This window comes from Streptomyces sp. NPDC054883, from assembly GCF_053610645.1.
Map to the genome: position 1 here is coordinate 57,672 of NZ_JBSGYT010000021.1, position 57,076 is coordinate 114,747.

Sequence of the window (57,076 nt, forward strand, 5' to 3'; positions counted from 1 at the left end):
CCGGGCTGCGGGAACGGCGCGTTCGCGGGCGGCGGTTGCGGGGCCGTCACGGGCTGCTGGGCGTACGGGTTCTGGCCCGGCGGGGGCACGTACGCGGGCTGCGGCGGGCCGGGCAGGTGGCCGTAACCGGAAGGCGGCGGCGGCTGGTTCGGCGGCGGCTGGGGCGGCTCGGTCATCAGCGCATACCTTCGGCGTGGGACGGTCGTGACGGGAGGATGACCTTTCTATCACTGACGCCGAACATACATCGGGCCGGTCCACGCCCTGTTCCCAAGGGAGGACCGGCCCGTGACGCGGTCGTTATCCGGCCGCCGGGCGGCCGGGCGCGGCGCGGGTCAGGCCTCTTCGGCCAGCTCCAGCCAGCGCATTTCCAAGTCGTCCCGATCTGCGATGAGTTCGCGCAGCTCCGCGTCGAGCTTGGCGACCTTGTCGTAGTCGGTGGAGTTCTCGGCGATCTGGGCGTGCAGGTTCGACTCGCGGTCCGACATCTTGTTGAGCTGCCGCTCGATCTTCTGGAGTTCCTTCTTCGCGGCGCGCGCGTCACCCGAGGAGGACGACTTGACGGCCGCGGTCGCGGGCGCCGGGGCGGCGGCCTCGATCATCGCGCGGCGGCGCTCCAGGTACTCGTCCAGACCGCGCGGCAGCATCCGCAGGGTCGCGTCACCGAGCAGCGCCATCACGGTGTCCGTGGTGCGCTCGATGAAGAACCGGTCGTGGGAGATGACGATCATCGAACCGGGCCAGCCGTCGAGGAGGTCCTCCAGCTGGGTCAGGGTCTCGATGTCGAGGTCGTTGGTCGGCTCGTCGAGGAAGAGGACGTTGGGCTCGTCCATCAGCAGCCGCAGGATCTGCAGTCGCCGCCGTTCGCCGCCGGAGAGGTCGCCGACCGGCGTCCACTGCTTCTCCTTGGTGAACCCGAACTGCTCGCAGAGCTGGCCGGCGGTCATCTCGCGGCCCTTGCCGAGGTCGACGCGGTCGCGGACGCGCTGGACGGCCTCCAGGACGCGCAGCGACGGGTCGAGTTCGCCGACCTCCTGGGAGAGGTAGGCCAGTTTGACGGTCTTGCCTACGGTGACGCTGCCGCCCGCGGGCTGCTCCTCGCCCTGGGTGCGGGCGGCCGCCGCGAGGGCGCGCAGCAGGGAGGTCTTGCCGGCGCCGTTGACGCCGACGAGGCCGACGCGGTCGCCGGGGCCGAGGTGCCAGGTGAGGTGCTTGAGGAGGATCTTGGGTCCGGCCTGGACGGTGACGTCTTCCAGGTCGAAGACCGTCTTGCCGAGGCGGGCGTTGGCGAAGCGCATCAGCTCGGACGTGTCGCGCGGCGGCGGCACGTCGGCGATGAGCTCGTTGGCGGCCTCGATCCGGTAGCGCGGCTTGGAGGTGCGGGCCGGGGCGCCGCGGCGCAGCCAGGCGAGCTCCTTGCGCATGAGGTTCTGCCGCTTGGACTCCTCGGTGGCGGCGATCCGTTCGCGTTCGGCGCGGGCGAAGACGTAGTCGCTGTAGCCGCCCTCGTACTCGTGGACGGCTCCGCGCTGGACGTCCCACATGCGGGTGCAGACCTGGTCGAGGAACCAGCGGTCGTGGGTGACGCAGACGAGTGCGGAGCGGCGTTCCTGGAGGTGCTTGGCCAGCCAGGAGATGCCTTCGACGTCGAGGTGGTTCGTGGGCTCGTCGAGGATCAGGAGGTCCTGCTCGGCGATGAGGAGCTTGGCCAGGGCGATGCGGCGGCGCTCGCCGCCGGAGAGCGGGCCGATGACGGTGTCGAGGCCCTGCCCGAAGCCGGGCAGGTCGAGGCCGCCGAAGAGACCGGTCAGCACGTCGCGGATCTTGGCGTCGCCGGCCCACTCGTGGTCGGCCATGTCGCCGATGATCTCGTGGCGGACGGTGGCCTGCGGGTCGAGGGAGTCGTGCTGGGTGAGGACGCCCATGCGCAGCCCGCCGGACTGGGTGACCCGGCCTGTGTCGGGTTCCTCCAGCTTGGCGAGCATCCGGATGAGGGTGGTCTTGCCGTCGCCGTTGCGGCCGACGACACCGATGCGGTCTCCCTCGGACACGCCGAGGGAGATGCCGTCGAGCAGGGTACGGGTGCCGTACACCTTGCTGACTGCCTCGACATTGACCAGATTGACGGCCATCAGACGCGCTCCAGGTGGGGGTCCCCCCGGCCGGTGTCCGGGAGAGGGTGTGGATCAGCCCCTCAGCCTAACCCTCCGGGAGGGCCGTGGCTCCGGGGGCGGGGCTGGTCGCCACCCGGGTGGCACGGCAGGTCCCGGAGGCTTCGAGGGCGGCGGCGACGGTGGCCGCGGACTCCGCGTCGCGGACCAGGAAGGCGGTGGTGGGGCCGGAGCCGGAGACCAGCCCGGCCAGGGCTCCGGCCCGGGTGCCGGCCGCGAGGGTGCCGGCGAGAGCGGGCCGCAGTGACAGGGCGGCGGGCTGGAGGTCGTTGGCCAGGGTCGCGGCGAGCGCGCCGGGGTCGCCCGAGGCGAGGGCGTCCAGCAGGGCCGGCGAGGCCTCGGGGGCGGGGACGTCCCGCCCGGCGGCGAGCCGGTCGAACTCGCGGAACACGGCCGGGGTGGACAGGCCGCCGTCGGCGACCGCGAACACCCAGTGGAAGGTCCCGGCCGGGACGGGCGTGAGGATCTCCCCGCGCCCGGTTCCGAGCGCCGCGCCGCCGACCAGGCTGAACGGTACGTCGCTGCCCAGCTCGGCGCAGATGTCCAGCAGCTCCGTGCGCGGGGTGTCCAGTCCCCACAGGGCGTCGCAGGCCAGCAGGGCCGCCGCGCCGTCCGCGCTGCCGCCGGCCATGCCGCCCGCCACCGGGATGTTCTTCGCGATGTGCAGGTGGACGGCGGGGGTGAGGCCGCTGCGCTTGGCGAGGATCTCGGCGGCGCGGGCGGCGAGGTTGCTGCGGTCCAGGGGCACCTGGCCGGCGTCGGGGCCTTCGCAGGTCACCGTCAGCCCGTCGGCGGGGGCCGCGGTGACCTCGTCGTACAGGGACACGGCGAGGAAGACGTTCGCCAGGTCGTGGAAGCCGTCGGGCCGGGCGGCGCCCACCGCCAGCCGGACGTTGACCTTCGCGGGGACCCGTACGGTCACGGAGCGGCTCACAGCGCGGGCCTCGGGGCGGCCGGCTTGTGCTCGGCGATCGCGGCGAACTCCTCCACCGTCAGGGATTCCCCGCGGGCCTGCGGGGAAATGCCCGCGGCGACCAGTGCGGCCTCGGCGCCCGCGGCGGAGCCGGCCCAGCCGGCGAGGGCGGCGCGCAGGGTCTTGCGGCGCTGCGCGAAGGCCGCGTCGACGACGGCGAAGACCTCCGCCTTGGAGGCGGTGGTCTTGATCGGCTCGGACCGGCGGACCAGGGAGACCAGTCCGGAGTCGACGTTGGGGGCGGGCCAGAACACCTTGCGGCCGATGGCCCCGGCCCGCTTGACGTGCGCGTACCAGTTGGCCTTGACGGAGGGGACCCCGTAGACCTTGTTGCCCGGTTCGGCGGCGAGCCGGTCCGCGACCTCCGACTGCACCATCACCAGCGTCCGCTCGATGCTCGGGAAGCGGTCGAGCATGGTGAGCAGGACGGGCACGGCCACGTTGTAGGGCAGGTTGGCGACCAGTGCGGTCGGCGCGGGGCCGGGCAGCTCGGTGACGAGCATGGCGTCGGAGTGCACGAGCGCGAAGCGGTCCTTGCGGCCGGGCATCCGCGCTTCGATGGTGGCGGGCAGCGCGGCGGCGAGGACGTCGTCGATCTCGACGGCGGTGACCCGGTCCGCGGCTTCCAGCAGTGCGAGCGTGAGGGAACCCAGACCCGGTCCGACCTCCACCACCACGTCGTCCGGCCGCACCTCGGCGGTGCGGACGATCCGGCGGACCGTGTTGGCGTCGATGACGAAGTTCTGGCCCTTCTGCTTCGTCGGCCGGACGCCGAGTACGGCGGCCAGTTCCCGGATGTCGGCCGGCCCCAGGAGGGCGTCGGAAGGGGTCTCGTGGGGCTGCTGCTCTGCGGTGCTCACCGGTAAAGCCTACGGCCGCAGTGGGGCCAGGGAGTCGCCCCCCGCTGCACGTAGAGCTTCTTGGCCCGGTACGTCTGCTCCGCGCCCGGGGCGTCCTGGGGGCGGCCGCTGCCGCCGAGGCTCTGCCAGGTGCTCACGTCGAACTGGTACAGGCCGCCGTACGTGCCCGAGGCGTCGGTGGCCGCGGGCCGGCCGCCGGATTCGCACTGGGCCAGTGCGTTCCAGTCGAGGTCGTCGGCGCCCGCGACGGAGGCCGGCAGGGGCTTGGTGCCGACCTTGACCAGCTGGGTGACGGGCTCGCGGATGACCTCGTCGGCGAGCCGGCGGGGCTTCTCCTGTACGCCGTTGACGGTGCGCAGGCTGTAGGTGACCCGGCGGGCGCCGGGCCGGCCGGCGCGTTCCACCAGCTCGGTGCCGGCGAAGAGGCCGTCGTCCTCGGCCCTCTCGGTCTCGAAGGGGATGCTCTCCTCGCGGACCTCGCGGGTGCCGGTGATGCGCAGCACGGTGACGGTCTGCCCGTCGCGGGGGAAGGACTCCGGGGCGACCGAGGTGGTGTCCTGGCCGCGCAGGGTGATCCCGGCCTGCCCGAGGGCCTCCTGGACGGTGCCGGCGTTGGTGCGGATGGTGGTCTCGTGGCCGTCGGCCAGGAAGGTGACGCCGCGTTCGGTGCGGACGGTGAGGGTGAGGCCGGTGCGCGGTACGGCGGTGGTGCGGGGGGCGGAGAGGTAGGCGCCTTCGGCGCGGACGCCCAGCTGGTGCAGGGCGCCTTCCACGGTGCGGGCCGTGGTCCACACCTGGCGGCGCTGTCCGTCGAGGGTGAGGTGGAGGGGGCGGCCGTAGCGGACGACGACCTCCTCGCCGTCTTCGAGTGCCGTGTCGCGGCCGGGGGCGACGAGGTCGTGGGGGCCGACGCCGAGGTGTTCGGCGGCGAGCAGTTCGTCGACTCCGTCGGCGAACGTGTGGAGGGTGCGGGGTACGCCGTCGACGGTGAGGCGGACCGTCTTGTCGGCGGCGACGAACGCCGTGGTGCCGCCCGCGAGGAAGGCGACGACCAGGGCCTGGGGGACGATGCGGCGCCAGTGGTCGGGGCCGGCCGGGGCGGGGGCCGCGCGGCGTCTTCCGGTGCCCGCCGGGGCCGGCGGGGGCGCGGCCGGGGGGTCCTCGCCCCGGCGGCGGCGCCCGGGCCCGGTCTCGGCGGGGGGCGGGAGGGTGGCGGGGCCGGCTTCCGGTCGGCGCCTGCGGCCGGGGCCCGGGAGTTGTGCCGCGGGGCTGCGGTACGGGTCCTCGGGCGGGGCGGGGGTGGCGCCGCCGCCCTTGCGGCGCCGGGCGGTCCGGGGGCCGGGTACGGCGGGGTCCGGATCGCCGGCGGGCTCCGGGCCGTGCGGCGCGGGTTCGGGGTAGTCGCCGAGGGGGCCGAACAGGCGGTCGAGCGGGCCGCCGACGTGGCTCCAGTACGGGCCGTCGCGATGAGCGGCGGGCGGGCTGCCGTCGTACGGGCCGCCGTGGCCGTAGGGGCCGCCGTACGGGCCGCCGTCGCGGCCGCCCGGGTCGCCGGACGGCGCCTCCGGGGGCCGGGGTCCGGGGTCGGGCCATGCCGGGTCGGGTGCGCGCCGGCGGCCGGCGGCCTGCCAGGCCACCGGTTCCGCCGGGCCGGGGCCCCATCCGTCCCGCTCCTCGCCCGGCCGGGGCGGGGCCGCCTGCGCGGTGCGGCCGCCACGGCGGTGTCCGCCACTGCCCTGTGTCTCGCTCACGACGCTCGCTCCACGTGTCCGGCCCCCGCTGGTTCGGGCACGGCACCCTAGCGGGAACGGCGGTCACTCATCAAAGCCGGGCCGCTACTCAGCGTGTCGGGGGGGCGGACTCGTACGGCCGTCTCAGTAACCGAAGGCGCGGGCGGTGTTGGCGGCCAGCGCGGTGGCCATCGCGTCCTCGTCGATGCCGCGGACGGCCGCCATCGCCCGTACCGTCAGCGGAATGAGGTAGGGGGCGTTGGGCCGGCCGCGGTACGGCGCCGGGGTGAGGTAGGGGGCGTCCGTCTCGACGAGCACCAGCTCCGGCGGCGCCACGGCGAGGGCCTCGCGCAGCGGCGCGGCGTTCTTGAAGGTGACGGTTCCGGCGAAGGACATGTAGTAGCCGGCCGCGGCGCACTCCCGGGCCATGGCGGCGTCGCCGGAGTAGCAGTGGAAGACGGTCCGCTCGGGGGCGCCCTCCTCGCGCAGGACGCGCAGCACGTCGGCATGGGCGTCGCGGTCGTGGATGACCAGCGCCTTGCCCCGGCGCTTGGCGATCTCGATGTGGGCGCGGAAGGAACGCTCCTGGGCCGCCATGCCCTCGGGCCCGGTGCGGAAGTAGTCCAGCCCGGTCTCGCCGACCGCCTTGACGTGCGGGAGCGCCGCCAGTGCCTCGATCTCGGCCAGCGCGTCGTCGAGCGCGCCTTCGCCGCCGCCGGGCCGGGCGCCTTGCCTCGACCAGTTGTCGGCGTCGCCGTGCACGATGCGGGGCGCTTCGTTCGGGTGAAGGGCGACGGCCGCGTGGACGTTCTCGTACGCGGCTGCGGTCTCGGCCGCCCAGCGGGAGCCCTTCACGTCGCAGCCGACCTGGACGACGGTGGTCACGCCCACCGAGGCGGCCTTGGCCAGGCCCTCTTCGACGGTTCCGGACTGCATGTCCAGGTGGGTGTGGGAGTCGGCGACCGCCACCCGCAGCGGTTCGGGCAGCGGGGGCGGTGCGTCGTTCGGGGTACGGCTCATGGGGCCGATCTTATGACCGGTCGGGCGGGGCCGGGCCCGCCGCTCACCTGCGCAGCAGTGCCCGCAGCCGGGCCAGCGGCCCGCGCCGGGTGCCGGCGTCCTCGACGGGGACCGGGCCGGGGGCGGGGTGGTCGGGGGCGCTCCTGCGCTGCTTGGGCGGGCGGGGGGCGTCGTGGGTGGCGGGGACCGGTCCGGCGATGCCGGGGTGGATGGCCTGGTGGTAGAGCTGGTCGAGCATGCCGAGGACCGACTTGACCTGTCCCTCGCGCATGATGCGGACCACGTGGCCGTCGCAGTTCATGCACGTCGGGTTGGACAGGGGGGAGGGCACGCGCTCGCTGTTGACCGTGTAGACGATGAAGGGCTCGCCCTTGCCGTTCACGTGGTGTTCGATCTCGTAGCCCTGCTCCCAGCCGTAGCCGCACTTCATGCAGGCGAACGAGTACGCCTCGTGCACGGTGTCCACGGACGGCCTGGACGGGACGGTGGGTACGGCGGTGGCGGTGGTCGGTGCGGGTGCCGGGGTCTCAGCGATCTCACTCATGCCAGCTCCTCTTGTTCCACTGGTGCATTGCCAGTGGACGCCTCTTCGGGCGGGAGCGCATCAGGTCCTGTCCAGTGTTGGACGGACTTTGGGCCACTCATGTCCAAAAGGGCCGGTGCGCGGTCTGAGCTTTGCTTTTCAGCTTATCTCTTTACCGATCTACGGGACGTTTTGAGCCGCATTCTTTGCCGCCACCACCGCGTCGAACACGTCGCGCTTGGGTACCCCGGCCTCGGCGGCGACCGCCGCGATGGCCTCCTTCCGCCGCTCCCCCGCCTCCTCGCGCACCCGCACCCTGCGCACCAGCTCCTCGTCGTCCACGTCACCCGGGGCGGCGGCCGGCGCGCCCTCGACGACGACGGTGATCTCGCCGCGCACGCCTTCGGCGGCCCAGGCCGCCAGCTCGCCGAGGCCGCCGCGCTTGACCTCCTCGTACGTCTTGGTCAGTTCGCGGCACACGGCGGCCCGCCGGTCCCCGCCGAACACCTCGGCCATCGCGGCCAGGGTGTCGTCCAGCCGGTGCGGGGCCTCGAAGTAGACGAGCGTGCGCCGCTCGCCGGCCACCTCGCGGAGCCGGCCGAGGCGCTCGCCCCCCTTGCGCGGCAGGAACCCCTCGAAGCAGAACCGGTCCACGGGCAGCCCCGACAGCGCGAGCGCGGTCAGTACGGCGGAGGGGCCGGGGACGGCGGTCACCTTGATGTCCTTGGCCACGGCGGCGGCGACGAGCCGGTAGCCGGGGTCGGAGACCGACGGCATGCCGGCGTCGGTGACCAGCAGCACCCGCTTGCCGGACTCCAGGGCCTCGACCAGCTCGGGGGTGCGGGCGGACTCGTTGCCCTCGAAGTACGACAGCACCCGCCCGGTGGTGTGCACGCCGAGCCCCTGGGTGAGCCGGCGCAGCCGCCGGGTGTCCTCGGCGGCGATCACGTCGGCCCGCTCCAGCTCGGCCCCGAGCCGGGGCGGGGCGTCGGCGAGGTCGCCGATCGGGGTCCCGGCGAGCACGAGCACGCCGTTGGTCGAGGGGGCTTCGGCGGCGCGGGGCTGGTCAGTCGTCACCGGTCCATCCTCTCAGCCGTCCCAGCCGACTCGCGCAGCCACTGGGGTTCCCACCGGCGCGTTCCCTACGATGACCCGGTGACCAGAACCGCGACGCCGCCGCCCAGCCCCGCGGGGGCCCCGCCCGTCCCGCCGGGCGGACGCGGCTCCGAACCCGAGCCGCCCGTCTGGCTCCGCCGCCTGCGCGGCTTCGGCTACGCCGCGCAGGCGCGGGGCGCGGACGTGCGCACCCGCCTCGTGCCCCCGTACGCGCGGCCCTCCGAACAGCTGTGGACCGCGCTCGGCGTGCCGGTCGCCGCGCGCGAGCGCTGGCAGCGCGTCCTGTCGTGGGTGGGTCCGCTGCTGGTGACGCTGGTCGCGGGGGTGCTCCGGTTCGCGCACCTGGGCAGCCCGAAGGCGGTGATATTCGACGAGACGTACTACGCGAAGGACGCGTGGGCCACGATCCGGCAGGGCTACGAGGCGAGTTGGCCCAAGGACGTCGACAAGTCGATCCTCGCCGACCCCAGCGGCGTCGCGCTGCCGCTGGAGCCGGGGTACGTCGTCCACCCGCCGGTCGGCAAGTGGGTGATCGGTCTCGGCGAGTGGATGTTCGGCTTCGATCCGTTCGGCTGGCGGTTCATGACCGCGGTGCTGGGCACCTTGTCCGTCCTGATGCTGTGCCGGATCGGCCGCCGGCTGTTCCGCTCGACGTTCCTGGGCTGCCTGGCCGGTGCGCTGCTGGCCGTCGACGGGCTGCACCTGGTGATGAGCCGGACCGCGCTGCTCGACCTGGTGCTGATGTTCTTCGTACTGGCCGCCTTCGGCGCGCTGGTCATCGACCGGGACCGGACGCGGGCGCGGCTCGCGGCGGCGCTGCCGGTGGACGGCGAGGGCCGGGCCCGGCCGGACGCGGTCGTCGCGCAGACGCTGCGGCTGGGCTGGCGCCCGTACCGGATCCTGGCGGGCGTCTGTCTGGGCCTGGCGTTCGGCACGAAGTGGAACGGCCTGGTGGTGCTGGCCTTCTTCGGCGTCCTGACCGTGCTGTGGGACGCGGCCGCGCGCCGCACGGCGGGCGCGGGCGCCCCGTACGCGGCGATGCTGCGCCGTGACGCACTGCCCGGGTTCCTGTCGACGGTGCCGGTGGCGATCGCCGTCTACCTGGCGTCCTGGGCGGGCTGGATCCTGAGCCCGGACAACGGCAAGGGCGGCTACTTCCGCGACTGGGCCGCCAAGCACGACCAGGGCAGTTCGCTGTCCTGGCTGCCGGAGTGGCTGCGCAGCCTGTGGCACTACGAGACCGAGGTGTACAAGTTCCACGTCGGCCTGACCTCGGGGCACACCTACCAGTCGAATCCGTGGAGCTGGCTGGTGCTGGGCCGGCCCGTCTCCTACTTCTACGAGTCCCCCGCGCCCGGTACGGACGGCTGCCCGGCGACCGCGACGGGCAAGTGCGCCCGCGAGGTACTGGCCCTGGGCACGCCGCTGCTGTGGTGGGCGGGCTGCTTCGCGCTGCTGTACGTGCTGTGGCGGTGGTTCTTCCGCCGCGACTGGCGGGCGGGCGCGATCGCGTGCGCGCTGACCGCGGGTCTGCTGCCCTGGTTCAACTACCAGGAGCGGACGATCTTCTACTTCTACGCGGTGGTCTTCGTCCCGTACCTCTGCCTGGCGGTGACGATGATGATCGGCGCACTGCTCGGTCCGGCGGGGTCCTCCGAGCGCCGCCGCGCCCTGGGTGCGATCGGCGCGGGCGTCCTGGTCCTGCTGATCATGTGGAACTTCATCTATTTCTGGCCGATCTACACGGGTGGGAGCATCCCGCTGGACTCCTGGCGCGGCCGGATGTGGCTGGAGACCTGGGTCTGAGACCTGGTGGAACGAGATTCGTGAAGGGTCCGGCGCGGTGACGGCGCCGGACCTTTCGCGTATGGGCGGGAACCGGCCACAGCACGTTCCGGTCCGGTAACGACGCGTTGCCTGCGGTGTCGCACCGCGTAAGGTCCACACCAAGAGTTCTTGAACATGTTCAGGGACTGTGGCCCGGGGAGGGGACGCAAGTGAACGGGGCGGCGAAGGGTGCCATCGTCGGCGGGGTGTTCCTCGCGCTGGTCGGCGGTGCCGGGTACGGCGTGTACGCGCTGGTCGGGGAGGACGGCGGCGGGGGCGGCGGGGGGACGGGGAACGCGGCCGCCGCCAAGGACAGCGGGCCGCCGACCGAGAAGGAAACGGCGCAGACCGCGAAGGCCTTCCTCACCGCCTGGGCCGCGGGCGACGAGCGCGCGGCCGCCGACCTGACGAACAACGCGCAGGAGGCGCAGGCCGCGGTCGCGGACTTCAAGGCCAAGGCGTACGTGTCCAAGGCCGTGATCACCCCCGGCCTGCCGAACGGCGCCACCGTGCCGTTCAAGGTCGAGGCGGAGGTCACGTACGAGGGCACCGCCAAGCCCCTCGCCTACGACTCCCGGCTGACCGTCGTACGCGGCGTCACCACCGGGAAGCCGCTGGTCGACTGGCAGCCCGCGGTGCTGCACCCGCAGCTCCAGAAGGGCGAACGGCTGCGCGCCGGGGCGCCCGCGAGCCCGCCGGTCAGGGCCGTGGACCACACCGGCGCGGAACTGACGGCGGAGAAGTACCCCTCTTTGGGCCCGGTCCTCGCCGAGCTGCGCCAGACCTACGGCGCGAAGGCGGGCGGCAAGCCCGGCGCGGAGCTGTGGATCGAACCGGCCGTCGCGGGCACGCCCAAGCGGACCCTGCTGACCCTGGCGGAGGGCGAGCCGGCCACCCTCACGACGTACCTGGACGCGCGGGTGCAGGCGGCGGCGGAGCAGGCCGTCGCACGCTACCCGGAGTCCTCGGTGGTCGCCGTCCAGCCGAGCACCGGGCACGTCCTGGCCGTGGCGAACAACCGCAAGGACGGCTTCAACGCGGCCATGCAGGGCGCCCGCGCCCCGGGCTCGACGATGAAGATCGTGACGGCGGAGATGCTGCTCGACCGCGGCAAGGCGGCGGCCGACCGGCCGTCGGAGTGCGTCAAGGAAGCGGTCTGGGGCGGCCGCGCCTTCCACAACCTGAACGACTTCGCACTGCCCGGCGCGACCTTCGCGACCAGCTTCGCCAAGTCGTGCAACACCGCCTTCATCAAGCAGATCGACGACGTCAAGGACGACGCGGCGCTGGCGACGGAGGCCAAGGAGGTCTTCGGCATCGGCCTGGACTGGAAGACGGGCGTCAAGTCGGTCGACGGCAAGGTCCCGGTCGCCACGGGCGCGGAGGCGGCGGCCGAATACATCGGGCAGGGCAACATCACCATGAACCCGCTCAACGTCGCGTCCCTGACGGCCACGGCGCGCAGCGGGGAGTTCCGCCAGCCGCTGCTGGTCCCGGCGGAGCTGGACGGCCGGCCGGTCGCGGCGGCGGCGCGCGGGATGAAGCCGTCGGTGCGGCAGCAGCTGGCGTCGATGATGCGGCTGACGGCGTCGAGCGGGACGGCCGCCGGGGTCATGTCCTCGGTCGGCGGCGACAAGGGCGCCAAGACCGGCTCGGCGGAGGTGGACGGCGTCAGCCCGGACAGCTGGTTCACCGGCTTCAGCGACGACGTGGCGGCGGCCGCCATGGTCGAATCGGGCGGCCACGGCGCGGACGCCGCGGGCCCCATCGTGGCGGCGGTGCTCCGCAGCACACCTTCTTGACGCGCCCCTCGCACCCTCCGGCCCCGGGGGCCGGAGGGGCTTCGGTCCGCTACCGCTGGGGGTACCCCCCAGCGGTAGCTGGGGGAAACTCCGTCCGGCCGTCGCCGGGCGGAGCCCCGCCCCGGCCGGCCCGCTCACCGCGCCGGGCGCCCCGCGCACCATCGTGATGCGCGCGGACCAGCCGGACCGGGTGGCGGCCGTCGGATGCCCGCCCGACCGGGTCTGCCCAGCACGGAAGGCGGCGAGCGCGGCATGCCTGGGCCGCACTGCGGGGCGTGGACCGGCTGCGCGCCGCCCCCGGCCACCGCGGCCGACGGCCGGCCGGTGCCTGCCCGTCCGAGGGACGGCGTCCGGCGAACGCCGGGGGCCGCCCCGGCCGCCTGGTCGCGGCGAGGCGAGGCGAGGTCACGGGGTGGGTCGAGAACTCGAACCGGGTGCCCTTCCCAGCGCTTCGGCGATGTCGTGGCCACGATCGCCCGTCCGGCCGGTCGGCCGTGGGCTGCGCCGCGTGCCGGGTGTGGGCAGCCGCGCACGTCTGCGGCCGGGCCCGGCGGCAGCAGCGGGCAGCCCCGCAGGCACGGCAGCGGCCGGAAGCCGGGGAGGGGCGCCGGGCCCGGGTGGTGCGTGCGGTGCGTCAGGAGGCGAGCGACGCCCGGAGGGCGCGGAGGAGGGACTGGGCGCGGGGGTCGGCCGTGACCGACTTGGCCAGGGCGTTCGTGACGTACCCGAAGCCGACGCCCGCCTCCGGGTCCGCGAACCCGAGCGAGCCGCCCCGCCCCGGGTGGCCGAACGACGCCGGGGACAGCAGCGGCGAGGCCGGGCCGTGCAGCATGTACCCCGGCCCGAAGCGGGTGTTCACCACCAGCACCCGGTCCGGCCCCGCCGACAGCTCGCGGGACGCCAGCGCCGCCGTCTGCGGGTCGAACAGGCGCGCGCCGTCCTCGGTGTCCCCCAGCAGCGCCGCGTAGAACCCGGCCAGCGCCCGCGCCGTCCCGATCCCCGCCGAGGCCGGCAGCTCGCCCGCCCGGTACTCGGGGGCGTTCTCGTCCGGCAGCGGGTCGATCGCCGCGAACGCGCGCCGCGTCAGCGAATCCGGGTCGGCGTACGCCGCCGAAACGTTCCTGCGCGGCCGGGTCCGCAGCGCCCCCGCCGACTCCGGCGCCTCCCAGCAGCCCCCGCTGGTGCAGCAGCAGCGGCACCGCCGCCGCCACGCCCTTGGTGGCGGACCGCACCACCTGCGCGGTCCGCCGCCCCCAGGGCTCGCTTCCTTCCGCGTCCTTCGTCCCGGCCCACAGGTCCACGACCCGGCGCCCGTCCCGGTAGACCGCGACGGCCGCGCCCCGGTCCCCGAGCACCTCGAAGTTGCGTACGAAAGCCTCGCGGACGGGCTCGAAGCCCTCCGCCACCTCACCCTGGATGTTCACGAGCGGTCCAACAATCGGCCGGGGGGTGCTTATGCCACGGCCGCGGGCAGCGTCACCGACCGCGGGTCGAAGCCGAACGGCAGCTCCAGCCGGTGCGCGCGCATCAGCTCCTCGTCGCAGAGCAGGTCCTGCGTGCGTCCGTCCGCCGCGATGACCCCCTCGCTGAGGACCACCGCGCGCGGGCACAGCTCCAGCGCGTACGGCAGGTCGTGCGTCACCATCAGCACCGTCACGTCCAGCGAGCGCAGGATGTCCGCCAGCTCCCGCCGCGACGCCGGGTCGAGGTTGGAGGAGGGCTCGTCCAGTACGAGGATCTCCGGCCGCATCGCCAGTACGGTCGCCACCGCCACCCGGCGGCGCTGCCCGAACGACAGGTGGTGCGGCGGCCGGTCCGCGAAGGCGGCCATGCCGACCTGCTCCAGCGCGTCCGTCACCCGCGCCCGGAGCTCCGCGCCGCGCATCCCGGCGGCCGCCGGCCCGAACGCCACGTCCTCGCGCACGGTCGGCATGAACAACTGGTCGTCGGGGTCCTGGAAGACGATCCCGACCCGCCGCCGGACCTCGGCGAAGTTCCGCTTCTCCACGGGCAGCCCGGCCACGGTCACCGCGCCGACGCCACCGCCCAGGATGCCGTTGAGGTGGAGCACGAGGGTGGTCTTGCCCGCGCCGTTGGGGCCGAGCAGTGCCACCCGTTCACCGCGCCCGACGGTCAGGTCGACGCCGAAGAGGGCCTGGTGTCCGTCGGGGTAGGCGTAGGCGAGGCCGGAGACTTCCAGCGAGGGTGCGTCGGTGGTCACAGCGTCCATCGTCACAGGGTCCATCCCATCAGACAGACGGCGAGTGCCGTCACCGGGAGTGCGGCCGCGTACGCCCACTGGGCGCGCGAGGCCGAGATGTCGTCGATCACCGGCATGGAACCGGCGTAGCCGCGGCTGATCATCGCGAGGTGGACCCGCTCGCCGCGCTCGTAGGAACGGATGAAGAGGGAGCCGGCGGTCTTCGCCAGCACCCCCCACTGCCGGACGCCGCGCGCCTCGAAGCCGCGCGAGCGCCGGGCGATGGACATCCGCCGCAGCTCACCGGTGATCACGTCGCCGTACCGGATCATGAAGGTGGCGATCTGGACCAGCAGCGGCGGCAGTTTCAGCCGCTCCATGCCGAGGAGCAGCGCCCGCAGTTCGGTCGTCGACGCGAGCAGTACGGAGGCGGCCACCCCGAGGGTCCCCTTGGCCAGTACGTTCCAGGCGCCCCAGAGGCCGGAGACGCTCAGCGACACGCCGAGCACCTCCACCCGCTCGCCCTCGGCCACGAAGGGCATGAGGACGGCGAAGGCGACGAACGGGACCTCGATCAGCAGCCGCCGCAGCAGGAAGCCGGCGGGGATCCGGGCGGCGGCGGCGACCGCGGCGATGAGGACGGCGTAGAGCGCGAACGCCCACACCGCCCCGCGCGGCGTGGAGACGACGACCACCACGAAGGCGAAGGCCGCGGCGAGCTTGCACTGCGGCGGCAGCGCGTGCACCGCCGAGTGCCCGTGGCGGTAGAGCTTGTGCGTGTGCCCGGCGCCCATGTCAGCCCGTGGCGGAACTGGTCGGGGCGGAGGTGGAGGCGGCCGTCAGGTCCTCGGCGCGGCGGCGGCGCACGGTCCAGAAGATCCCGGTGCCGACGACGACGGTCGCGCCGACGCCGATGACGCCCGCGAGGCCGCCGGAGAGCCGGGTGTCGGTGACGTCCTTGACGCTGTAGTCGGCGAGCGGGGAGCCCGCGGCGGCGTGCTCCTCCACCTTCCGGTCGATGCCCTTGTCGGCGGCGACCTTCTCCAGTCCGTCCGGGCTGGCGGAGGCGTAGTAGGAGACGAAGCCGGCGAGTACGAGGGCGGTGACCAGGCCGGTGATCCACACGGGCCTGGTGGAGCGCGGCCCGGCGACGGGCGACGCCGCGGCGGCGGGGGCGTCGACCAGTTCACCGCCGACGCGCAGCTTGAGCGGCGTGCTCAGTCCGCGCGCGCCGTGCACCAGGTCGGGGCGTACGGCGAGCACCGCGCCGACCGTCGCGGCGGTGATGACGGCCTCGCCGAGGCCGATGAGGACGTGCACGCCGACCATGGCGGTGAACACCTTGCCGAGCGGTACGTCGGTGGTCCCGCCCAGGGCGTAGAGCAGGGTGAACATGACGGCGGCGGCGGGCACGGACAGCAGGGCACCGGTGAAGGCGGCGGCGGTGACCGAGCGCCGGGTCTTGGGCAGCACCCGCACCAGGCCGCGGAACACCGCGTAGGCGACGACGACGGTGACGACGGCCATGTTCATGATGTTGACGCCGAGGGCGGTCAGGCCGCCGTCGGCGAACAGCACGCCCTGCATGAGCAGCACCACGGACACGCACAGCACGCCGGTGCAGGGGCCGACGAGTATCGCGGCGAGGGCGCCGCCGAGCAGGTGTCCGCTGGTGCCCGCGGCGACGGGGAAGTTCAGCATCTGCACGGCGAAGATGAAGGCCGCCACCAGTCCGGCGAGCGGTGCGGCCTTCTCCTCCAGCTCCCGGCGGGCGCCGCGGAGGCTGACGGCCACCGCTGCGGCGGCTGCGACACCTGCGGCTACGGAGACGGGGGCATCGATGAAGCCGTCGGGCACGTGCATGGGTTTCGCTCCGCTTCCTGCGGTTGACTCGCAACACTCTTTAGCCGTTCAAGAGTAATGCCCAGTTGCAAACTGTTGGCAAGAGCGCTCACGGCACAAGTAGCAGTGAGCGGTTTCGTGGGAATGTGCGAGGCTGGGGGAAGCAAGGACCCATATGTTCCGATATGGAGGAGTCTTGGAGATGTCAGCCACCGCCGAGAATCCCCACGCGACCGCCACCACGACCGCAGTCGAGGAACGGGTCCGCGCCCGCGTGATCAGTGACGATCCGCTCTACCGCACCGTCCCGGCCGCGCTGCGGTTCGTCCTCGACGAGCCGCTCGCCGTCCGGATCGTCTTCCCCGCCGGGGTCTCCCCCGAAGGCACCGACAACGAGTGGGTCTTCCCCCGCGCCCTGCTGGAAGCGGGCCTGCTGGTCCCGAGCGGGACCGGCGACGTACGCGTCTGGCCCTGCGGGCGGGTGCAGGTCATCGTCGAGTTCCACGCGCCCGAGGGCGTGGCCGTCGTGCAGTTCGACAGCGCCGCCCTGCGCCGCTTCCTGCGCCGTACGTTGGCCACCGCCCGCTGACGGCGGCCACGAGCGGAACCGGCCCCGCACCACCTGGCGATCAGGCGGTGCGGGGCCGGTCGTTCACCCGGGCGGAGCAGGGTCAGGCGTCGACCAGCTCCCGGTCCTTGTCCGGACCGTGGGCGGACTCGCCGAGGTGCTTGCGCAGGCTCTCGCCCTCCACGTCCACGTTCGGCAGGATCCGGTCGAGCCACTTCGGCAGCCACCAGGCCTTGTGCCCGAGCAGCGCCAGCACCGCCGGGACGATGGCCATGCGCACCACGAAGGCGTCGAAGAAGACGGCGACGGCCAGACCGAAGCCGATCATCTTGACCATCTGCTCGCTGGCGCCGATGAAGCCCGAGAACACCGCGATCATGATGACGGCGGCGGCCACCACCACCCGCGCGCTGTACTGGAAGCCGGTCACCACGGCCTGCCCCGGGCGCTCGCCGTGGACGTACGCCTCACGCATCCGGGTGACCAGGAAGACCTCGTAGTCCATCGCCAGGCCGAAGACGACGCCCACCATGAAGATCGGCATCATCGACATGATCGGACCGGTCTGCTCCACCCCGAAGAGCGAGCCCAGCCAGCCCCACTGGAAGACCGCGACGACCGCGCCGAGCGCCGCGACGACCGACAGCAGGAAGCCGAGGGCCGCCTTCAGCGGGACCAGGATCGAGCGGAACACCAGCATCAGCAGCAGGAAGGCGAGGCCGACGACGAGCGCGAGGTAGGGCACCAGCGCGTCGTTCATCTTCTGCGAGAAGTCGATGTTCATCGCGGTCGCGCCGGTGACGAGGACGTCGTCGCCGCTGCCGTCGCGGATCGTGTGGACCAGCTTCTCGGTCTCGGTGGAGGACGGGCGGTCCTTCGGGATCACGTTGATGATCGCCGCGTCACCCGCCTTGTTCGGCATCGGCGGCGTCACCACGGCCACCCCGTCCAGACCCTTGATCCGGTCGACCGTCTTGTCCGCGAGCGCCTTGTCGCCGTCCACGACCACCATCAGCGGGCCGTTGAAGCCCGGGCCGAAGCCGTCGGACAGCAGGTCGTACGCCCGGCGCTGGGTGGTGGAGACCGGCTGGGCGCCGTCGTCCGGCAGGCCCATCTCCAGCTTGCCCGCCGGGATCGCGATCGCGCCGAGGCCGATCACACCGGCCAGCAGCACCATGACCGGGCGGCGCAGGACGAAGCGGGCCCAGCGGGTGCCGCCGTTGGCCTTGGGCTCGGCGCCGGCCGGCTTGCCCTTGCCGAACAGCCTGCTCTTGGTACCGGCCGGCAGGACCTTCTTGCCCGCGAAACCGAGGATGGCGGGGACCAGGGTGAGGGCGACGAGCACCGCGATGACGACGGTGCCGGCGGCCGCGAAGCCCATCTTCGTCAGCATCGGGATGTTGACGACGGCCAGGCCCACCAGGGCGATGACCACGGTCAGACCGGCGAACACCACGGCGGAACCGGCGGTTCCGGCGGCCCGCCCCGCGGCCTCGTCGCGCTCGCGGCCCTCGGCCAGCTCCGCGCGGTAGCGGGAGACGATGAAGAGGGCGTAGTCGATGCCGACGGCCAGGCCGATCATCATCGCGAGGGTGGAGGTGGTGGAGCCGAGGTCCAGCACGTTGGCGAGCGCGGTGATCGAGGAGACGCCGATGCCCACGCCGATCAGCGCGGTCAGCAGCGGCAGTCCGGCCGCGATCAGCGAGCCGAAGGTGATGACCAGGACCACGGCTGCGATCAGGATGCCGATGACCTCGCCGGAGCCGGTCTCGGGCGCCGTCATCAGCGCGTCACCGCCGATCTCGACGGTCAGCCCGGCGGCCTGGGCGTCCTTGCCGGACTCCTTGAGCGAGTCGCGGGTGGCGTCGGTCAGCTCCATGCCGCTGACCTTGTACTTGGCGCTGATGTACGCGGTACGGGAGTCCTGGCTGATCGCCTTGGACTGGTACGGGTCGTCGACCGAGGCGATCTGGTCGGCGCCGGCGCCGCCCTTGAGGCCGGAGACGATCTTCTCGACCTCGGCCTTGGGAGCCGGGTCGGTGACCTTCGCGCCGTCCGGCGCCTTGATGACGATGCGGGCGGTCGCGCCGTTGGCGGTCATGCCCGGGAAGCGCTGCTCCAGCAGGTCGAAGGCCTTCTGGGCCTCCGTGCCGGGTATGGAGAACGAGCCTGAGGTGGGGGCGGACGCCGACGCCGCGCCGAAGCCGGCGGCGAACAGCAGTGCCACCCAGACGAGGGCGACGAAGCGGCGGCGCCGGAAGGCGCCCCTGCCGAGTCGGTAAAGGAAGGTGGCCACGTCTGTGGTTCTCCCGTTCGGGTCGTGGGATGGGTGGGGGCGCCTTGCGGCACCCCCCGAGGGCATGGAGAGCCGGCCCGACGACGAGAGCGGCGTGTCAGGAGCAGCGGCCCCGCCCCGGGGAGGGCGGGTGGAGGGGTCAGACGCCGAGGGCGGGGAACACCACGGCGTCGATGAAGCGGCCGAGGAAAGCCCGGTCCACCGAGCGGTCCTCGATCAGCGGGAGCGCGATGAACGCCCCGATGAGCATGTGCGGTACGAAATCGAGCGCCGGACAGTCCGGGGAGATCTCCCCCCGGTCCACAGCGCGCCGCAGCATCACCTGCAGACCGTTGATCTCGGGGTCCACCAGCAGGTCCCGCAGCGCCTGGTGGAGCTCCGGGCTCTCGTGGACGGCATGGGCCAGACCCCTCATCAGGGCGGTGTCCTTGGCCATCTGCGCGTCGTCGGAGTGTTCGACCATGAGGGCGAAGTCCCCGCGCAGGCTGCCCGTGTCGATCTCCCGGAGGGAGACCGGCTGGGTGCACCGCAGGGCCTTCGCGACCAGCTCCGGCTTGCTCCCCCACTGGCGGTAGAGGGTCGCCTTGCTGGACTTCGTACGGGCGGCGACCGCGTCCATGGTCAGCGCCTCGTAGCCGACCTCGCGCAGGAGGTCGAGGACCGCCCCGTGGAGTTCGGCTTCCCGTTCGGGGCTGATCCGGGTACGCCTCGACGAGACCTCTTCGCTCATCTCCGCGCCTCCCATCCGAACGAAACCGTTTCGTACTCATCAGACCATACCCCTGCTCCGAGCGAAACGAAACCGTTCCGTTTCGCTGGAGCAGTGGCATGGATCACCTGTACGAGTTGCCAGGGCCCCTCCGCGCGGAAAGCATTGGGGGGTGAGTCACGACGGCGCGTACCTCCGATATCCGCACCTGCACGACGAGCTCCTGTGCTTCGCCACCGAGGACGACCTCTGGGTGGCGCCACTCGTCCCGCCCGGCGCGGCCGCCGGCCGGGCCTGGCGCATCACCGTCGACCGGACGCGGGTCGGGCACCCCCGCTTCTCCCCCGACGGCCGCCACATCGCCTTCACCACCTGGCGAAGCCTCGACCCCGAGATCCACCTCGCCCCCGTCGACGGCGGTCCCGCCCGCAGACTGAGCTACTGGGGCTCCACCGACACCCGCGTCTGCGGCTGGACCCCGCCGGACAAGGACGGCCGCAGCGACATCCTCGCCGTCTCCTCGCACGGCCAGCCCTTCTCCTACTACTCGTGGGCCTACATCCTGCCCACCGACGGCAGCCCCGGCGGCCGGCTCCCCTGGGGCCCGGTGTCCGACATCGCGGTCCAGGACGTCCCGAACGGGAACGGCTCCCCCGAGCGGCGCACCCTCCTGCTCACCGGCAAGCCGCCGCACGAGCCGGCGGCCTGGAAGCGCTACCGGGGCGGCGCCACCGGCCGGCTCTGGCTGCACGGGACACGGCTGCTGGAGGACATCGAGGGCCACCTCGACTCCCCCATGTTCGTGGACGGCCGGATCGCCTTCCTCTCCGACCACGAGGGGATCGGCAACCTGTACTCCTGCCTGCCCGACGGGACCGACCTGCGGCGCCACACCGACCACGAGGAGTTCTACGCCCGGCACGCCTCCAGCGACGGCGCCCGGGTCGTCTACCAGTGCGCGGGCGACCTGTGGCTCGTCGACTCCCTGGCCGCCGACAGCTCCCCGCGCAAGCTCGACGTCCGCCTCGGGGGCCCGCGCGCGGGACGGCGTACGTACCAGGTCCCGGCCGCCAGCCACGTCGACTCGCTCTCCGTCGACACGACCGGGCGGGCCAGCGCGGTCGTCGTACGCGGCAGCCTGTACTGGCTCACGCACCGCGACGGCCCGGCCCGCACCATCGCCGACACCCCGGGCGTGCGGGTGCGGCTGCCCGAGATGCTCGGCGGCGCCGGGCAGGTCGCGTACGTGACGGACGCCGAGGGCGAGGACGCCATCGAGATCGCCTACCTGCCCCGCGCCTCCGGGCCGCGCCAGCCGCGCCGGCTGGCCTCCGGGAAGCTCGGCCGCGTCCTGGAACTGGTGTCCGACCCGGACGGCGAGCGCCTCGCCATCGCCTCCAACGACGGACGGCTGCTCCTCATCGACGCCACCGAGGAGTCCGAGGGGGAGGTCACCGAGCTGATCCGGTCCACCAACGGGCCCGTCAACGACCTGGCGTTCTCCCCCGACGGCTGCTGGCTCACCTGGTCGCACCCCGGCATCGGGCGTTCGCTGCGCCAGATCAAGATGGCGCGGATCTCCGGCCCCGGCCCGCACACGGTCGTCGACGTCACCAACGGCCGCTTCGAGGACGAGAACCCGGTCTTCACCCGGGACGGCCGCTACCTCGCCTTCCTCTCCTGGCGCGGCTTCGACCCGGTGTACGACGTGCACACCGGTGACCTGTCCTTCCCGCTGGGCTGCCGCCCCTACCTGGTGCCGCTGTCCTCGGCCACCCCTTCGCCGTTCGCGTTCACCCCCGACGGCCGGCCCGCCGCCGGCGGCCTGGACCCGGTGGAGGGCGAGTCCGGCGAGGGCGACGGCGCGGTGATCGTGGAGGTCGAGGGCCTGGAGAGCCGGGTGACGCCCTTCCCGGTGTCGGCGTCGAAGTACTCCGCGCTCTTCCCGGTGCACGGTGGCGGACTGGTGTGGCTGCGCTGGCCGATCTCGGGCGCGCTCGGCGAGACCTTCGCCAACCCGGCGGACATGACGGGCAAGCCGACGCTGGAGTACTTCGACATCACCAAGGCGCGCAAGACCGAACTGGCCTCCGGGCTGGACTGGTTCGCGGTCAGCGGCGACGGCACCCGGCTGGTCGTCAACGACGACGGCGACCTGCGGGCGGTCCCGGCCACCGAGTCGGGCGACAGCGACTCCACCGTCTACCTGGACCTGCGGCGCATCCTGCACGAGGTCGACCCGGCCGCCGAGTGGCGCCAGGCCTTCGAGGAGGCGGGACGGCTGATCCGCGCCTACTTCTGGGAGCCGGACATGTGCGGCATCGACTGGGACGGGGTGCTGCGCCAGTACCGCCCCATGGTCGAACGGGTCGCCTCCCCCGACGAGTTCGCGGACCTGATGCGCGAGGTGCTCGGCGAACTCGGCACCTCGCACGCGTACGTCTCCCCGGCGCGCCGGAACGAGGGGCCCCCGCACTACCAGCGGGCCATCGGCCTGCTCGGCGCCAACCTCGTCCCGCGCGACGGGGCCTGGACCGTCTTGCGGATCCTGCCCGGCGAATCCTCGGACTCCAAGGCCCGCTCCCCGCTCGCCGGGACCGGCATCCGCGAGGGCGCGGCCCTCACCCACGTCGACGGCCGCCCGGTCGATCCGGTGGCGGGACCGTACCCGCTGCTGTCGGCGGCGGGCGGCACCACGGTGGAGCTGACCTTCGAGCCGGCCGAGGGCGAGGGGCCGGCCCGCCGGGTCGCGGTCGTCCCCCTCGTCGACGAACGGCCGCTGCGCTACCAGGACTGGGTCTCCAAGCGGCGGGCGGTGGTCCGGGAGCTCAGCGGCGGCAAGTGCGGCTACCTGCACATCCCCGACATGGGCGGCTCGGGCTGGGCCCAGTTCAACCGCGACCTGCGGATGGAGATGTCACGGCCCGCGCTGATCGTGGACGTCCGCGGCAACGCGGGCGGGCACATCAGCGAGCTGGTGGTGGAGAAGCTGACCCGCTCCATCCTCGGCTGGGACCTCACGCGGAACGCGGAGCCGGTGTCGTACGCCTCCAACGCGCCCCGGGGGCCGATCGTGGCGCTGGCCGACGAGGCGACCTCCTCGGACGGGGACATGATCACGGCGGCGTTCAAGCTGCTGGGGCTGGGGCCGGTCGTCGGCCAGCGCACCTGGGGCGGGGTGGTCGGGATGACCGGCCGGCACACCCTGGGCGACGGGACGGTGATCACGGTGCCGATGAACGCGGCGTGGTTCCCGGAGTACGGCTGGTCGGTGGAGAACCACGGCGTGGAGCCGGACCTGGCGGTCCTGCGCACCCCGCTCGACTGGGCGGAGGGACGGTACGCGCAGCTGGACGACGCCGTTCACCTGGCGCTGGAGTTGCTGGAGCAGGATCCCGCCGCCGTCCCGCCCGGCTACGAGGACGTCCCGGACCTGCGCCGCCCGAAGCTGCCGCCGAGGTAGGCCTACGGGCGGGGGCGCGGCCGCCGGGACGGGCCGCGCCCCCGCACCGTCAGTCGCGCCGCGTGGCCGCCGTCCGCTCCTTCTCGTCGGCGGCGCCCCCGGCGCCCACCAGCCCGCGCGGGATTCCGGCCAGCCGCGGCTCGAAGCGGCGCATCTCCCGCTGCCCGCCGGCGGCTATGACGGCCGGCAGGTAGCCCCGTACGCCCTGCATGCCCCGCAGCCACCACTGCGCGTACACGTGCGGGGAGCGCCGCTCGATGCCGGCCACGATCCGGTCGACGGCCGGCCCGAGCGGGTAGGTGCGGTTCGCCGGCCAGGGCAGTCGCCCGCGCAGCTCCCGCATGACCTCGTCCTGGTCGGCGCCGCGCACCATGTCGGTGTCGGTCCAGGAGAGGTAACCGACGCCCACCTTGACGCCCTTGTAGCCGACCTCGGCGCGCAGACAGTGCGCGAAGGCCTCGACACCGGACTTGGAGGCGCAGTAGGCCGTCATCATCGGCGCCGGGGTGATCGCCGCGAGGGAGGCGATCTGGAGGAAGTACCCGCGGCTCTCGGTCAGCACGGGCAGGAACGCGCGGGCGGTCACGGCCCCGCCGATCAGGTTCACCTCGATCACCCGGCGCCAGGCGTCGGGGTCCGAGTCGGCGAACGGCCCGCCGGCGGCCACGCCCGCGTTGGCGACGACGACGTCCACCTTGCCGAAGCGCTGCTTGACCTCCTGCGCGACGCGGGCCATGGCCTCGTGGTCGGTGACGTCGGCGTGCCAGTGGTCGCTGTCGGTGTGCAGCCGCTCGGAGACCTCCTTGAGTGCCTCGGGCTCCAGCCCGACCAGGGCGACCTTCGCGCCGCGCGCGGACAGCTTGCGGGCCAGCAGCTCGCCGACCCCGCGGGCGGCGCCGGTGACGACGGCGACCTGGCCTTCCAGACTCCTGCGAGCGCTCACGGCGTCTTCTCCTTCGGGTTGGTGACGGGTCGGTGGGGCGCCGGGAGCCGCGCGGCCAGCTCGCGTATCACTCGGGTGACGGCTTCCGGCGCCTCGATCGGGGTCATGTGGCCCTTGCCGGGCAGCTCGGTGAGACCGGCGCAGTCCGGCAGCGCCGCCGCCAGGGCACGGGAGTGCGGGATCGGGGTCAGGCGGTCTTCGGTGCCACCGATGACGGCGGTGGGCACGGTCAGCGCGGCCAGGTTCGCCTCCAGGTCCAGCCCGGCGAGCACCTGCGACCAGGCGTACCGGACGCCCGTGGGGCAGCCGTGCACGATGCGGGCGCAGGCCTCGACCTGCTCCGGCGTGGAATCGGGGCCCATGGTCGCGTACCTCAGGACCCGCTTGCCCAGCGGCGTGACCGGCCCGAGGGGGGCACGGGATCCGAGGATCGCGCCGGTGATACGGGTCCGTGCGCGCCCGGCGCGCACCGGCAGGACCAGCGCCTCCGCCACCAGTCGCGCGCTGCCGGTGCTGCACAGCAGGGCGGCCGCGACGTGCTCGGTGAACCCCGGCCGCCCGGCGGCGGCCATGATCGTCATGCCGCCCATGGAGTGGCCCGCGACGACCGCCCGTTCCCCGGGGGCGAGGGCGGCCTCCAGGACCGCGACGAGGTCGTCGGCCAGCGCGCCGGTGGTGTACCACCGCCCGGCGGGGCTGCGGCCGTGCCCGCGCTGGTCGTAGGCGATGACCCGGTGGTCCCGGGCGAGGTCCCGGACCTGGGCGGCCCAGAAGGCGGTGGAGCAGGTCCAGCCGTGGGACAGGACCACGGGCGGGGCGTCCTCGTCGCCGTGGACCTCGACGTGCAGCCGGGCCCCGTCGGCGGAGAGGGCGACCAGCTCGCGCCGGGCCGCCGGGGGCGCGTAACGGCCGGAGGTGACGTACGCCGGGCGCTTCATGCCGCGCCCTCCTCGACGCCGGCCGGCGCGGCGGCCGGCGGCGCCGCGGGCGCGGGGACGGCCGCCCGGGCGGCGACGCGCTCCCGGACGCGGACGACCTCGTACTCCGCGAGGTCGACCGAGCGCGTCTCGCGCCGGAACTCGCCCGTGGTGCCCGGCCAGACGGTCGTGTTGCGGCCGGTCGCGTCCAGGTACCAGCTGGTGCAGCCGCCGGTGTTCCACACCGTCCGTTTCATCCGCTCCTGGACGCGCCGGTTCCATGCGCCCACCGCCGAGGGCCGGGCGGCGAGGGCGGCCCGGCCGCCGAGCACGTCCAGCTGGCGCAGGTAGTCCGCCATGTAGTTGAGCTGCGACTCGATCATCAGGATCATCGAGCTGTTGCCGAGCCCGGTGTTGGGTCCGATGATCGTCATCCAGTTGGGGAAACCGGCCGCCGTCGCCCCGCGCAGGGCCTGCATGCCGTCCTTCCACGCGTCCGCGAGCGTCTCGCCCCCGGCGCCCACCACCCGGTCGGCGATCGGCATGTCCGTGACGTGGAAGCCGGTGCCGAAGATGACGGCGTCCACCTCGGTCTCGGTCCCGTCCGCCGCCACCAGCGTGCTCCCGCGGATCTCCGTCAGCCCCGAGGCGACCAGGTCCACATTGGGCCGGGCGAGCGCCGGGTAGTACTCGCTGGAGAGCAGGATCCGCTTGCAGCCGATCCGGTACGAAGGGGTCAGCTTGGCCCGCAGCTCCGGGTCCTTGATCGAGCGCGCCATGTTGGCCTTGGCCAGGGACTCGATCAGCCCGAGCTGGTTGGGCCGCTTGGTGAAGGCGCTGACCTGGAGCTCGCGGATGCCCCACAGCAGCCCGCGCCGCGCCGCCCGGGTGAACGGCAGCTGCCGGTGCAGCCAGCGCTCGGCGGTGGAGATCGCCCGGTCCGTACGCGGCATCACCCACGGCGGGGTGCGCTGGAACAGCGTGAGCCGCTCCACGTCGGGGGCGATGGCGGGGACGATCTGGACGGCCGAGGCGCCGGTGCCGATCATCGCGACGCGCTTGCCGCGCAGGTCGTAGTCGTGGTCCCAGCGGGCGGAGTGGAAGACCTTGCCCGGGAACTCGGCCAGCCCCGGGATCTCCGGCATCTTCGGGTCCGACAGCGGCCCGGTCGCCGATACCACCACGTCGGCGGTCAGTTCACCGGCGGAGGTCTCGATCTCCCAGCGCAGCTCGTCGGCGTCCCAGCGCATCATCCGCACCTCGGACTCCAGCCGGATGTGCGGCCGCAGCCCGAAGGTGTCGGCGACGTGTTCCAGGTACGCGCGGATGGCGGGCTGCCCGGAGAAGGTCCGGGGCCAGTCGGGGTTCGGCGCGAAGGAGAACGAGTAGAGGTGCGAGGGAACGTCGCACGCGCACCCGGGATAGCTGTTGTCGCGCCACGTACCGCCGACCGAGTCGGCCCGTTCCAGTACGACGAAGTCGGTGATCCCCTCGCGCCGCAGCCGCACCGCCGCGCCCAGTCCGCCGAACCCGGAGCCGATCACCGCCACCCGCACGTGTTCGCGCCCGTCCATGCCGCCCATGCCCGCCCGCCTTCCGCTGCCGAGTCCCGGCCGCACCGTCGACCAACCCTGCCAGCAATCACTGGCACAATCGGGAGAGTAGAGCAGCCCCGTACCCATGGGTAGGGGTCGCGCCGGGAAAGTTACCGCCGGTACGCCCTACGCTGCGCATGTGGCGGAAGAAAAGACACGCGAATACCGTACGGAAGAGCTGGCCGAGGCGGCCGGCATCCCGGTGCGCACCCTGCGCTTCTACCGCGAGCGCAAGCTGCTGCCGCCGCCCCGCCGCGCGGGCCGGATCGCCTGGTACGACGAGCACCACCTCGCCCGGCTGCGCACCATCGCCGCCCTCCTGGAGCGCGGCCACACCCTCGGCGGGATCGCCGAGCTGACGGCCGCCTTCGAGAACGGCCGCGACGTCGGCCAGCTCGGTGAACTGCTCGGCATCGGCTGGTCGGAGGAGACCCCCGTACGCCTGACGCCGGAGGCGCTGGCCGACTACTTCGAGGGGGAGGTCACCCCGGAGAACCTGGCGGCCTCCCTGGACCTCGGCTACCTCGCCGTCGACGGCGACGAGATCGTGCACGTCAGCCGCCGGCTGCTGGAGGTCTCGTCGGCACTGGTCCGCGAGGGCGTTCCGCTGGCCGCGGTGCTGGAGACGGGGCGCCGGGTGCGCGAGCACGCCGACGCGATGGCGGCCCTCTTCACGGAGCTGATCTCCGCGCACCTGGCGGACGACGCCCTGCCCCGGCTGCGCCCGCTCGCGAAGAGCGTGGTCGAGGCGGAGCTCACGATGGCGATGGACCGCCTGCTGGCCTCCGGCGGTCAGGAGCCCAGCTCGTAGACCACCGTCACGGGGGCGTGGTCGGACCACCGCTCGGGGTGCGTTTCGGCCCGCTCCACCCACGCCTTCACGGCCCGCTCGGCGAGCCCGGGAGTGGCGACCTGGAGATCGATGCGCCAGCCGGCGTCGTTGTCGAAGGCCCGGCCGCGGTAGGACCACCAGGAGTACGGCCCGTCGGTGTCCGGGTGCAGCACCCGCACCACGTCGACGTAGCCGGCCTCCCGGTACACCTTGCCGAGCCACTCCCGCTCCTCGGGCAGGAACCCGGCGTTCTTGCGGTTGGTCTTCCAGTTCTTGAGGTCGGCTTCCCGGTGGCAGATGTTCCAGTCACCGCAGACCACGACCTCGCGCCCGTCGGCGGCGGCGCGCACCCTGAGCTCGGCGAGGTGGGCGATGAACTCCTCCATGAACCGGTACTTCTCGTCCTGCTTCTCGGTCCCGGCCTCCCCGGACGGCAGGTACAGGCTCGCCACCGTCACCCCGGGCAGGTCCACCTCGACGTACCGGCCGGAGCCGTCGAACTCGGCGCTCCCGAACCCGATCTGCACCCGCTCGGGCGCCCGCCGCGTGTAGAGCGCGACCCCGGCCCGCCCCTTGGCGGCGGCCGGGGCGAACACGGTGTGCCAGCCCGCCGGCTCCCGCGCCTCCACCGGAATCTGCCCTTCCTCGGCCCGTACCTCCTGGAGGCACACGACGTCGGCGTCCGATCCGGCGAGCCACTCGACGAAGCCCTTCTTCGCGGCGGCCCGGATCCCATTCACATTCACGGTGGTCACGGTGAGCATCCCCGCACGATAGCGGGAGCGTTCCGTACGATGTTCCGATGTCTCACGGGATAACCCTCCGCACGGTGCCGTTCGACCACCCGGACGCGCTCAAGCTCAACGACCAGGTCCAGCTCGAATACCAGGCCCGTTACCAGGGCGAGGGCGACGCCACCGTCCTCGACCCGGCGATGTTCGCACCGCCGAACGGCTTGTACTTCGTGGCGTACGACACAGCGGAGGTCCCGGTCGCGAGCGGCGGCTGGCGCGCCCGGGACGAGAGCCCGGAGGGTTACCGCGACGGCGACGCGGAGCTCAAGCGCATGTACGTCGTCCCCGAGGCCCGCGGCCTGGGCCTGGCCCGCCGCATACTCGCCCTCCTCGAAGCCGACGCCCGCACGGCGGGCCGTCGGCGCATGGTCCTCGAAACGGGCGACCGACAGCCGGAGGCGATAGCCCTCTACGGCTCGTCGGGCTACTCGCCCTGCCCCAAGTTCGGCTACTACCGCGCCTACGAGTCCAGCATCTGCATGGCCAAGTCCCTGACGGCCTGAGCGGCCGGCACAACAGAAGATCCCGCCCGGTCTTGCGACCGGACGGGATCTCATGACGTTCTCGGGAGCAACCCGTGAACTGTCGTTTGTGGACCTGTGGGGATTTGAACCCCAGACCCCCTCGATGCGAACGAGGTGCGCTACCAGACTGCGCCACAGGCCCTTGCGACGTGTGAAACATTAGCATCCCCGCGCGGGTGCTCCAAAACCGGTTCTCGGGAGCGTCCGCGCAGGTCACCGATCACTCGTTCGCGGCGCGCGGGCGGGACTCGCCCTCGTACTGGTCGAAGAGCGGAGTGCGCCCGCGGTCGCGGCCGCGGGGGCGCGGGGTGGACGGCTGCTTCCGTTCCGCCGCCGCCTTCGGGGGCCCCGGCTGGGCGCGCAGGCGGGGTTCCGTCGGCTCCGCGGTGCTGGAGCGGGCCGCGCTCCAGGCGTCCGGGGCGGCCGGGCCGGTGGCACGGGGGGCGACCGGGGCCGTCACGTAGGTGGGCAGCGGCACCGGGACCGGCTCCCAGCTGTCGCCGCGCGCCGGGCCGCGCTCGCGCTCGCGCTGCTGGTCCACCCACTCGGCGTGGTCGGTCTGCTCCACCACCGCACGCCGCCCCGCCTCCTGCGGGGACACCGGGGGCGCGGGGTCCGGTTCGGCCCCGGCCTGCGCCTCGGACTCCCGGCGGCGCGAATGGTGTTCGCGCAGCCGCCGGGCGGCCGCCTCCGCGCGCCGGCGGTCCATGGTGAACTCGTAGCGGCGCCGCTCCTGCACCCGCAGGTGCACGATGTACGCACTGAGCAGCAGCGCCGGGACGGCCGGCGCCCACAGGAAGCGCAGGCCGCCGACCGCGGCGACCACCGCACCGAGCGTGAAGATCAGGAAGAGCAGCGCGGTGGTGCGCCTGCGGCGGGCGAGCACCTGGAGGCGCTGCTCGCGCCGGGCCCGCTCCGCCCGCTGTGCGCCGGCCGACCTCGGTTCCGCCCTGGTCGGGGGCACGACGAAAGCCCGGGCGTCGGCGTCCACGGAATTCACCGTTTCCGTCGCCGCGTCCGGGTTCGCGTGGGGCTGGGATTCCACCTCTTCGGCACCGCGCTCACGCAGTCCCTTGGCATAACGGCGCTCCATTCCCGCCCGGCCGGAAAGCAGCCGGATGGCAGTGGAGAAGCGTTCCGTCGGACGGGCTTCGTTCAGCTCGTCCTGCCTCCGGAGCCACATGGGCACCAAGTAGGCGGCCCAGGCCCCGACGATGACTGCGTAGATGAGGCCGCTGCTGCTCACACCCCACACCGTAGAGGGATGTGGCCGCGGGGATCGGCCAATTGAGCCGGTGTGTCGCGCGATCTCGCTGATATCACGGACTTTTTTTGTGATTCTTCGGATCAGCTTATGGCCGAATCGGCCAGGAATTCGAACGCTTTTGCGATTTTGCTATTTCGGAAGCCCCTGGGGGCCCTGGGAACGACGGTGCCAGCGGCGCAGCAGCCCTTCCGGCACCTCCTCCGCGGTGAGCGCGAAGACGAGGTGGTCGCGCCAGGCCCCGTCGATGTGGAGGTAGCGCGGCCGCAGCCCCTCCTCGCGGAACCCGAGCTTCTCCACCACCCGGCGGCTCGGCCCGTTCTCCGGCCGGATGCACACCTCGATCCGGTGCAGCCCGACCTTGGCGAAGCAGTGGTCCACGGCAAGCGCGACGGCCGTCGGCATCACCCCGCGCCCCGCGACGTCACGGTCCACCCAATAGCCCACGTGACCCGCGCACATCGAGCCCCAGGTGATCCCGGCGACGGTCAACTGGCCGACCAGCCGCCCCTGGTACTCGATGACGAACGGCAGCATCCGCCCCGCGTTCGCCTCCGCCCTCAGGTGCCGGACCATCTGGCGGTACGTCGGCCGGTGGATCACCGGCCCCCACGGCGCGGGCGGCGGGATCGTGGCCTCCCACGGCCGCAGCCAGTCGCGGTTGCGCCGGTTGACCTCGCGCCACGCGCGCTGGTCGCGCAGCTTTATCGGCCTGAGCGTGACGTCGCCGTCCGTCAGCACCACGGGCCAGGAAGGGCCGTTCAGCTCGCGCTCCCGGAGTGTCTGCCCGGCGGCGTGGGGTGATCTCCGCCCCGGAGCTGGTCGACGGCGTGCAGCAGGATCCGGTCCAGCACCGCGAGGCCGTCGCGGACCCCGCCCGTCGAGCCCGGCAGGTTCACGATCAGGGTGCGGCCCGCCACGCCCGCCAGGCCCCGGGACAGCGCGGCCGTCGGTACCTTCGCCAGGCCCTCGGCGCGGATCGCCTGCGGGATGCCGGGCACCTCGTGGTCCAGCACCCGCGCGGTGGCCTCGGGAGTGCGGTCCGTCGGCGAGATGCCGGTGCCGCCGGTGGTCAGGATGACGTCGTACCCGGCGGCCACGCCCTCGCGCAGCGCCTCCTCGACGGGATCGCCGTCCGGCACCACGCGCGGCCCGTCCACGGCGAACCCGAGCCGCCCGAGCCCCTCCGCCAGCAGCGGGCCGCCCTTGTCGGCGTACACGCCCGCCGAGGCGCGGTTCGAGGCGGTGACCACCAGCGCGCGCAGGGCGCGTACCGGCTCCCCGGCGGCCGGCTCGGCCGCCCAGGCCTCCCCCCGCACCGGCGGGACGTGGCTGTGGCTGAACGCCTCACCACCGCGCGGGGCGTTCACGCGCGGCTCCAGTCGCCCGACTTGCCGCCGGTCTTCTCCTCCACCCGGACGTCAGTGATGACCGCGCCCTTGTCGACGGCCTTGACCATGTCGATGACGGTGAGCCCGGCGACGGCGACCGCGGTCAGCGCCTCCATCTCCACACCGGTGCGGTCGGTCGTCTTGACGGTGGCCAGGATCTCCACGGCGTCGTCGGCGACCGACAGGTCGACCTTCACGCCGGAGACGGCCAGCGGGTGGCAGAGCGGGATCAGGTCGGGGGTCTTCTTCGCCCCCATGATCCCGGCGATCCGCGCGGTGGCGAGGGCGTCGCCCTTCGGTACGCCCTCGCCCCGCAGCAGCTCGATCACCCGGGGGGAGACGAGGACGCGCCCGCTGGCCCGGGCGGTCCGGGTGGTGACGTCCTTCGCCGAGACGTCGACCATGCGGGCCGCCCCGGCCTCGTCGATGTGGGTCAGCCTGCTGTGCTGAGGGGGTCGGGGGGGCTCCCCCGGGGAAAACGCTGCCATAGGTTCGTGCCGCTCCCGCTCCGGGCCCCGCAAGGGCCTGTGTGGTGCAACACGCTACCCGCACCGGCCGGTCCTCAGCCGAGCAGGACCACTTCCAGCCCGTCCCCCGGCTCCACCGTCGTGACGTCCTCCGGTACGACCATCAGCGAGTCGGCGTGCGCCAGGGCCGCGATCAGGTGGGAACCCGATCCGCCGACCGGGCTGACCGTCCCGCTCTGCGCGTCGTACGCGCCGCGCAGGAACTGGCGGCGCCCGGCGGGGGAGCCGATCGCCCGGTCCGCCTTGAGCACCGCCCGCACGGCAGGGCGGCTGACGTCGGGCAGGCCCATCAGCGTCCGGATCGCGGGGCGCACGAACAGCTCGAAGGAGACGTAGGACGACACCGGGTTGCCGGGCAGCGCCAGCAGCGGGGTGTGGTCGGGGCCGATGGTGCCGAAGCCCTGCGGCTTGCCCGGCTGCATGGCCAGCTTGCGGAAGTCGATCCCCGCTCCGGCCACCTCGTCGGAGCCCGTGGCGACCGCCGTCAGCGCCTCCTTGACCACGTCGTACGCGCCGACGCTGACCCCGCCCGTCGTCACCAGCAGGTCGGCCCGGACCAGCTGGTCCTCGATGGTGGCGCGCAGCGTCTCCGCGTCGTCGGCGACGGCGCCGACCCGGTAGGCGATGGCCCCGGCGTCGCGCGCGGCGGCGGCCAGGGCGAAGCTGTTGGAGTCGTAGATCGACCCGGCGCTCAGCGCCTCCCCCGGCTGGACGAGTTCGCTGCCGGTGGACAGGACGACCACCCGGGGCCGCGGCCGGACCCGGACGCTGCCCCGCCCGATGGCGGCCAGCAGCGCGATCTGCGGCGGGCCGAGCACCGTACCGGCGGCCAGCGCCAGGTCACCGGCCTGGACGTCGCTGCCGCGCGAGCGGACGTGCGCCCGGGCCTCGGCGGCCCGGTGCACCCGTACCTCGCCGCCCGCGCCCTCGGGCGCGGCGCTGGCCGGGGTCATCCCCGAGGCCGCGCCGCCCCCCGTGCCGCCGTCGGTCCACTCGACCGGTACGACGGCCTCCGCCCCGGGGGGCAGCGGTGCGCCGGTCATGATCCGGGCGGCCTGGCCGGGCCCCACGGTGGGCAGCTCACCGCTGCCCGCCGCGACGTCGCCGATCACCGTCAGCACCGCGGGGTACTCCTCGCTCGCGCCCTGGACGTCGGCCACCCGGACGGCGTACCCGTCCATGGAGCTGTTGTCGAAGGGCGGCAGGGCGACGGGCACGGTGACGTCCTCGACCAGGACACAGCCCTGGGCGTCGAGCAGCTGGAGCTCGATGGGCTCCAGCGGCCGGACGGCGGCGAGGACGTCCGCGAGGTGCTCGTCCACCGACCACAGCCGGTGCGGGCCGGTGTCCTGCGGTGCGTCGGGACTGCTCAAAGTGCTACATCTCCTCCGTGACGTAACGGTGAAGCCAGGTGCGGAACTCGGGGCCCAGGTCCTCCCGCTCGCACGCGAGCCGGACGATCGCCCGCAGGTAGTCACCGCGGTCCCCGGTGTCGTAGCGGCGGCCCCGGAAGACCACGCCGTGCACCGGGCCGCCCACGCTCTCGTCGGCGGCAAGCTTCTGCAGGGCGTCGGTCAGCTGGATCTCGTTGCCGCGGCCCGGCTCGGTCTCCCGCAGTATGCCGAAGATCGCGGGGTTGAGGACATAGCGTCCGATGACCGCGTAGTTGCTGGGGGCGTCCGCCGGCTCCGGCTTCTCGACGAGTCCGGTGACCCGCACGACGTCCGCCTCGTCGGTCGGCTCGACGGCGGCGCAGCCGTAGAGGTGCACGCTCGCCGGGTCGACCTCCATCAGCGCGATGACGGTGCCGCCGGTGCGGCCGTGGATGTCGACCATCTGGCGCAGCAGCGGGTCGCGGGGGTCGATGAGGTCGTCGCCGAGGAGGACCGCGAAGGGCTCGTCGCCGACGTGCGGCTCGGCGCAGAGCACGGCGTGCCCGAGGCCGCGCGGGTCGCCCTGGCGGACGTAGTGCATGGTGGCCAGGTCGCTGGATTCCTGGACCTTCTTGAGCCGGTCGTCGTCACCCTTGGCGATGAGGGCGGACTCCAGTTCGTAATTGCGGTCGAAGTGGTCTTCGAGGGCGCGCTTGTTACGTCCTGTGATCATGAGTACGTCGTCGAGCCCCGCCGAGACGGCCTCTTCGACCACGTATTGGATGGCGGGCTTGTCCACGACCGGAAGCATTTCCTTCGGGGTCGCCTTGGTCGCCGGAAGGAAGCGAGTGCCGAGGCCCGCGGCCGGGATGACGGCCTTCTTGATCACGGGGTGCAACTGATTCATGCGCAGAACGATAGTGGGTTACGCAGAAACACCAGGTCAGATTCCGGGGAGAAGCTCCCGGTCTGCGCCGTTTCGGAAGGAAATCTGATTCAGCTGTGGTAGGCAACCAGTCAGACCCGTCCGGCGGGAGGGCGGCCCGCGTGGCCGAGAAGGCGGCCTTGCGCCGCGAACTGCTCACGGCCCGCCGCGCCCGGTCCCCCGAGTCCCGCCGTACGTCGGCCCGCGCGCTCGCCCGCTCGGCCTCGGGACTGCCCGAACTGGCCGGAGCGGCAACGGTCGCGGCGTACGTCTCCGTCGGCACGGAACCCGGCACCCGCGAACTGCTCGACGTGCTGCGGGCCGCCGGGAAGCGGGTCCTGCTGCCGCTGCTGCTGCCCGACAACGACCTCGACTGGGCCGTGTACGAGGGCCCGGACGGCCTCACCGAGCGGGCGCACGCGGGAAAGACGGGCCTGCTGGAACCCTCCGGGCCGGCCCTCGGCCCGGACGCGGTGACCGGGGCGGACGCCGTCCTGCTGCCGGGCCTGGCGGTCGACGCGCGCGGGATGCGGCTCGGCCGCGGCGGGGGCTCGTACGACAGGGTGCTGGCCCGGCTGGAGCGGGCCGGTGCGCATCCCGCGCTGGTGGTGCTCCTCTACGACGAAGAGGTGGTCGCGCGGGTCCCGGAGGAACCGCACGACCACCCCGTCGGGGCGGTGGCCACCCCGTCGGGGGTGGTCCGCTTCTGAGCCTCAGGGCTTGAGGGTCAGGGTGTCGACCGTGGCCTTGTCGACGGCCTCCTTGCCGAACGGCCACTCCAGCAGCTCGCCCTTGGCCCACATCGTGGTCTGGTCGGTGTAGTTGGAGTTGTACGCGTGCCCCGAGGCGCCGGTCAGGTTTATCCAGCGGGACTTGTCGAGGTCGTTGAGGTTGACGACCATGCGCATCGACGGCACCCAGGTGACGCCGTAGCCGCTGGACGCGTTCCAGCCGGTCGCGTTGACGGTGGCCTCGCCGCCGCCCAGGTTCCACGGACCGCGGTTCAGCAGCCACCGCAGGAAGCCGGGGCCCTCGGTACCGATCGTCTGGTTCTTGAGCGTCAGCTGGTGCAGCCGGCCCCAGCTCCAGGTCGACTGGTCCTTGCCGAGCTTGGCGGTCAGCTCCCAGCGGGCGTCCTTCATGGCCCGGGCGAACAGCTCGTCGCGGGTGGTGGTCGGCTTCTCCCGCACGGTGCCGGGCGACTTCCACCAGGCCGACTTCTCGTCCTTGACCAGGCGGCGGACCACCTCGAACCACCGGTCGCCGCCGTCGGGCTGCGCCGAGTCCGCGCCCCGGGTACCGCATTCGCGGACGATGGCGGCGAGGTCGTCGGCGGGCCCGTTGCCGCTGTCCTGGACGTTCATGCAGCTGTTCGTGACGCGCAGCTCCATCGGCATCTTGTCGCCGAACGCCCGCTTGAGGACGTTGCGCCAGACGGCGTTGAAGTACGCGGCCGCCGCCGAGTCGGGCTCCTGGGTGTAGTTCCAGTCCTCCAGCAGTTTCTGCGCCGAGCGCACGTCCGGGTCGGAGACCGGGATCTTGGCCAGCATCGGCGTCAGCAGCGCGGCGATCTCGCTGCTGTTGTCCATCTGCATGGTGCGCATGTCATCGGTGGAGATCTTGCCGTTGTCCTTGGTCTTCGCCTCGATGAGGTCGTTGATCCGCTGGCTGCGGGCGCCGTAACCCCAGTCGGTGGTCAGCACGTACGGGTACTTGCCCGCGCCGGTCCCGCTCTCGGTGACGGCCTGGTTCGCCGTGACGATGTAGCCGCGCGCCGGGTTGTAGTCGTACGGCATCTCGTCCTGCGGGATGTAGCCCGCATTGCCGTCCTTGCTGCCCTTCCAGGCGTACTTGGAGTCCCAGCCGGGGGCCGGCATGCGGCCGTCGCCGGCACCACGGACCGGGATGCGGCCCGGGGCCTGGTAGCCGATGTTGCCGCTGACGCCCTTGTTGTCGGCGTAGATCAGGTTCTGGGACGGCACCTCGAAGTCGCGCGCGGCGGCGCGGAAGCCCGCGAAGTCCTTGGCCCGGTCGAGCTTGAACACGGCGTCCATCGACTTGCCCGGTTCCAGTGCCGTCCAGCGCAGGGCGATGCCGTAGCCGTCACCGCGGTCGGGGGCGGAGCCGGAGACCGGGGCGCGGGAGCCGACCGTGGCGAGCTCGTCGCTGCGGTCGGAGATCAGCGGGCCGTTGTTGGTGGTGCGGACGGTGATCCGCTTGCTCGTGCCGCCCGCGACCTTGATCTCCTCTTCACGGGTCGTGAAGGGGACCACCTTGTTGTCGTAGACGTAGCCCTCGGGCTTGATCTGCTCCAGGTAGAGGTCGGTGACGTCGGCGCCGAGGTTGGTCATGCCCCAGGCGATGTCGGCGTTGTGGCCGATGACCACGCCCGGCATGCCGGAGAAGCTGAAGCCGGCCACGTCGTACTGGCACTGGGGCGAGGCCGCACGGCAGTGCAGGCCCATCTGGTACCAGACCGAGGGCAGCTGCGGCGAGAGGTGCGGGTCGTTCGCGAGCAGCGGCTTGCCGGTGGTCGTGTACTTGCCCGCGACGACCCAGGAGTTCGAGCCGATGCCGCTGCCGTTGGGGCCGAGGATGGCCGGGATCTCGTCCAGGGTCTTGGCGAGCGAGGACAGCTGGGTGCGCAGGCCGACGCCGGCGCCCTGGGCGGTGGCGTTGTCGGCGAGGCCGGTGGTGATGCCGCCGTTCGGGGTGGCCTGGGAGCCGGTGGTGCCGGTACCCGCCGAGCCCGTGCCCGTGGACCCGGTACCCGTGCCCGTCGAGCCCGTGGACGCCGTGCCCTGGGGCCCGTACTTTCCGCCGGCGACGCTGCCGCCCTCGACGATCGGCTTGTTCCGGTCGAAGGGGTACGGCGGGTAGAGGTCGTCGATCTGCTGCGGCGAGAGCTTGCCGGCCATCAGGGACCGGTCGATCTCGTCCTGCATGTTGCCGCGCAGGTCCCAGGCCATCGCCTTGAGCCAGGCCACCGAGTCCACCGGCGTCCACTGCTCCGGCGCGTAGTCACCGGTCAGCTTGAGGGCCGCGTGCTCCACGGAGAGGTCCTTGCCGGACTTCCCCTTGAGGTAGGCGTTGACCCCGTCGGCGTACGCCTGGAGGTACTTCTTGGTCTCCGGTGAGAGCTTCGTGTCGTACTCGGCCTGCGCGACCTGGCGCCAGCCCAGCGTGCGCAGGAAGGCGTCGGTCTCGACCTGGCCGGAGCCGAACATCTCGGAGAGCCGCCCGGAGGTCATGTGGCGGCGGACGTCCATCTCCCAGAAGCGGTCCTGCGCGTGGACGAAGCCCTGCGCGCGGAAGAGGTCCTCGTCGTTGTCGGCGTAGAGCTGCGGGATCCCGTGTTCGTCGCGTTTGACGTCCACGGTCCCGGTCAGGCCGGGCAGCTTGAGGGAGCCGGTGGTCTGGGGGTAGGACGCACGGACGCCGTCGACGCTCCAGTACGCCCCGTAGCCGAGTCCCGCCAAGAGCGCCAGGACCATGACGAGCACGATCAGACGTGCGCGTCGTCCCTTCTTCTTGACGGAAGGGCCGGATGAGTTGGCGGGCATCGCTGTCCTTAGAGGGGCAGGGTGGTCCTGGGATTGCTGGAAGCAACCATAGGCGCAGGACCACCCCCGGTGATCCGCCAGGGGTCGAGGTCCTGAGGACAGGGCCGGACGGGCGTTTCACAATGTGATTGTCGAGTAAAGACTCCGTCAAAGATTAGGTAAGGTAACGAAGTGTCGTCGCACGTGCCCGCGGCGGAACGATCCGTCAGGGCGCATGGAGGGAAAGGGCCGCCCGCTGACTGTCCACCTGCTCAATGAGCTCCTGCTGGTCTGCTCGCTCGTGCTGCTCGTCGCGGTAGCGGCGGTACGCGTCTCCTCGCGCAGCGGTCTCCCCAGCCTGCTCATCTACCTCGGCATAGGCATAGCGATAGGCCAGGACGGCATAGGCAACGTCGTGTTCGACAACGCCGAGCTGACCCAGGTCATCGGCTACGCCGCGCTCGTCGTGATCCTCGCCGAGGGCGGTCTGGGCACCAAGTGGAAAGAGATCAGACCGGCCCTGCCGGCGGCGATCGTGCTCTCCCTCGTCGGGGTCGCGGTCAGTGTGGGGGTCACGGCGGCGGGTGCGCACTACCTGGTCGGGCTGGAGTGGCGCCAGGCCCTGCTGATCGGCGCGGTCGTCTCCTCGACCGACGCGGCGGCCGTCTTCTCGGTGCTGCGCAAGGTGCCGCTCCCCTCCCGGGTGACGGGTGTGCTGGAAGCGGAGTCGGGCTTCAACGACGCCCCGGTGGTCATCCTGGTGGTGTCCTTCGCGACCGTCGGACCGGTGGACGAGTGGTACGTCCTGATCGGCAAGATCGCGCTGGAGCTGGCCATCGGCATCGCCATCGGCCTGACGGTGGGCTTCCTGGGCGCGTACGGCCTGCGGCACGTGGCGCTGCCCGCCTCCGGCCTCTATCCGATCGCCGTGATGGCGATCGCCATCACGGCGTACGCGGCCGGTGCGCTGGCGCACGGCTCCGGCTTCCTCGCGGTGTACCTGGCGGCGATGGTCCTCGGGAACGCGAAGCTGCCCCACTGGCCGGCCACCCGGGGGTTCGCGGACGGGCTCGGCTGGATCGCCCAGATCGGCATGTTCGTCCTGCTCGGCCTGCTGGTGACCCCGCACGAGCTGGCCGGCGACTTCTGGCCCGCGGTGATCATCGGGCTGGTGCTGACGATGGTGGCGCGGCCCCTGGAGGTCTTCGTCAGCCTGCTGCCCTTCCGCATTCCCTGGCAGGAGCAGGCCCTGATGTCATGGGCGGGCCTGCGCGGCGCCGTGCCCATCATCTTGGCCACGATCCCGATGGTGACCGGGATCGAGGGCAGCGACCGGGTCTTCAACATCGTCTTCGTGCTCGTCGTCGTCTACACGCTGGTCCAGGGCCCGACCCTGCCGTGGCTGGCGCGCAAGCTCGAACTCGGCGACACCGAGGAGGGCGCCGCGGACCTGGGCATCGAGTCCGCGCCCCTGGAGAAGCTGCGCGGGCACCTGCTGTCCTTCGCCATACCGCAGTCCTCGCGGATGCACGGCGTGGAGGTCGGCGAGCTGCGGCTGCCGGCCGGTGCCTCGGTCACCCTGGTGGTCCGGGACGCGAAGAGCTTCGTACCGGCGCCGTCCACGGTGCTGCGGCGGGGGGACGAACTGCTGGTGGTGGCCACGGACCAGGTGCGGGACGCGGCGGAGGCGCGACTGCGGGCGGTCGCCCGGGGCGGCAAGCTCGCCGGCTGGCTGGGACAGGGTCCCAACGGGGCCTGAGCGGCACCGGGCGGGCTTGAACAGAGCGTTAGATCGACGTTCTAAATCTGTGATTTCGCGGTCCGGTGCGGGTTTCTGCCCTGCTTTGCGGACATGTGGAATGCGAACTTCCAGTTAATCGCAGGTGAAGACATACCTTGTCGCCGGAATCACAGGGCGCAGACGGAGGTCTGCCTGTACGATAAAGGCACACCACATCGAACCAACTCTGCCTGACGCAGAGCTGGCGCGACCGCAAAGCGGCCGTGGCTCCCTCCCGCAGTGGGCGCCCAGGTATCACTCGGTTCTGCGCAAGAGGACAGCTCTCGGGGCTCCCACATGTACGGGTGCGACTCGCCCACAAGGCGATGCACCGTCCGCAGACGGGGAGTTCTACCAGGCAGCGGAAAGGCAAGGCCGTGACATCCGCGGTCACGACCGACACGTCCGCCCGCCCCGGATACGGGCAGCTCCTGCGCACTCCCGGCGCCCTCGGCTTCCTGCTCCCGGGCTTCGCCGCCCGGCTCCCCTTCGGCATGCTGACCATCAGCATCCTGCTGCTCGTCCAGCACACGACCGGCTCCTACGCCAACGCCGGCATCGTCGCCGCCGTCACCGGCATCTCCATGGCGCTGTGCGCCCCCGTGATGGGCAACCTCACCGACAAGCACGGCCAGAGCGCCGTCCTGCTGCCGGTGGTCCTCGTCCACGCCGCCGCCGTGAGCGCCCTGGTCGCGCTCGCGCTGCTCGGCGCCCCCGTCCTCGCCGTCGCGGCCGCCGCGATCCCGGCAGGCGCCTCGGTGCCGCAGGTCGGCCCCATGGTCCGGGCCCGCTGGGCCGCCAAGCTGGAGGGCTCGCCGCTGCTGCCGACCGCCGCCGCGTTCGAGTCCGTCACCGACGAGTTCACCTTCGTCGTCGGCCCGGTCCTCGCCACCGCGCTGTGCACCGGTCTGCACCCCTCGGCCGGTCTCATCACCGAAGCCGCCCTGTCGCTGGTCGGCGGCCTGTTCTTCGCCGCCCAGCGCGCCACCCAGCCCAAGGCGCACACCCCGTCCGCCACCGGCACCAAGCGGGCCTCGGCCCTGTCCTTCCCGGGCCTGCGCGTCCTGATCGTCGCCTTCCTCGGGATCGGCGCCGTCTTCGGCGGCATGCAGGTCTCGATGGCCGCCTTCTCCGACGAGATGGGCAACCCGGGTGCGAACGGCCTGCTGTACGGCGTCTTCGCGGCGGGCAACATGGTCGCCGGCATCGCCTGCGGCGCCATCGCCTGGAAGATCGGCCCGCGCCGCCGGCTGCTGCTCGGCTACATCGGGCTGACCGCCGCGGCGTCGCTGCTGTGGACCGCCGACTCGATGGTCCTGCTGGCCGCGCTCGGCCTGCTCGTCGGTCTGTGCATCGCGCCGGCCCTGATCACCGGTTACACGATGATCGAGTCGCTGATCCCGGCGAACGCCCGCACCGAGGCGTTCACCTGGCTGACCGGGGCGGTCGCCTTCGGGCAGGCCATCGCCGTGATCGTGGCCGGCCGCCTTACGGACGCGCACGGGTCCTCGTACGGGTTCCTCGTGCCGGCCGCCGCCACGGCGCTGGCGCTGGTCACGCTGCTGTCCCTGCGGGCCAGGCTCGCGCCGAGGACGGCCGGCCGGATCGTCAGCTCGTCGGGCGCCCCGGAGAGCCGGGAGAACCGGGCCCGGCAGCGGGACCTCACCACCGTCTGAGGGTGGTGTCGGTCACCGCACGGCCGAGATCGGTGGACTGTTCCGCCGGAATACGTCACCATGGAGCGTCGTTAGCACTCATTGAGTGAGAGTGCCAGGAGGAAATTCGTGCCGACCTACCAGTACCAGTGCACCGAGTGCGGTGAGGGCCTTGAGGCCGTGCAGAAGTTCACCGATGACGCACTGACCGTGTGCCCGAACTGCGACGGACGCCTGAAGAAGGTGTTCTCAGCGGTCGGCATCGTCTTCAAGGGCTCCGGTTTCTACCGGAACGACAGCCGCGGTGCGTCGTCGAGCAGCACGCCTGCCTCGAAGCCGGCCGCGCCGTCCACCCCGGCGCCCGCCGCCGCCCCGGCCTCCTCGTCGTCGGCTTCGAGCACGAGCAGCAGCTCCAGCTCGGCTGCCTGACCCGTCCGCTTTCCGCAAGGCCCCGCCGCCCACCTGGGCAGCGGGGCCTTGCGCGTCCACGGCTAGGGTGGCCGCATGGCGAACGCAGAGATCGGTGTCATCGGTGGCTCGGGCTTCTACTCCTTCCTGGAGGACGTCTCCGAAATCCAGGTGGAGACCCCTTACGGGCCCCCGAGCGACTCCCTGTACCTGGGCGAGCTGGCCGGCCGGTCGGTGGCGTTCCTGCCGCGGCACGGGCGCAGCCACACGGTGCCGCCACACAAGATCAACTACCGGGCCAACCTGTGGGCGCTGCGCTCGGTCGGCGTGCGCCAGGTGCTGGGGCCCTGCGCGGTGGGCGGTCTGCGGGCCGAGTACGGGCCGGGCACGCTGCTGGTGCCGGACCAGCTGATGGACCGTACGAAGTCCCGGGTGCAGACCTTCTTCGACGGTGAGCCGCTGCCCGGGGGCGCCGTACCGAACGTCGTGCACACCACCTTCGCCGACCCGTACTGCCCGGTGGGCCGGGCGGTGGCGATGGACGCGGCGCGGGGGCGGGGCTGGGAACCGGTGGACGGCGGCACGATGGTCGTGGTGGAGGGCCCCCGGTTCTCGACGCGCGCCGAGTCGCTCTTCCACGCGGCCATGGGGTGGTCGGTGGTCGGCATGACGGGGCACCCGGAGGCGGTCCTCGCGCGGGAGCTGGGCCTCTGCTACACCTCGATGGCCCTGGTGACGGACCTGGACGCGGGCGCCGAGACGGGCGAGGGCGTCTCCCACACGGAGGTGCTGCGCGTGTTCGGTGAGAACGTCGGGCGGCTGCGCGAGGTCCTGTTCGACGCGGTCGCGGCCCTGCCGCCGACGGACTCGCGGGACTGCCTGTGCACGCACGCGCACGACGGCTGGGACCTGGGCATCGAGCTGCCGTAGCGCGCGGTCTCACCCCGGGGGGTGATGGGGTTTTCCACAACCTGGGGACCGTCCACAGGCGTGAGCGGGATCCGCCGCCGGGGCGGATGGTGAGGGGTGTCCGGGCGCCGGGTCCGGACACCGAACTCACAGCCAGGTGGTGTTCAGCATGTCCGGGTTCCTTTCCCCGCAGCTCTCCTCCTCTCCTCTCTCGTCCTCCTCTCCTCTCTCCTCCGCCTCCTCCGCTCCTGCGCCCGGGCGCCTGCCCGCGCGTACTCCCACGGCGCTGCCCGCGCGCACGCATATCTGTCTCCCCGCGCGCCCCGTGCCGCTCTTCCCACCGCTGCGGGTGGGGCGTGGCGGGGACCGGCTCAGGCGCGCCCTGCGCCGTCGGCGGCGGGCCGGGGCGGCCGGGCTGGCCGTCGTGGCGGCCGCCCTGGCGGTGGGCGGGACGGAGGCGCGGGCCTCCCGGGGCGCCGGGCCGCCGGAGGACCAGCCACCACCTGCGGTGGTGCGGATGGTGTCGGCCCCCGTGCGCATCGCGGACGCGGCGACGGTGCGGCTGCTGCGACCCGGGGACCGGGTGGACGTGGTGGCGGCGGAACGCGCGGGGCCGCCCCGGGTGGTCGCGGTCGCGGCCAGGGTCGCCGAAGTGCCGGAACCGGAGAAGACGCCGGGCGACGGCGGTGCCCTGGTGGTCCTGTCGGTGCCCCGGGAGACCGCGCGGGCCCTGGTGGGCGCCGGCAGCGTGTCACGGCTGGCGGTGACGTTGTGCTGAATCGAACACGTGACCCGTCACGTCGCTCCGGGACGGGCATCGATTGGACACGAGGGGCCCCGACTGCCGTAGTTTTCGAAACCGGCTCCGTGTTCCGTAGATGCGAGATGAGGCTCAGTCGTGAGCAAGAAGAACGAGAGCGTCCTGGCGGGCTTCAAGGCCTTCCTGATGCGCGGCAACGTCGTCGATCTGGCGGTGGCCGTGGTCATCGGCGCGGCGTTCACCAACATCGTGAACTCCGTGGTGAAGGGGATCATCAGTCCGGTGGTGGGCGCCGTCGGCACGAAGAGCCTGGACGGCTACTCGTCCTGCCTGAAGTCCCCGTGCGGCGTCGACGCCAAGGGGGAGCCGACGGGCGTCAACATCATGTGGGGTTCGGTGCTGAACGCCACGCTGACCTTCCTGATCACCGCGGCGGTCGTCTACTTCCTGATGGTGCTCCCCATGGCCAAGTACCTGGCCCGGCTGGAAGAGCGGCGCAAGGCCCGGGAAGGCGTGCAGGAGACCATGGAGATCACCGAGCTGGAGGTCCTCAAGGAGATCCGCGACAACCTGGTCGCCCAGCGCAACGGCTCCGGCCCGGCCGGTGGCCACGCCCAGGGCGTCCAGGGCCAGGGCTACGGCCAGACGCAGAGCTACGGCCAGGGGTACGGGCAGGGGCGCGACGGTTCGATCTGAGGTCTCGCGCTCAGACGTGGTGCGGGGGCTTCTCGTCGAGGAAGCGGGCCAGGTCGGCCGCGCTCCCGCCGGCGGGGGGCCGCTCGCCCCAGCCGCGGTCCGTGTCGTCCGAGGACTGCTGGTCCAGCGGGTCGCCGAAGTCGAGCTTCGGCTTCGGCCCGGGCTTCGCCGCCGGGGCGGACCCGGCGGCGCCGGACCCGGTCGTGGGACCGGACGGGTCCGCGGGGTCCTTGCGGTCGGAGGCGGAGGCGGTGCTCATGACTCCAGGGTACGGCCGGCCCCGCCGGCGCCCCGCTCGGCCCGGTCCCGCACCGGGCGACCCGTACCGTCCGGGACCGCCATGGGCGATGTGCCGATACGCCGTCCGGGTGAGGCCGGGCGGGTACCGGTTTTGGCCGGGAGTCCGCGCGCCTCGGTTCACGGACGGCGTACGGCTGCTGTCCTGGGCGGCATGATCTACGTACAGATGACCGCCCGGCGGCCGGACGAAGCGCACCGGACCGCGACGCCGCTGGAGCTGTTCTTCGACCTCTGCTTCGTCGTCGCCGTCGCCCAGGCCGGGGCGCGACTGGTCCACGCGCTCGCCGAGGGACACGTCGGCGCGGGCATCACCGGCTACCTGTTCGTCTTCTTCGGCGTGTTCTGGGCCTGGATCAACTTCTCCTGGTTCGCCTCCGCCTACGACTGCGACGACATCCCGTACCGGCTGGCGACCCTCGTCCAGATCTCCGGTGTGCTGATCTACGCGGCCGGAGTGCCGCGCGCCTTCGACAGCCAGGACTGGACCGCCGCGATCATCGGCTACGTGGTGATGCGCATCGCGCTCACCGCGCAGTGGCTGCGAGCGGCCGCGGGCGAGAGCGGCGCGGCCCGCCGGTCGGCGCTGCTGTACGCCGCCGGCCTGGTGGTGTGCCAGGCCGGGTGGATCGCCCTGCTGGCGGCCCCCGCCGGGGCGCGGCGCTGGCTGTTCCTGGTGCTGGTCCTGGCCGAGCTCTCCGTCCCGGTGATCGCCGAGAGACACCACCAGACGGCCTGGCACCCGCACCACATCGTGGAGCGGTACGGCTTGTTCACGCTGATCGTCCTCGGCGAGACGGTCTCGGCGAGCACCATCGCCGTGCAGTCCGCACTCGACGGGCACGAGACGCTGGGCGTGCTGCTGCCGATCGCCGCGGGCGGCCTGCTGGTCGTCTTCGCCGCCTGGTGGATCTACTTCGCGGTCCCCGCGCACGAGCGGCTGGCCACCAACCGCGAGGCGATCCCGTGGGGTTACGGGCACTACGTGATCCTCGGTTCGGCCGCGGCCATCGGCGCCGGGATGGAATTGGCGGTCGAGCAGGCGGTCGGCAAGGCCCACGTCTCGCAGCTGGCGGCCAATCTGGCGGTGACCGTACCCACCGCCCTCTATCTGGCAGCCGTTTGGCTCCTGCACGCCCGCCACTTCAAGCGCACCACGGCCCAGCAACTGCTGCTGCCGCTCTCCGCGCTGGCGGTCCTCGGCTGCGCCTGGACCGGGGAGTACGCGGTGCTGTGGGCCGGGCTGGTGATGGCGGCCTCGGTGGCGGTGGGCGTGACCTTGACCGAGCGCACGCGTTCTGGTGCGTGAGTACCAAGGGGGTCGGGGGCGGCACGGCGACTGCGCCGACGACGAGGAAGAAGGTGCGGACCATGACGGTCCCGGCACAGCGGTACGCGGACCGGCCCGGGCAGGAGCTCGCCGATCCGGCCTTCTGGCAACTGCCCCCGCAGGAGCGGCTGGCCGCCTTCGCCCGGCTGCGGGCGCTCGACGCCCCGGTGTTCGTGCCCGAGGGCCGGGGGCGCGGCCACTGGGCCCTCGTACGGCACGCGGACGTACAGGAGGCGAGCCGGCTGCCGAAGGTGTTCGCCAGCGCGCCCGGGGTGACCACCCCCGAGCCGGCCCGCTGGGTCCGGGCCCTGTTCGGTGACTCCATGGTCAATCTGGACGGGCCGGACCACGCGCAGCTGCGGAAGATCGTGCAGCGCGCCTTCACGCCCCGGCTGCTGGCGGCGGCCGAGGCGGACATCCACGCGGTGGCGGCCCGGATCGTGGACGACGTACTGGCGCAGCAACCGGACGAGTTCGTCTCGGCGGTGGCCTCCCGGCTGCCCCTGGAGGTCATCTGCAACATGATGGGCATCCCGGAGCACCACCGGCCGGAGATCGCCGACCGGGTCAACCACGCCTCGGAGAACATCGGGGTCGAGCGCGGCCTGGCGGCCCGGCTGCGGATGCCCGGGCGGGGGCTGCGGGCGCTGGCCCGGATGCAGCGGATGGTCGCGGGCATCGGGCGCGAGCGGCGCAGGCACCCGCAGGACGACCTGATCTCCGCGCTGGTCCGGGCGAACGTGGACGGCCAGGCGCTCGGCGCCCGCCAGCTGGGCGCGTTCTTCTCGCTGCTGATGGTGGCGGGGGTGGAGACCACCCGCAACGCCATCACCCACGGGCTGACGCTGCTGACCGACTTCCCGGACCAACGGGACCTGCTGCTCGGTGATTTCGAGGCGCACGCCGACGGGGCGGTGGACGAGATGATCCGCCACTCGACGCCGATCATCCAGTTCCGCCGGACGGTGGCCGCCGAACACGAGCTGGGCGGACGGCTGTTCCGGCCGGGCGAGAAGGTGGTGCTGTACTACGCCTCGGCCAACCGCGACGAGGCCGTCTTCCCCGACCCGGACGCCTTCGACATCACCCGCTCGCCCAACCCGCACCTGGGCTTCGGGGGCGGCGGCCCGCACTTCTGCCTGGGCGCGCACCTGGCCCGGGTGGAGATGAAGGCGCTGTTCCGGGAACTGCTGACCCGGCCGGTGGGGCTGCGGGCGGTGGGCCTGCCCGATCTGGCGGGCTCCAGCTTCGACAACCGGGTCCGCTCACTCCGGTTCGCCTTCGACCGGCCCTGACGGGGCCGGCGGGGGGGCCGGCCACCGGGCAGGCTGGGGGCCCGGCGGCCGGGGAGGGGGGCGCGCCGCTACTGGCGCAGGCTCTGCACCGTGATGACGCAGTGGGCGCTGCTGGTCAGTACCGCCTCATCGCCCGCGAACGCCTGGAGCAGCTCCGGGCTCACCGGGCGGCCGGGGACCGCCTCGGGCCATGCGGTGGTGGCGAAGAGGAAATACGCCTGGCCGCTCTCGTTCGCCGCCGCCACCCACTCGTCGGGTGCGGTGCAGGTGGCGTTCAGGCCGGGCAGGGTGAGCGCGATCTGATTGCCCGCGAGCAGGATCTGCACCGCGAAGGTGGAGGGGCTGCGGGTGCCGTCCATGACCACGTCGCCGATGGGCAGCCCGATCTCCTCCAGCAGCCCGCGGGCGGCCGCCTCCCCGGCCTCCCTGCCCTTAGGGCCGTCGCCGAGGGTGTAGGCGAGGAGATAGGGGATGTCGTGGCCTTCGGAGGGGTCGCCGATCCAGGCGAGCACCGAGAGGGTGCCGAGGTCGGAGCGGTCGATTTCGGCTTGGGTTGAAGTCATGCGCCGCACCTTAGTGCTCTCTCCCGCGACCCTTTCACGGCCTTTCACCCGGGCGGGCTACGGCGCCGCTACACCACCCAGAATCCCCCGCCGGAATTCGCCTGGATGTTCGTGTCCTGGTACTGGAGCCGCACGGCGCGCACCTTTTCCGGGATTTCGAACACCACCCATCCTTCGGCCCGTTCCCCGACCTCCAGGGAATCGAAGACGAGCGGTTTGCCCGTCGTCAGTTCGCCGGTGGGCACCACCGCGTGCCGCCCGCCCGCGCTGTCGTAGGCCCACATCCGCCCGAGCGCCCCGTAGGAAGCGCCGCCCACGTTGACGAACGACATCGAGGCGGCCACCCAGCGGGTCCCGGCGGCCGGCGCGAAGTTCTTGTCGACGCTGACGGCCGGGTCCACGTACGCGTTCAGCACCACCTGCAGGTGACGGCCCACCTGTCGCCCCCGGACCCGTACGGACTCACCCACATGAGCGTCCTTCGCGGCGCCGGGCGGGGCCTGCGCCCCGGGCCCGGCCGGGTCCTCCCCGGCGCCGGGCGCCCCGTCGTCGACCGGGCCGGCCGCCGCCGCGGCGGGGGCCGACGCGCCCCCCACGGGCGCGCTCTGGCAGGCGGTGGCACCGAACAGCAGGCAGGGCAGGAGGGCGGCGACGGCGAGAACGGAAGCGGAGTGGCTGCGCATACGGGATCCCTTCGGGGATCTTCGGGGATGTATTGCGGCCAGTTTCACGCCCCCGGTCGGGAAATTGCACACACCGACACGAGCCCACGGAGCGCGTCGGCTCCCAACTGCCAGCACAATGCGTTCCGGCGGAATTCCGCCACCCACGCCCACCTGGAGGAATGATGGCCCTGACCGGCCCCCGAATGGCCCTGTCCGCGTTCTCCGCACTGGCTGCCGCGGCGGTATTCGCCGCCCCCGCGAGCGCCACCTCTTACAACAATGCGATTTCCGTACAGCCGTACGCCCACATCACGCCGGAGGGCACGATCACCCTTTCCGGGACGTACCTCTGCAACGACCCGTCACCCGCGGGGGCGGTCCAGCTGATGGCCGTGGTCGTCCAGGACTCCGTCCGTCTCGGCAGCAACGCGGACGAGGAGCCCGTCTGCGACGGCTCGGTGCACGAGTGGCACAGCCACGCCAGGATCGCCTGGACCCCCGGCCTGCACGCCGGTGAGGCGGGCGTCGAGGTACGGCTCCAGCGGGTGAACCGGGCCGGCGGCATCATGCCGAAGTCCGTCGACACCCTTGCCGAGGACGTCCACGGCGTCGAGGTGCTCGACCACCGGTGACCGGGACGGCGAACCCGGGAGCCATAGCGCCGGCCGGTCCGGTAGCCGCCGCTACCGGGCGGGGCCGCCGCCGCGCCGTCGTGAGGGGGCGTCAGCGGCAGTGGGGCGCGACGCCGGTCATCGACATGAACGCCACGGTCTGGCAGCCGGGGTCCGCGTGCGGCAGGCCGGTCGTCCAGTCGACGACCGCCGGGATGCCGGCGGCCAGCAGGAGCAGGGCCAGGACGGCGGTGGCGACCCGCCCGTTCAGGCGGCGCACGTCACGTCCCCCGTGTCACACGTCGGTTCCATGGCCGCATCATCACCCCGCACCCCGCACCGCACAACCCGGTGCGACCGTCCGGTCACACCGCGCCACGCGGGACGCCCGTCGCCTCGAACTCGCACCACACGGCCTTGCCCTCGCCCCGGGACTCCACCCCCCAGTGCGAGGCCAGCGCGTCCACCAGGAGCAGCCCGCGCCCGGTGGTGGCCGACTCCCCCGGGGTACGCCGGCGCGGCCACACGCTGGAGCGGTCCTTGACCCACAGCCGGATCCGCCGGACCGGCTCGGGCAGCACCTCCATCGTCAGCACCGCCCCGCCGTCGGTGTGCAGCAGGGCGTTGACCAGCAGCTCCCCCGCCGCCAGCTCCACGTCGTCGGCGAGCTCCGGCATGCCCCAGTCGCGCAGCGCCTGCCGCAGGGCGTAGCGGGCCTCCGACAGGCCTTCCGGGTCGGCCTGGTGGATGTACTGGTGGATCCGCGGCGCGCGGTGCGTGCCCGGGTCGGGGGCCCGCCGCAGCACCAGCAGGGCCACGTCGTCCCCGGAGCCCCAGCGTTCCCAGAGCCGGTCCGAGAGGTGGTCGGCGAGGGCCCCGGCGCCCTCGGGGCCGCTGCGCACCGCGTGGGCCAGCGCCTCCATGCCCTGAGTGATGGCGGTCCCGGGCTCCTCCACGAGCCCGTCGGTGCACAGCACGAGCGTTTCACCGGGCACCAGGTCGAGGCGGGTCTCGGGGAACTCCTCCTGCTCGAACACCGAGGCCAGCCCGAGCGGCAGGCCGCCGCGGACGTTCGGCCAGCCGGTACGCCCGTCCGTGTGCCTGATCAGCGGTCCGAGGTGGCCCGCGCGGACCGCCCGTACGCCTCCCGTCTCCAGGTCCACCTGCGCGTACATGCAGGTCGCGAAGCGTTCCGTGTCGAGTTCGGCGAGGAAGCGGGAGGCCCGCGCCAGGACCGTGGACGGCGGGTGCCCCTCGCCCGCGTAGGCCCGCAGCGCGATCCGCAGCTGGCCCATGATCGCCGCCGCGTGGGTGTCGTGGCCCTGTACGTCGCCCACGACGATGCCGACCCGGTCCCGGGGCAGCGCGATCACGTCGTACCAGTCCCCGCCGACCTCGCGCCCGCTCCAGGCCGAGTGGTAGCGCACCGCGATCTCCCCGCCGCTGATCTCCGGGATCCGGCGCGGCAGCATGGCGGCCTGGAGGCCGGTGGCGAACTCCCGCTCCTGGTCGAAGAGCAGGGCCCGCTGGAGCGACTGGGCCACGATGCCGGCCAGGCCCAGGCACAGGTTGCGCTCCTCGGGGCTGAACTCGCTGCGCCGCCGGTAGAACAGCACCAGCCCGCCGATCGCCTTGGCCTGCGCGATCAGCGGCAGATAGGCGGCCGCGTTGTACGGGATCCTGGCGAGGTAGTCCGCGAGCAGCGGGAACTCGTCCGCGATCTCGGTGAGGGAGGTGGCGAAGCGTGCCTGCCGGGTGACCACCGCGTGCGAAAGCGGCAACGATCCGTCCAGCCGGGTGAACTGCCGCTCGCTGAGGATCTCCAGGCTCTCCCCGCTCAGCGCGATGATCTTGATCGCGTCGTTCTCGACCAGCCCCAGCGCCAGCCCGTCCGCGCCGAGCCGCTCCAGCGCGCCGGCCCCGGTCAGGCTCGCCGTCACGTCGTCGACCGTCACCGCCCGCGACAGGGCCTCGGTGGTGCGCTGCACGATGGTCGCCTGGTGGGCGCGCGCCGTCTCCAGCTTCCGCAGCGCGCTCAGGTGGGCGAGTTCGGCCGTCGCGTCCCGGACGATCCCGATGATCCGCAGCGGCCTCCCGCCGGGATCGCGCAGCACCCGGCCCTGCGTGTGCGTCCACTGGTCGCGTCCGTCGCGCCGGCGCACGGTGAAGTACGCGCCGTACGTCTCCTCCCCGCCGTCCAGGACGCCCTGCACGGTGTCGGCGAGGCGCGCGCTGTCATCGGCCGGGATCCGCAGTCCCAGGCCCTCCGGGGTGTCGTCGAACTCCTCCCGCTCCAGGTCGAAGACGGTCAGGCCGGGATCGTCCAGCACCAGCACCCCGGTGCCGAGGTTCCAGTCGAAGCTGCCCATGCCGTTCATGGCCAGCCGCTCCCCGGGCCCGGTCAGGGGCTCCCGTGCTTCCGGGCCGTCCCGCCCGGGTCCGTCGGATCGCTCCGCCGCTGCCAAGAGACACACACCACCTAACGGCCTGGCCAGCACGGCTGGGAAATGAGCCGCTCCCACTCCTCGTCAGGATGCCCCGGAAGGGTCCGCCCGGCCTCCCGCCAGCGCGAGAGGAGGGAGAGGTAGATCGTGTACTGCTCGCCGGGAGCAGGACCGGCGGCGGGCCTGGCCGGTGGCTGTTCCGCGCGGCTCGCCGGAATGCGTACCCAGCCACGGCCGCCGCCCTGTGCTCGCTCCGCGCCCATCACGACCCTTTCTCAGCGCACCGAAGCCGCTCACCGCAGATACGTCTTGGGATACCCCGCGGCCGCCCGGTCGACCCGGAATCCGCCGGGCGGACCCGGCAGCGCGCCCCGGCCGCCGAGGCGCCCCAGGACTCCCTTGACCAGTCTCCCCGCCGTGAAGCCGGCGCCGTGCACGAATCGCATGGAAGGGCCGAACGAGGGAGCCGTCAGCAGCCCGGCGAAGAACAGGCCGGGCCACGACGACTCGAACCGGGGGCCCAGCTCCGGTGTGCCGCCGTCGCCCACGACCGCCAGCGCCCCCCGCAGCCCCGCGTCGAGCAGCTCCAGCCGGCGCAGCTCCGGGGTGAAACCGGTCGCCGCGATGACGTGCGCGACGTCCAGTACGACCGACTCCCCGGCCGCCGTGGTCAGCCCGAGCCGGGTCCGCTCGCCGACCGCGACCGCCCGGTGCAGGTGGTGCCCGAGCAGTACGGGTACCCGCTGCTCGAAGCGGTCCCTCAGCCACCACGCCCCGGCCGGCCCCAGTGCGGTGGCGGCGATCCGCTCCCGGGTCGCCGCGGGCAGCCTGCGTACCGCCCAGGGCAGCTCCGACCACGCCCAGCTGCGCCAGCCGGTGCCGAGCCCGCTGTGCGGGTCGCGCAGCGCGCGGGGCAGTGACCGCTCCAGGGGCTGCGGGACGGTGTTCCAGTTCAGCCGCGGCCGCCGGGCCACCAGACACGGCCGGGCCCCCGCCTCGGCCAGCAGCGCGGCGGTCTCCAGGGCGGCCTGCCCGGCGCCGAGGACGGCGACCTCGCGGCCCGCGAACCGCGCGAGGTCGCGGTGGCCGCTGCTGTGCGAGTAGTGGGTGGGCGGGAGGTCGCGCAGCGCCGCGGGGAAGTTCACGAACGGCATGACCCCGACGGCCAGCGCGACCGTGCGGGTGAGCCGCGGCGGGCCCTGCGCCGTCCTGACCACGAACCCGTCACCGCGCGGGGCCACCTCGGTGACGGTGACCTCCTCCACCTCGGGACCGCCCGCGTGCCGGGCGAACCAGAGCCCGTACGCGCTGAACGTGCCGATCGGCAGCGGGCTGCCGTGCTCGGCGGTCAGCCCCCGGGTGGCGCAGTAGTCGGCCAGCGTGTACCGGCCCCCGGGCGCGGACAGGCTGGACGACCAGGGCTCCGACTTGAGGTACATGCCCGCGGGCATGTGGTCCCGCCACGACGCCATGGGCCGTCCCAGGACCCGTACCCGCAGCCCGGCGGCCGCCGCGTGCGCGGCGATCGACAGCCCGTACGGTCCCGCACCGACCACCACGAGATCGTCCATCCGCGTCATCGCTGTCCTTCCAGTCCCATGGATACCCGGCCCCGACCCCGCGCCTGCGGCCCCCCGCCCCGGTCCGGGGCCACCCGCACGGCCCGCGCGGCGGGGCGGGGGGCAGGCGGTCTCACCGGGTCACCGGGTCACCGGGTCACCAGCTCGTCCGGCTCCGCCGAAGCCTCCGGCGGCCGGGCGGCCGGGCCGCCCGAAGCGGCCGGCGGCTGCTGCCGGCCCCGCTGGCGGGGCGCCCGGACCACCGCTCGGGCGGTGCGCCGCCCCCGCGCGGGAACCCCGCGCAGCAGCCCCGCCCCCTTGTCCGCACCCCGCCCGAGGAACGCGGCCAGCATCGCCAGGAACGGCATCAGGTCGTCGGCGGCGAACCAGGCCGCCTCCACCCGGCCGCGCCGCGGTCCGGCCGGGGCGGCCGCGGCCGCTTCCCGCGCGCCGCCCGGGGCGAACGGCAGGCGCCGCCCCCGTACGGCCGCCAGCAGCGCGTAGTTCTCCGCGACGAACACCCGGCCGGGGCCGCCCGACGGCTCCGGCACCCGTTGCCCCGTCAGGTCCAGGTACATCGCCTGGACCACGTCCAGCCCGCTCGCGTCGGTGAACAGCCGGAACTGCGCCCCGGGGCGCGGGTTGAAGTCCACCAGCCGGAAGCAGCCCCGCTCGTCGCGGCGGAAGTCGAGGTCCAGGATCCCGTGGTAGCCCAGCCGTTCGGCGAGCCTCAGCCCCGCCTCCTCCACCGCCGGATCCGGCAGCCACCGCCCCACCGCCGTCAGCCCCGTCCGCACCGGCCAGGACAGCTCCTTGCGGCCCGATCCGACCAGCAGCGGGCGCCCGCCCCGGGCGAACGCCCCGTGGAAGAACCAGTCGGTGTCCGTACCGGCGGGCAGGAACCGCTGGAGCAGCAGCCGGCTGCCCGCCTCCGCCGAACGCTCGTACAGCCGCCGCGCCTCGGCGGCGCCGTGCAGCAGCGTGGTGCTGCGCAGTCCGGCCCCCGCCGGCAGCAGCCACGGCCGGCTCCACTTCGCCACCACCGGCAGACCGAGCCGCCACACGGCCTCGGCCGCCTCGGATCCGCTCGCCGGGATCACCGTCTCCGGGTGCGGGATCTCCCAGCGCGCGCACAGCCGGGCCAGTTCCGCCTTGTCGGCGACCTTGGCGGGAAGGCCGTCGGGCTGATGGGGGATCCGGTAACGCCCTTTCAGCATTGGCGCCATCCGGGCCACCGCGATGGCGCTCAGGTCGTCCATCGCGACCAGCACCGCCGGCCGCCCGATCCGTTCGGACACCCCGACGAGGCACTCCAGCAACGCCTCCGGCGCCTGCGGATCGAGCCCGCCCTCGGGCCCCGGATGCGCGGCGCGCAGGTACCGCGAACGCCCCATGGGACCTCCCCCGGCCTCGACGACGGCATGGACCTCCACGCCCCTGCGGCCAAGGGATCTGACGGCGCCGAGGGTTCCGTGGTGGAACGGATTGCGATCGAGTCTGAGCAGTACAGCGGGCACATGGTTGGCGAACGCGTGCATGGCAGCGGTGTCTTTCACCTAGTCGGACCAAACGGGAAGGGTACGCACCTGCGAATGGCCTACTGATGGGTCATCGGACAGGCCATTCGTCGGATGTGATGTCTAACGTCGTTGGTGACCGCACCGGTTCAGGAAGCTCGGGAGACGCCATGCGCAGACCACACCGCCGACTGGCGAGCACCTGCATCGGTACGGTCACGGCCGGACTCCTCGCGTCCGGCGCGGCGCTGGCGGCGCCCGAACCGCAACCGCCGGCCGGTTCCGGTTCCGACGTCGCCATGGGCGCCTACCTCGACTACGGGCCGCCCGGTGTCGCCCGGATCCCGTACCTGTCGCGCTGGCTGGGCGGCAAGGAGATCCGGGTCGGACACACCTATCTGCCCGGCGACCGGTGGGCCGGGATCGAGGGCTCCGTCGAGTTCCTGGAGGACTGGGCCGAGTGGCGGCAGGCCGACGACGACCGGATGTTCGTCCTCAACGTGCCCATGCAGGCGCGCAACGAGGACCGGGTGCCCGACTGGCAGGTGGCCCGGCTGATCAGGGCGGGCGCGCGGGGCGACTACGACGGCCACTTCCGCAAGCTCGCCGAGCGGCTGGTGGAACTGGGCGTGCCGGACACCGTCGTCGTGCTCGGGTGGGAGATGAACGGCTCCACGTACACCCACCGCTGCGGTCCCGATCCGGAGAACTGGAAGGCGTACTGGAAGCGCGTCGTCAACGCCATGCGTTCCGTGCCCGGACAGAAGTTCAAGTTCGATTTCGCCCCGAACCGGGGTTCGGACGCGATCGGCTGGACCCGCTGCTACCCCGGTGACGACGTGGTCGACGTCATCGGGATGGATTCGTACGACCAGGCCCCCGGCCGGACCTTCGACGACCAGGTCACCCAGCCGTACGGGCTCCAACAGCACGTCGACTTCGCGAAAGCACACGGCAAGCCGATCTCGTACCCGGAGTGGGGACTGTTCCGGCGCGGGGACAATCCCGAGTACGTACGGCGCATGCTCAAGTGGATCGAGCAGCACAAGCCGCTGTACCACACCATCACGGACTACTGCCCGCACGGCGTGTGGCAGTGCAAGGCGAACCCGCAGTCGGCCAAGGCCTTCCGCGCCGCTCTGACCCCGCGCACGCCGGTCCCGGTCACCCCGACGCCGGTGGTCCCGACCCCGCCGGTCGTACCCACACCGCCGGTCGTACCCACACCGCCGGTCGTACCCACACCGCCCGTCGTACCCACACCGCCCGTCGTTCCCACACCGCCGGCCGTGCCCACACCGCCGGTCGTCCCGTCGCCGCCGGCCGTGCCCAGCCCCTCCGTGCCGGGGCCCGTCGCGTCCACACCCCAGGCGCCGACCCCCACGCCCACGCCCACTCCGCTCGTGCCCACACCCGAGGTGCCGGCATCCGAGACGCCGGTCCCGCTCCCGCTCCCGAGCACACCGGATCCCACTCCCGTGAGCCCCTCGGTCCCGCCGGCCGTCCCGGCCGTCCCGGTCCCCGACGCGTCGGGGACCCCCACACCCGCGCCGACACCCACCCCCACGCCGACTCCCGCGCCCAAGCCCTCGGAGGCCGTGCCGAGCCCGTCGGCGCCCGCCGTGCCCGTCGTGCCCGTGGCGCCCGAGCCGAATCCGCCCACCACCAACACCACCCAGTGGTGCGTGCCGATCAACTTCGGCGAGTGGCTCTCCAAGCTCGTCGGCAACCAGGCCGTCTGCATCAAGATCAACTGGAGCAAGGGCTCGCTCTGGCCGTTCTAGCCGCCGGCCCCGGCGCTGGTCACCGCCGGGGCGCCGACGGCCCGGTCGCGGGCGCGTGCCTCCCGTCATCGCACCCGCAGTTCGTTCAGCCGCGCCCGCCAGTCCCTGGCGGCCGGCAGCGCCTCGCGCAGCGCGTCCACCGCCCGCTCGCGCCCCGTCACCTGCGACTCGTGCAGTCGCAGCAGGGGCGCGAGCGCGTTCGTGGACAGCAGGAGCCGCTGGTTGACGACCGCCTCGGGCCGCCAGTGGTTCTTGTACGGCTCGTTGCCGCGCAGGAAACTCACCACCGGACGGCCCTCGGCGAGGGCGCGGCCGGCCTCGTAGCGCAGCAGCAGGGTGGCGATGTCCACCTTCCTCTCGCGCAGGTCCGGGTCGGCCCCGTACAGGTAGCCGCCGCTCAGCGCCGCCGACAGCAGCGTGACGTTGGCGGCCACCACCTTCCCGTCCAGGCGGAACTCGGTCAGCCGGCCCTCGCCCGCCCGGACCATCCGCCGGGTCGCCCGGGTGAGGTGCTCCGCGAAGCGCGGCTTGAGGTGCTCCGGGGTGACCCCGCGTCCGCGCCACTGCTTCTCGTGCAGCCGCAGCAGCGTCCGTACGGCCCCCGGCACCTCGTGTTCGGTGACGTCGTGCTCCTCGATCCCGGCGGCGTCGGTCTTGCGGAGCTTGGCCCGGACCCGCTGCGCGCCGGACGCGGGCATGCGCTTGACCAGCTGGTCGAACGGCAGCGTCGGCAATTCCATGCAGGTGGAGTCGGCGAGCCTGGCCCGGGCCCCGGGCCAGGCCTCGAAGAGGGCCTCGGCCGCGGCGCCGGGCCTGACCTCGCGCAGGTCCACCACGGCGCCGCGGGCGGCCCGGTGCAGGCCGTGGGCCAGCGCCGGGACGACATGGTCGGCGTGGTCCGGGGCCACGAGCACGTCGAAGTAGTCGGTGATCCCGCCGCCGAGCGGCACCAGCAGCGGCAGCGGCCGGTGTACGAGGGTCAGCGCGGCCGCGCCGACCAGTTCCTCCCCGCGCCGTACGAGGAGCAGCCGCAGCCTTCCGTCGCGGCCGTACGAGAGCCACCAGGAGTGCAGCCA

Annotated in this window: 49 protein-coding genes, 1 tRNA gene and 1 pseudogene (2 of these 51 only partly in view); 17 read left to right on the forward strand and 34 right to left on the reverse strand. The window is 73.0% G+C overall.

Translation table 11 applies throughout. From position 1 onward, the window contains the following. The 8 genes from ACWGH1_RS17610 to rsmI all read right to left on the reverse strand — a co-directional run. A protein-coding gene (locus ACWGH1_RS17610) for an outer membrane protein assembly factor BamB family protein (protein ID WP_453353620.1) crosses the window boundary here: on the reverse strand, positions 1–176 show its 5' end (the start). 1,492 nt of this gene lie to the left of the window's left edge; 176 of the gene's 1,668 nt are visible here — the first part of the coding sequence; it begins with the start codon at positions 174–176; its stop codon lies off the left edge, out of view. 159 nt (positions 177–335) lie between these two features. Then, entirely contained in the window at positions 336–2,132 is a 1,797-nt protein-coding gene (locus ACWGH1_RS17615) for an ABC-F family ATP-binding cassette domain-containing protein (protein WP_453353621.1), read from the reverse strand. A gap of 67 nt (positions 2,133–2,199) precedes the next feature. Then, positions 2,200–3,105, reverse strand: coding sequence for a 4-(cytidine 5'-diphospho)-2-C-methyl-D-erythritol kinase (locus tag ACWGH1_RS17620; RefSeq protein ID WP_453353622.1), 906 nt, complete (start codon positions 3,103–3,105; stop codon positions 2,200–2,202). Then, a complete protein-coding gene (gene rsmA / locus ACWGH1_RS17625) occupies positions 3,102–4,004 on the reverse strand; it encodes a 16S rRNA (adenine(1518)-N(6)/adenine(1519)-N(6))-dimethyltransferase RsmA (protein WP_453353623.1) in 903 nt (300 codons plus the stop codon). Before rsmA ends, ACWGH1_RS17620 begins: the two co-directional genes overlap by 4 nt. Beyond that, complete coding sequence (locus ACWGH1_RS17630; protein ID WP_453408800.1) at positions 4,001–5,755, reverse strand: ubiquitin-like domain-containing protein; 1,755 nt, start codon at positions 5,753–5,755, stop codon at positions 4,001–4,003. Before ACWGH1_RS17630 ends, rsmA begins: the two co-directional genes overlap by 4 nt. A gap of 123 nt (positions 5,756–5,878) precedes the next feature. Further along, positions 5,879–6,754, reverse strand: a complete 876-nt coding sequence (locus ACWGH1_RS17635; RefSeq protein ID WP_453357139.1) for a TatD family hydrolase — start codon at positions 6,752–6,754, stop codon at positions 5,879–5,881. Positions 6,755–6,797: 43 nt separating this feature from the next. Beyond that, entirely contained in the window at positions 6,798–7,298 is a 501-nt protein-coding gene (locus tag ACWGH1_RS17640; protein WP_453357140.1) for a hypothetical protein, read from the reverse strand. A 159-nt stretch (positions 7,299–7,457) separates the two neighbouring features. Beyond that, positions 7,458–8,354 (reverse strand): 16S rRNA (cytidine(1402)-2'-O)-methyltransferase, encoded by an 897-nt coding sequence (gene rsmI / locus ACWGH1_RS17645; protein WP_453357141.1) that lies wholly within the window; start codon positions 8,352–8,354, stop codon positions 7,458–7,460. A 78-nt stretch (positions 8,355–8,432) separates the two neighbouring features. Between rsmI and ACWGH1_RS17650 the strand changes: the two genes are divergently transcribed. Continuing rightward, entirely contained in the window at positions 8,433–10,199 is a 1,767-nt protein-coding gene (locus ACWGH1_RS17650; protein WP_453408801.1) for a dolichyl-phosphate-mannose--protein mannosyltransferase, read from the forward strand. Between the two features lie 191 nt (positions 10,200–10,390). Next, on the forward strand, positions 10,391–12,022 hold the full coding sequence (locus ACWGH1_RS17655) for a penicillin-binding transpeptidase domain-containing protein (protein WP_453408802.1): 1,632 nt from the start codon (positions 10,391–10,393) through the stop codon (positions 12,020–12,022). Positions 12,023–12,656: 634 nt separating this feature from the next. Here the strand turns inward: ACWGH1_RS17655 and ACWGH1_RS17660 are convergent. The 4 genes and pseudogenes from ACWGH1_RS17660 to ACWGH1_RS17675 form a co-directional block, all read right to left on the reverse strand. Continuing rightward, a pseudogene (locus tag ACWGH1_RS17660) lies at positions 12,657–13,446 on the reverse strand (serine hydrolase domain-containing protein). Between the two features lie 29 nt (positions 13,447–13,475). Then, positions 13,476–14,252: an energy-coupling factor ABC transporter ATP-binding protein gene (locus tag ACWGH1_RS17665; protein WP_453356437.1), complete on the reverse strand. Its 777-nt coding sequence runs from the start codon at positions 14,250–14,252 to the stop codon at positions 13,476–13,478. A gap of 2 nt (positions 14,253–14,254) precedes the next feature. Beyond that, positions 14,255–15,016 carry a cobalt ECF transporter T component CbiQ gene (gene cbiQ, locus ACWGH1_RS17670; RefSeq protein ID WP_453356438.1) on the reverse strand — a complete coding sequence of 254 codons (762 nt, stop codon included), beginning with the start codon at positions 15,014–15,016 and terminating at the stop codon, positions 14,255–14,257. Between the two features lies 1 nt (position 15,017). Next, positions 15,018–16,085, reverse strand: coding sequence for an energy-coupling factor ABC transporter permease (locus ACWGH1_RS17675; protein ID WP_453356439.1), 1,068 nt, complete (start codon positions 16,083–16,085; stop codon positions 15,018–15,020). A gap of 181 nt (positions 16,086–16,266) precedes the next feature. On the opposite strand from ACWGH1_RS17675, the gene ACWGH1_RS17680 reads away from it, so the two are divergent. Beyond that, positions 16,267–16,653: an SsgA family sporulation/cell division regulator gene (locus tag ACWGH1_RS17680; protein ID WP_453356440.1), complete on the forward strand. Its 387-nt coding sequence runs from the start codon at positions 16,267–16,269 to the stop codon at positions 16,651–16,653. Positions 16,654–16,735: 82 nt separating this feature from the next. Here the strand turns inward: ACWGH1_RS17680 and ACWGH1_RS17685 are convergent, their stop codons facing one another. After that, the gene (locus tag ACWGH1_RS17685) at positions 16,736–18,928 is read right to left on the reverse strand and encodes an MMPL family transporter (RefSeq protein ID WP_453355314.1); all 2,193 of its coding nucleotides are present in this window, start codon (positions 18,926–18,928) and stop codon (positions 16,736–16,738) included. A 139-nt stretch (positions 18,929–19,067) separates the two neighbouring features. Continuing rightward, entirely contained in the window at positions 19,068–19,658 is a 591-nt protein-coding gene (locus tag ACWGH1_RS17690; protein WP_453355315.1) for a TetR/AcrR family transcriptional regulator, read from the reverse strand. A 151-nt stretch (positions 19,659–19,809) separates the two neighbouring features. Here ACWGH1_RS17690 and ACWGH1_RS17695 point away from each other — a divergent pair, with 151 nt between their 5' ends. After that, on the forward strand, positions 19,810–23,100 hold the full coding sequence (locus ACWGH1_RS17695; protein ID WP_453355316.1) for a S41 family peptidase: 3,291 nt from the start codon (positions 19,810–19,812) through the stop codon (positions 23,098–23,100). A gap of 49 nt (positions 23,101–23,149) precedes the next feature. On the opposite strand, the gene ACWGH1_RS17700 is transcribed toward ACWGH1_RS17695, so the two are convergent. Genes ACWGH1_RS17700 through ACWGH1_RS17710 form a run of 3 tightly spaced genes read right to left on the reverse strand, consistent with a single transcriptional unit; the run spans position 23,150 to position 26,534 of the window. Beyond that, entirely contained in the window at positions 23,150–24,043 is an 894-nt protein-coding gene (locus ACWGH1_RS17700) for an SDR family oxidoreductase (RefSeq protein WP_453357707.1), read from the reverse strand. After that, positions 24,040–24,981 (reverse strand): alpha/beta fold hydrolase, encoded by a 942-nt coding sequence (locus tag ACWGH1_RS17705; RefSeq protein WP_453408803.1) that lies wholly within the window; start codon positions 24,979–24,981, stop codon positions 24,040–24,042. Before ACWGH1_RS17705 ends, ACWGH1_RS17700 begins: the two co-directional genes overlap by 4 nt. Next, a complete protein-coding gene (locus ACWGH1_RS17710; RefSeq protein ID WP_453408809.1) occupies positions 24,978–26,534 on the reverse strand; it encodes a flavin-containing monooxygenase in 1,557 nt (518 codons plus the stop codon). Before ACWGH1_RS17710 ends, ACWGH1_RS17705 begins: the two co-directional genes overlap by 4 nt. Positions 26,535–26,694: 160 nt before the next feature. Here ACWGH1_RS17710 and ACWGH1_RS17715 point away from each other — a divergent pair, with 160 nt between their 5' ends. Next, on the forward strand, positions 26,695–27,366 hold the full coding sequence (locus ACWGH1_RS17715) for a MerR family transcriptional regulator (protein ID WP_453355435.1): 672 nt from the start codon (positions 26,695–26,697) through the stop codon (positions 27,364–27,366). Here the strand turns inward: ACWGH1_RS17715 and ACWGH1_RS17720 are convergent. Then, positions 27,348–28,151 carry an exodeoxyribonuclease III gene (locus ACWGH1_RS17720; RefSeq protein WP_453355434.1) on the reverse strand — a complete coding sequence of 268 codons (804 nt, stop codon included), beginning with the start codon at positions 28,149–28,151 and terminating at the stop codon, positions 27,348–27,350. The genes ACWGH1_RS17715 and ACWGH1_RS17720 overlap by 19 nt on opposite strands. Before the next feature lie 38 nt (positions 28,152–28,189). On the opposite strand from ACWGH1_RS17720, the gene ACWGH1_RS17725 reads away from it, so the two are divergent. Further along, positions 28,190–28,684: a GNAT family N-acetyltransferase gene (locus ACWGH1_RS17725; RefSeq protein ID WP_453355433.1), complete on the forward strand. Its 495-nt coding sequence runs from the start codon at positions 28,190–28,192 to the stop codon at positions 28,682–28,684. 89 nt (positions 28,685–28,773) lie between these two features. Here the strand turns inward: ACWGH1_RS17725 and ACWGH1_RS17730 are convergent. The 7 genes from ACWGH1_RS17730 to galU form a co-directional block, all read right to left on the reverse strand. Continuing rightward, a tRNA-Ala gene (locus tag ACWGH1_RS17730) sits at positions 28,774–28,847 on the reverse strand. Between the two features lie 78 nt (positions 28,848–28,925). Beyond that, positions 28,926–29,951, reverse strand: coding sequence for a divisome protein SepX/GlpR (gene sepX, locus ACWGH1_RS17735; protein WP_453355432.1), 1,026 nt, complete (start codon positions 29,949–29,951; stop codon positions 28,926–28,928). Between the two features lie 150 nt (positions 29,952–30,101). Beyond that, on the reverse strand, positions 30,102–30,713 hold the full coding sequence (locus tag ACWGH1_RS17740) for a GNAT family N-acetyltransferase (RefSeq protein ID WP_453355431.1): 612 nt from the start codon (positions 30,711–30,713) through the stop codon (positions 30,102–30,104). Positions 30,714–30,730: 17 nt separating this feature from the next. Then, positions 30,731–31,288 (reverse strand): MogA/MoaB family molybdenum cofactor biosynthesis protein, encoded by a 558-nt coding sequence (locus ACWGH1_RS17745; protein ID WP_453408810.1) that lies wholly within the window; start codon positions 31,286–31,288, stop codon positions 30,731–30,733. Between the two features lie 47 nt (positions 31,289–31,335). After that, positions 31,336–31,848 (reverse strand): cyclic pyranopterin monophosphate synthase MoaC, encoded by a 513-nt coding sequence (gene moaC / locus ACWGH1_RS17750; RefSeq protein WP_453357683.1) that lies wholly within the window; start codon positions 31,846–31,848, stop codon positions 31,336–31,338. Between the two features lie 74 nt (positions 31,849–31,922). After that, positions 31,923–33,260: a molybdotransferase-like divisome protein Glp gene (gene glp / locus ACWGH1_RS17755; RefSeq protein ID WP_453408804.1), complete on the reverse strand. Its 1,338-nt coding sequence runs from the start codon at positions 33,258–33,260 to the stop codon at positions 31,923–31,925. Positions 33,261–33,264: 4 nt separating this feature from the next. Then, positions 33,265–34,167, reverse strand: a complete 903-nt coding sequence (gene galU / locus ACWGH1_RS17760; protein WP_453354356.1) for a UTP--glucose-1-phosphate uridylyltransferase GalU — start codon at positions 34,165–34,167, stop codon at positions 33,265–33,267. Positions 34,168–34,307: 140 nt separating this feature from the next. On the opposite strand from galU, the gene ACWGH1_RS17765 reads away from it, so the two are divergent. Beyond that, positions 34,308–34,895, forward strand: coding sequence for a 5-formyltetrahydrofolate cyclo-ligase (locus tag ACWGH1_RS17765; protein ID WP_453354357.1), 588 nt, complete (start codon positions 34,308–34,310; stop codon positions 34,893–34,895). 3 nt (positions 34,896–34,898) lie between these two features. Here the strand turns inward: ACWGH1_RS17765 and ACWGH1_RS17770 are convergent, their stop codons facing one another. Beyond that, positions 34,899–37,748, reverse strand: coding sequence for a penicillin acylase family protein (locus ACWGH1_RS17770; protein WP_453354358.1), 2,850 nt, complete (start codon positions 37,746–37,748; stop codon positions 34,899–34,901). 214 nt (positions 37,749–37,962) lie between these two features. On the opposite strand from ACWGH1_RS17770, the gene ACWGH1_RS17775 reads away from it, so the two are divergent. The 6 genes from ACWGH1_RS17775 (at position 37,963) to mscL (ending at position 43,935) form a co-directional block, all read left to right on the forward strand. Next, the gene (locus ACWGH1_RS17775) at positions 37,963–39,486 is read left to right on the forward strand and encodes a potassium/proton antiporter (protein ID WP_453354359.1); all 1,524 of its coding nucleotides are present in this window, start codon (positions 37,963–37,965) and stop codon (positions 39,484–39,486) included. Positions 39,487–39,884: 398 nt separating this feature from the next. Continuing rightward, positions 39,885–41,183 (forward strand): MFS transporter, encoded by a 1,299-nt coding sequence (locus ACWGH1_RS17780; RefSeq protein WP_453354360.1) that lies wholly within the window; start codon positions 39,885–39,887, stop codon positions 41,181–41,183. A 108-nt stretch (positions 41,184–41,291) separates the two neighbouring features. Then, positions 41,292–41,591, forward strand: coding sequence for an FmdB family zinc ribbon protein (locus ACWGH1_RS17785; RefSeq protein WP_453354361.1), 300 nt, complete (start codon positions 41,292–41,294; stop codon positions 41,589–41,591). A 75-nt stretch (positions 41,592–41,666) separates the two neighbouring features. Further along, complete coding sequence (locus ACWGH1_RS17790) at positions 41,667–42,500, forward strand: S-methyl-5'-thioadenosine phosphorylase (RefSeq protein ID WP_453357267.1); 834 nt, start codon at positions 41,667–41,669, stop codon at positions 42,498–42,500. 304 nt (positions 42,501–42,804) lie between these two features. Then, a complete protein-coding gene (locus ACWGH1_RS17795; protein ID WP_453357266.1) occupies positions 42,805–43,257 on the forward strand; it encodes a hypothetical protein in 453 nt (150 codons plus the stop codon). Positions 43,258–43,377: 120 nt separating this feature from the next. Next, entirely contained in the window at positions 43,378–43,935 is a 558-nt protein-coding gene (gene mscL, locus ACWGH1_RS17800; protein WP_453357265.1) for a large conductance mechanosensitive channel protein MscL, read from the forward strand. A 10-nt stretch (positions 43,936–43,945) separates the two neighbouring features. Here mscL and ACWGH1_RS17805 read toward each other — a convergent pair whose 3' ends face one another. Further along, the gene (locus ACWGH1_RS17805; protein ID WP_453357264.1) at positions 43,946–44,194 is read right to left on the reverse strand and encodes a hypothetical protein; all 249 of its coding nucleotides are present in this window, start codon (positions 44,192–44,194) and stop codon (positions 43,946–43,948) included. 192 nt (positions 44,195–44,386) lie between these two features. Here ACWGH1_RS17805 and ACWGH1_RS17810 point away from each other — a divergent pair, with 192 nt between their 5' ends. After that, complete coding sequence (locus ACWGH1_RS17810; RefSeq protein WP_453353424.1) at positions 44,387–45,541, forward strand: low temperature requirement protein A; 1,155 nt, start codon at positions 44,387–44,389, stop codon at positions 45,539–45,541. A gap of 62 nt (positions 45,542–45,603) precedes the next feature. Continuing rightward, positions 45,604–46,857, forward strand: coding sequence for a cytochrome P450 (locus ACWGH1_RS17815; protein WP_453353425.1), 1,254 nt, complete (start codon positions 45,604–45,606; stop codon positions 46,855–46,857). A gap of 68 nt (positions 46,858–46,925) precedes the next feature. On the opposite strand, the gene ACWGH1_RS17820 is transcribed toward ACWGH1_RS17815, so the two are convergent. After that, a complete protein-coding gene (locus ACWGH1_RS17820) occupies positions 46,926–47,420 on the reverse strand; it encodes a DUF5949 family protein (RefSeq protein ID WP_453353426.1) in 495 nt (164 codons plus the stop codon). 68 nt (positions 47,421–47,488) lie between these two features. After that, positions 47,489–48,103 carry a DUF4352 domain-containing protein gene (locus ACWGH1_RS17825; RefSeq protein ID WP_453353427.1) on the reverse strand — a complete coding sequence of 205 codons (615 nt, stop codon included), beginning with the start codon at positions 48,101–48,103 and terminating at the stop codon, positions 47,489–47,491. Positions 48,104–48,264: 161 nt separating this feature from the next. Here ACWGH1_RS17825 and ACWGH1_RS17830 point away from each other — a divergent pair, with 161 nt between their 5' ends. After that, positions 48,265–48,717, forward strand: coding sequence for a DUF6299 family protein (locus tag ACWGH1_RS17830; RefSeq protein WP_453353428.1), 453 nt, complete (start codon positions 48,265–48,267; stop codon positions 48,715–48,717). 91 nt (positions 48,718–48,808) lie between these two features. Here the strand turns inward: ACWGH1_RS17830 and ACWGH1_RS17835 are convergent, their stop codons facing one another. The 4 genes from ACWGH1_RS17835 to ACWGH1_RS17850 form a co-directional block, all read right to left on the reverse strand. Next, positions 48,809–48,976 carry a hypothetical protein gene (locus tag ACWGH1_RS17835; RefSeq protein WP_453353429.1) on the reverse strand — a complete coding sequence of 56 codons (168 nt, stop codon included), beginning with the start codon at positions 48,974–48,976 and terminating at the stop codon, positions 48,809–48,811. An 85-nt stretch (positions 48,977–49,061) separates the two neighbouring features. Further along, positions 49,062–51,074: a SpoIIE family protein phosphatase gene (locus ACWGH1_RS17840; protein WP_453353430.1), complete on the reverse strand. Its 2,013-nt coding sequence runs from the start codon at positions 51,072–51,074 to the stop codon at positions 49,062–49,064. Between the two features lie 359 nt (positions 51,075–51,433). Beyond that, complete coding sequence (locus tag ACWGH1_RS17845; protein WP_453353433.1) at positions 51,434–52,711, reverse strand: FAD-dependent oxidoreductase; 1,278 nt, start codon at positions 52,709–52,711, stop codon at positions 51,434–51,436. A 137-nt stretch (positions 52,712–52,848) separates the two neighbouring features. Next, positions 52,849–54,237: a carboxylate--amine ligase gene (locus ACWGH1_RS17850; RefSeq protein WP_453408811.1), complete on the reverse strand. Its 1,389-nt coding sequence runs from the start codon at positions 54,235–54,237 to the stop codon at positions 52,849–52,851. 149 nt (positions 54,238–54,386) lie between these two features. Between ACWGH1_RS17850 and ACWGH1_RS17855 the strand changes: the two genes are divergently transcribed. Next, positions 54,387–56,000, forward strand: coding sequence for a glycoside hydrolase family 26 protein (locus ACWGH1_RS17855; protein ID WP_453353432.1), 1,614 nt, complete (start codon positions 54,387–54,389; stop codon positions 55,998–56,000). A gap of 65 nt (positions 56,001–56,065) precedes the next feature. On the opposite strand, the gene ACWGH1_RS17860 is transcribed toward ACWGH1_RS17855, so the two are convergent. Then, positions 56,066–57,076: the 3' portion of a GNAT family N-acetyltransferase gene (locus tag ACWGH1_RS17860; RefSeq protein WP_453408805.1), read on the reverse strand. Its footprint extends 132 nt past the window's final position; 1,011 of the gene's 1,143 nt are visible here — the last part of the coding sequence; its start codon lies beyond the right edge, outside the window — the gene reads right to left on this strand; its stop codon occupies positions 56,066–56,068.

Bases quoted from the DNA above. Each gene is read 5' to 3' on its own strand.
- ACWGH1_RS17615 (WP_453353621.1), bottom strand. From the start codon at position 2,132: ATGGCCGTCAATCTGGTCAATGTCGAGGCAGTCAGCAAGGTGTACGGC.
- ACWGH1_RS17635 (WP_453357139.1), bottom strand. From the start codon at position 6,754: ATGAGCCGTACCCCGAACGACGCACCGCCCCCGCTGCCCGAACCGCTG.
- ACWGH1_RS17640 (WP_453357140.1), bottom strand. From the start codon at position 7,298: ATGAGTGAGATCGCTGAGACCCCGGCACCCGCACCGACCACCGCCACC.
- ACWGH1_RS17665 (WP_453356437.1), bottom strand. From the start codon at position 14,252: ATGGACGCTGTGACCACCGACGCACCCTCGCTGGAAGTCTCCGGCCTC.
- cbiQ (WP_453356438.1), bottom strand. From the start codon at position 15,016: ATGGGCGCCGGGCACACGCACAAGCTCTACCGCCACGGGCACTCGGCG.
- ACWGH1_RS17675 (WP_453356439.1), bottom strand. From the start codon at position 16,085: ATGCACGTGCCCGACGGCTTCATCGATGCCCCCGTCTCCGTAGCCGCA.
- ACWGH1_RS17680 (WP_453356440.1), top strand. From the start codon at position 16,267: ATGTCAGCCACCGCCGAGAATCCCCACGCGACCGCCACCACGACCGCA.
- ACWGH1_RS17690 (WP_453355315.1), bottom strand. From the start codon at position 19,658: ATGAGCGAAGAGGTCTCGTCGAGGCGTACCCGGATCAGCCCCGAACGG.
- ACWGH1_RS17705 (WP_453408803.1), bottom strand. From the start codon at position 24,981: ATGAAGCGCCCGGCGTACGTCACCTCCGGCCGTTACGCGCCCCCGGCG.
- ACWGH1_RS17710 (WP_453408809.1), bottom strand. From the start codon at position 26,534: ATGGACGGGCGCGAACACGTGCGGGTGGCGGTGATCGGCTCCGGGTTC.
- ACWGH1_RS17720 (WP_453355434.1), bottom strand. From the start codon at position 28,151: ATGCTCACCGTGACCACCGTGAATGTGAATGGGATCCGGGCCGCCGCG.
- ACWGH1_RS17725 (WP_453355433.1), top strand. From the start codon at position 28,190: ATGTCTCACGGGATAACCCTCCGCACGGTGCCGTTCGACCACCCGGAC.
- moaC (WP_453357683.1), bottom strand. From the start codon at position 31,848: ATGGCAGCGTTTTCCCCGGGGGAGCCCCCCCGACCCCCTCAGCACAGC.
- galU (WP_453354356.1), bottom strand. From the start codon at position 34,167: ATGAATCAGTTGCACCCCGTGATCAAGAAGGCCGTCATCCCGGCCGCG.
- ACWGH1_RS17770 (WP_453354358.1), bottom strand. From the start codon at position 37,748: ATGCCCGCCAACTCATCCGGCCCTTCCGTCAAGAAGAAGGGACGACGC.
- ACWGH1_RS17775 (WP_453354359.1), top strand. From the start codon at position 37,963: ATGGAGGGAAAGGGCCGCCCGCTGACTGTCCACCTGCTCAATGAGCTC.
- ACWGH1_RS17790 (WP_453357267.1), top strand. From the start codon at position 41,667: ATGGCGAACGCAGAGATCGGTGTCATCGGTGGCTCGGGCTTCTACTCC.
- ACWGH1_RS17805 (WP_453357264.1), bottom strand. From the start codon at position 44,194: ATGAGCACCGCCTCCGCCTCCGACCGCAAGGACCCCGCGGACCCGTCC.
- ACWGH1_RS17810 (WP_453353424.1), top strand. From the start codon at position 44,387: ATGATCTACGTACAGATGACCGCCCGGCGGCCGGACGAAGCGCACCGG.
- ACWGH1_RS17815 (WP_453353425.1), top strand. From the start codon at position 45,604: ATGACGGTCCCGGCACAGCGGTACGCGGACCGGCCCGGGCAGGAGCTC.
- ACWGH1_RS17820 (WP_453353426.1), bottom strand. From the start codon at position 47,420: ATGACTTCAACCCAAGCCGAAATCGACCGCTCCGACCTCGGCACCCTC.
- ACWGH1_RS17825 (WP_453353427.1), bottom strand. From the start codon at position 48,103: ATGCGCAGCCACTCCGCTTCCGTTCTCGCCGTCGCCGCCCTCCTGCCC.
- ACWGH1_RS17830 (WP_453353428.1), top strand. From the start codon at position 48,265: ATGATGGCCCTGACCGGCCCCCGAATGGCCCTGTCCGCGTTCTCCGCA.
- ACWGH1_RS17840 (WP_453353430.1), bottom strand. From the start codon at position 51,074: ATGAACGGCATGGGCAGCTTCGACTGGAACCTCGGCACCGGGGTGCTG.
- ACWGH1_RS17845 (WP_453353433.1), bottom strand. From the start codon at position 52,711: ATGGACGATCTCGTGGTGGTCGGTGCGGGACCGTACGGGCTGTCGATC.
- ACWGH1_RS17850 (WP_453408811.1), bottom strand. From the start codon at position 54,237: ATGCACGCGTTCGCCAACCATGTGCCCGCTGTACTGCTCAGACTCGAT.
- ACWGH1_RS17855 (WP_453353432.1), top strand. From the start codon at position 54,387: ATGCGCAGACCACACCGCCGACTGGCGAGCACCTGCATCGGTACGGTC.